Here is a 55,625-nt window from a genome sequence, read left to right on the forward strand (position 1 = left end):
GCATGCGGGCCAACGAACTGACCGCACAGGTCCCGGGAGAACATGACGAACTGGGCCGGCTGCTGGTGGACAACTGCCTGCGGGTCCGGGGTGTGGACGGGGTTTTCGCTGCGGGCGACAGCGCCCGCAGCCTGATCGACGGCAAGCAACCGTCGATCATGTCCTGCCAGTACGGGCGGCCCATGGGGCGTTTTGTGGGGCACAATGTCGCCGCCGATCTGCTGGGCGAACCCTTGCTGCCCCTGAGTATCGACTGGTACACCACCATCGTCGACCTGGGCCCCTGGGGTGCCGTCTACACGCAAAGCCGTGACCGGATTCTGGTGGCCCAGGGGGCACAGGCCAAGCGCACCAAGCGGTTGATCAATGGCGAGCGGATCTATCCGCCGCTGAATCGCAATCGGGACGACATCCTGACAGCCGGTGCGCCGACAGTGCAGACGCCGCCGCCGGACAACGTACTTTGAGCTCGGCCTGAGTGCCGGATTAAGCCGCGATTCTGCACCCTTGCCAGAATCCGTGCTCGACGAGATCGATGGTCAGGCTGCGGCACAATTCCAGCACTTCGTGGGTTGCCACCGACATGGGCAGCGTTTCGCTGACGCACAGGCAGATTTCGCGCGAAAGCTCGATTTCCAGCGGATGTATCGCGATGGTGCCGTCCCGGACTTCTTCGTGCCCGGCCGAGTAAGGCAGTACGGTCGTGGCGATCCCGGCCTTGACGGCGGGAATCAGGATGGCGGACGTGCTGGCCTCGGCCAGCAGATGGTAGGACAGGTGCCGCTGCAGGAAGGCATGCTCGATGCGGGAGCGCAATGTGTTGGGCAGGCTGGGCAGCACCAGCGGATAGCCGGCCATCTCCTCCAGGGATACAGTGGACGAGCTGTGGCGTAGGGCAGGGTGAGCGAACAGATAAAGATCTTCGAACAGCAGGGGTTCGCACGCCATGCCCTTGGGCTTCTTCGGGTCGGGGGCCAGCGCGAAATCGACGCGTCCCTGCATGACCATCGACGTCAGATCGGCGCTGGGGACGTCCACGATCTCCAGCACGACGGCGGGGTAGGTTTCGCGGACCCGCTCGATCAGACGCAGCGCCAGCATTCTGGCGGTGCTGGATGCCATGCCAATCGACACCGTGCCCGATATCGCCCCGTGTTTGCGGGAGATGAGCGCGCGGGTATTGTCGACCTGCCGCAAGATGGTGCGGGCGTGCCGGTACAGCAGCTCGCCTTCTTCGGTCGCCAGCATGCCGCGCGCGCTGCGGTTCAATAGTTTGACCCCTAATTCTTCCTCCAGCAGGGTAATCTGCTGGCTCAGGGCCGGCTGTGCGATATGCAGCGTCTCGGCCGCGCGGGTCATGTTCTGGGCCTCGACGATGCGCGTGAAATAGTTCAGCTGCCTCAGGTTCATGTTATCCCCTTGCTTTTCTCGGGCTCAATCATAAGAAAATCTGATTGCCGGTTCAGTAAATAGTATTTCAGTTCGCCGGAAGCCTTCCCTAGAATCGATAAAAACAGATAAAGGAGACATGTCGGTGGATCTGCCGCTCAAAGGATTGAAAGTTCTCGATTTGACCCGGGCACTCTCGGGACCGTTCTGCACCATGATTCTGGCGGACATGGGCGCCGAGGTCATCAAGGTCGAGCCGGCCCCGGACGGTGACATGATTCGCCAGTGGGGGCCATTCGATCATGGCATAAGTGTTTATTATCTTAGTGCCAATCGCAACAAGAAAGGCATCGGACTGGATTTCCGGCATCCGGACGGCCTGTCGCTGCTGCGCCGTCTGGCGTTGCAGTCCGATATCGTGGTCGAAAACTTTCGTGTGGGCACCACCGAAAAAATGGGGCTGGGCTACGAAAGCCTGGCCGCCGAGCGCCCAAGCCTGGTCTACGCCTCGATTTCGGGGTTCGGCAACCAGGGGCCCGCCAAGCACTGGGCGGGGTTCGATCAGATTGCGCAGGGTTATTCCGGGTTCATGAGCTTGTCGGGAACCCCGGAGACCGGCCCGATGCGGGTCGGGACGGCGGTGGGGGATCTGACTGCGGGGATGTGGGCGGCCATCGGTGTGCTGGGCGCCTGCGTGGCGCGCCAGCAGACGGGGCGGGGGCAATATGTGCATAGCTCGTTGCTGTCCAGTTTGATCGGGCTGCTCAGCGTTCAGGGACAACGGTATCTCAGCCTGGGCGAGGTGCCTCAGCCCTGCGGTAATGTCCATCCTGTGATTGCGCCCTATGGCACGTTTCAGACCGCCGATGGGCCTTTGAATCTGGCGCCTGCCACGCAGGAAATGTGGGTGCGGCTGTGCGAATTGCTGGGTTGTCCGGAATTGACGGAGGATCCGCGCTTCAGGCTGAATGCCGATCGCATCCAGCACCGCATGGAGCTCAAAGCGCTGATCGATGCGCGCCTGCAGGCGCGCGGCCGGATGGAGTGGACGCCGATCTTCATCGAGGCGGGCATTCCCGCTGGCCCCATCAACACGCTGGCGGATGTCTTCGCCGATGAACAGGTGCGCCAGATCGGGCTGGTGGAAACTGTCAAGCATCCGGACCTGGGTGATCTGCGGCAGGTGGGTCTGCCCTTTCTGATGCAGAATGCCTCAGGTGAAAGTTCGGTCGGTGCCACCGTGCATTCCGCACCGCCGCGCCTCGGGCAGCATACGGTCCAGGTTCTGCGGGACTACGGACTTGCATCCCACGAGATCGATTGCTTGCTGAAGGATCGGGTCGTTTTTCAGGGACCGGACTCGTAAGGCTCCGGATCATCCAGCGGGAGTACCGCCGGCATCAAAAGTCGCAAAAAGACTTGTGCCGATCACCACAGGAGACAAACATGAAGTTCAAAACATTGATGCTCGCCGCAATGTGCGCGCTGGCCGCCGCAACCGTTCAGGCCAAAACCCTGAAGCTGTCCCATCAATGGCCTCAGGGCGACGGCCGGGATGCGGGAGCCCGCCTGTTCGTGCAAGAAGTCCAGAAGCAGGATCCATCCATCAAATTTCGCGTGTATCCGGGGGCGTCTTTGATCAGCAACCCGCTGAAGCAGATCGATGCGCTGGCCGACGGTTCCATCGATCTGTCGATTTTTCCGCTGATCTACGCCGTCGGCAAGGCGCCGGAATTTTCCATTACGATCCTGCCCGGCGCTATCAGTGGCGTGCAGGACGCTATGCGCTTCAAAGGCACGGATTACGAAAAGCGCCTGCAGGAGATCGCGCGTCAGCAGGGTTTCCATATCCTGACCTGGTGGTGGACCGAAGGCGGGATCGCCAACAAGGCGCATCCGATCACGACGCCTGATAGCGTCAAGGGGCTGAAATTCCGGGGAGCGGACCGCACGATCGACACAATGCTCAGGGCGGCGGGGGCGTCTGTCTTTTCCATGCCGTCCACGGAGCTCTACAACGCCTTGCAGACGGGCGTGCTGGACGGATTGATGACGTCCTACGAGACCTTCATGAGCATGCGTCTGTATGAACAGACGAAATATGCCACCTTGGGTGGGGACTACACGATTTTCGTGGTGTTCCAGCCGCTGGTGATTTCAACCAAGACCTGGGACAGCCTGACCGACGCGCAGAAGAAAATCTTCGAAAAAGCTGCGGATGCCACCCTGCCTTCCTTCAACAAGGAGCAGGATCGCATCAAATTCGAGGCCGTGAAGAAATTCAAGGCGGCGGGTGTCCAGGTGCATGCAATGACCAAGGACGATTACGACAGCTGGCTGGCACTTGCCCACAAGACGGCGTGGCCCGAGTACGCGTCGATCAGTCCGGCGGCCAAGGGCCTGCTGGAGTCGGTCGAGGCACTGTCCAAGAAATAAATCGCCGCGTGTTCACTCGCGCCCGGAGGTTCGTGTGCATATCCTGGAAAAGTGTCTGGCTCGGGTCAATGCCGCCCTGGCTGTTCTGGCGGCCATCCTGCTGGTGGTGGCGACCGTCATCATCACCTGGATGGTATTCAAGCGAGGCATCGGCCTGCAAAGCTCGTGGGAATTGGAAACGGCCATCGAGCTGATGATCAGCGCCACGTTTCTCGCCTCTCCCTATACGCTGACCACTGGCGGCCACGTCAAGATGGACTTGCTGGACACCTGGTTGTCGGGATCGGCCGCCCAATGGGTGCCGCTGCTACCCAAGGTTCTGGCATGCGCCGTGTGCCTGTATCTGGGCTATGCCGGACTGGACATGACGATGCATGCCTATGTCACGGGCGAGCGGGCGCTGGGGGTCTGGCAGCCGCTCGTCTGGCCGAAATATTCCACGGTGGCGATCGGCATGCTGCTGACCGCCGCGCAGTATGTCCTGGAAATTCTGCGGGCCATCGGGTACCGCGAACAGGGGGTCGATCATGTCTGAGCTGCAGATTGGCTTTGTGCTGTTCATTGCTACCTTTTTGGTGTTGTTCTCGGGCATCCCGATCGGATTCGGGCTGGTTCTGATTTCCATCGTGTTCCTGGTGGTGTTCGGGGATGGCGGCGCGTTGGCGGCGGTATCGAATATCTTCGTCGGGGAATTGTCCAGTTTTGCGCTGCTGACCATCCCGCTGTTCGTGCTGCTTGGATGCACGATCGGCGCTTCAAGGGCTGGCAAGGATCTATACGAATCACTGCATCGCTGGCTGGTGCGGGTACCGGGCGGACTGGTGATTGCCAATATCACCGGGTGCGGGCTGTTCGCGGCAATGTGCGGCTCCAGCCCCGCGACGGCGGCGGCAATCGGCAAGATCGGGATTCCGGAGATGATCAATCGACACGTCCCGCCGCGGCTGGCGACCGGATCCATCGCTGCGGGCGGCACGCTGGGCATTCTGATCCCGCCGTCGCTGACCCTGATCGTCTATGGGATCGTGACGCATACCTCGATTGCCCGGCTGTTTCTGGCGGGGGTGGTGCCCGGCGTCGTGCTGGTCATTCTGTTTGCTCTGTATGCGTGGCTCTCCAGCGTGCGTCTGGACCGGATCCGGAAGGACGGCAAGGTCGTGCAGGAAAGCTATTCCTTCGGCGAAAAGATGCGGGGATCGGTGAAGTCGCTGCCGTTTCTGGCGATCATCATGGCGGTGACCGTGTTCATGTACACGGGGTTTGCCACGCCCTCGGAAGTCGCGGCAGTGGCGGCCTTCATGGCCCTCGTTCTGGTCATGTTCCTGTACCGGACTTATCGGTTCCGCGACCTGTGGCCGATGATGCGGGACACCGTGCGCGAGTCGTGCATGATCCTGATGATCGTGGCCGGGGCCGCTGTCTACGCGTATATGATGTCCTATCTGTATATCACGCAAAGCTTGGCGGAATGGGTGTTCGGCTGGGGGCTCGGTTATTGGCAACTGATTCTGCTCCTGAATGTCTTTCTGCTGGTGGCGGGCTTCTTCCTGCCGCCCGTGTCGGTGATCCTGATGAGCATGCCGATCATCCTGCCCGTGCTGACGCAGAGCAACATCGATCTGGTCTGGTTTTCCATCATCATGACGATCAATCTGGAAGTCGGGCTGATCCATCCGCCGCTGGGGCTGAATCTGTTCGTGATCCAGGGGGTGGCGCCTCAGGTCGCGCTGCGCGACATCATGCTGGGGGTATTGCCGTTCGTGGCTATCATGCTGGTTTTCATCGGCGTGCTGGCGGTTTTCCCCGAATTGGTCACCTGGCTGCCGGATCGGCTGATGGGGCCTGGGGCCTGACGGGTGTCGTAGCCAGGTTGAACGAGGAGTTGTACGAATGCAGGATCAAGAACCGGGATTGGGGTTTCATGGCGATGTCGCCACCTTGACATTGCGCCGGCCGTCGCAGCACAACCGTATCGCCCCGGAGGACTGCACGGTCATCAGCGGACACTTGCGTCAGGTGGCCGCCCGGGAAGACATCCGTGCGCTGGTGGTGACCGGAACCGGAGAGAAGACCTTCAGTTCCGGCTACACCCTGGGCGCGATCAAGGATCAGCTGGACGGCCGTTTCGAGGACATGCTGGATGAGCTGGAGCAATTTCCGCTGCCGACGATCTGCGCCATGAACGGCAGCGTCTATGGCGGGGCCACTGATCTGGCCTTGTGCTGCGATTTCCGGGTCGGTGTGACTGGCAGCCGCTTTCTGATGCCGGCGTCGCGGATCGGGCTGCATTATTATCCGGGCGGGATCCGGCGCTATGTCACAGTTCTGGGCCTGGCCGCGTCCAAGAAGCTGTTCCTGACGGCCCAGACCATTCATGATCAGGAAATGCTGCGCATCGGTTTCCTGCACGAACTGGTCGGGCGCGATGCGCTGGACGACGCGGTGGGCCGCTATCTGGATGGGATCCGCGCCTGTGAACCCGCTGTACTCAAGTCCGTCAAGGCCGATCTGATGGCAGTGGCCGAGGGCCGCTACGATGAGCCGCTATTGCGGTCGCACTACGAGGCGTCCTTGCGTTCGGACGCCTTGGCTGCACGCCTGGCCGCCATCACCGCGAAAGGCTGAGATTCCCGCAGGGGACCGGTGCCGCCGACCTGTTTCGCGGCGTGGCTTCAATCCCTGAAATTCTGGAACTGCAGCGGCAGGTCCACATCGGTCTTGCGCAGCAGCGCGATGGCTTCCTGCAGGTCGTCGCGTTTTTTGCCCGAGACGCGCAGCTTGTCGCCGTTGATCTGGGTTTCGACCTTGAGCTTGGCCTGCTTGACGGCGGCGATCAGCTTTTTCGAGATTGCCTGTTCGATCCCCTGGCGGATCGTGACCTTCTGGCGGGCACCGCCCAGGTTTTCCAGTGGATCGTCCAGTTCCAGGCAGCGCACGTCGATGCCGCGCGCCGACAGGCGTCCACGCAGGATGTCGAGCATCTGCTTCAGCTGAAAGGCGCTGGGTGCCGACTGCGTGATGACGTAGCCTTCCAGTTCGAAATGGGCGTCGGTGCCCTTGAAATCGAAGCGGGTTGCGAGTTCCCGGTTGGCCTGATCGACGGCGTTGGTCAGTTCGTGTTTGTCGACTTCCGAGACGACGTCAAAGCTGGGCATGGTCAGGTCCTGGTATTGAAAACGATGCCTTGATTGTAGAGGACGCGGGCGTCCCGTCCGGATGAGCCATCAGGTCGCCCTCAGCACCATGTAGAGCGCCGTCCCCGCCACGATGCTCAGCAGGGTCTGGCGCGTGCGCCATTGCAGCAGCACGACCAGCGCGACGGCCAGCAGTTCCTGCCAGGGGCCCGCCGGATTGTTGCGCGCCTGGCCGGTGACGGTATCGACCAGCAGCAGCACCATGATGGACAGCGGCAGCGTGTTGCCCAGTTTGTGCACCAGCGGGTGGCGGCGAAGCCAGTGTCCCGCGACGAAGGGCAGCGCACGCAGGGCCAGTGTGACCGCGCCCATCAGGACAATGACGATCAGGACATAAGGCGTGTCAGTCATGGCTTGCGGCATCCGGGTCGCGGGTTGAGGCAGGGGGCGTGGCGGGCCGTAGCGCCGCGGCCAGCAGGCTCAGGGCGATGGCGATCGCCAAAGCCTGGGCCGGCAGGATGACGAGCGCGATGGCGTAGGCGGCCAGGGAAATCCAGATCGGCAGGGTGTCGCGCCGGGCGCGCCACTGTTCGACCGCCAGGACCGCGAACAGGGCTGCCAGCACGAAATCGAGTCCGGTCAGACCGATCTGGACCTGGGCGCCCAGCATCACCCCCAGGACCGTGCCCAGCACCCACCAGCCGTGATTCAGCGCGCAGACCAGCGCCATGCGCCGGGATCGCGCCTGCGCCGGCAGGGCGGTCAGTACCGAATAGGTTTCGTCGGTCAGCGCGAAGATGCCGTACCAGCGCTGCCAGCGGCTGGCCGGCAGATGACTGAGCAAGGAAAGACCGTAGAACACATGGCGCAGGTTGAGCACCAGAGTGGCCAGGACGATGGCGCTGACCGGAAGCCCCGCCGCCAGCATGGGCACCATCATGAACTGGGCCGCACCCGCATAGATCAGCAGGCTGGATGCGATGGCCAGCCACCCTGAGCCACCGGCCTGCACGAACAGGAATCCGAAGACCGCGCCTAAAGGGATATAGCCCATGGCGACGGGTGCCGTCAGGCTGGAAATCGACAGTGGATGATGGGGCTGGCGGGGCATGGCGGGCATTATATCGGGCTAACCCAGTTGCGGTGGCATGGCGCCCACCACCAGGGCGCAGGCGCCCAGGATGCGGCCCGCTGTTCGCGCTCAGGAATGCCAGCAGTCGAGTCAAGCATTGAAACCGTTTATCATAGTTGGCATGAGACAGGCACCAAATGTTTCATGTTTGGGATCGTGTGACAGCACACGCGCCCGACTATTTGCAATCAAGGCGGTTTTTCGATGCTGAACCTAGATCCTCGCACCATGCTGGTCGTCGAGGCCTTCGTCCTGCTCCTGGTTGGCGCCCTGACTTTCCTGGCGGCTTTCCAGGGGCGGCGTGACCGCACCCTTCTGTGGGCCGCAGGCGGGATGTGGCTCGGATGCCTGGGCTTTCTGCTGGGGGCGCTGCGGGAAGGCCCGGCTTCGCCGCTGATTTCCATCGTGCTGTCCAACATGCTGCTGATCACCGGACATGGATTCCTGTGGGTCAGCCTGCGCGTGTTCCGTGGGGGGGCTGTTCGCTGGTCCTGGCTGCTCGTTGGCGCGGCGGTGTGGTTCATCCTGTGTCAATGGCCCGCGTTTCTGGCAAACAACGATGCGCGCGTCGTGGTCTATTCCCTCCTGTCGCTGGGTTATATCGTGGCGGCTGGGGTCGAGGCCTGGCCTGAATGGCGGCGCGACCCCGCTCCGGCCACGCCGCTGCTCTGCGTTCTGGCCGCGCATGGCCTGTTCTATCTGTATCGGGCTTTCCCCCACGCCATCCACGAAATTGCCTGGCGGAGCTGGCCGGATTTCTCTCTGGTCATGCTCGAAGGCCTGTTCTTTGCCATCAGCCTGTCATTCTGCATCCTGATGATGGTGCGGGCGCGGGCCGAACAGCGCTACCGTTATGCGGCCTTGCACGACGCGCTGACTGCGTTGCCCAATCGCCGCGCGCTCTTCGAACAGGGCGCGGATCTGCTCGCGCGGGCCCGGCTCGACGGTGGCGACGTGGCAGTGCTGATGTGCGATCTGGACTGGTTCAAGCAGGTCAACGACCATTTCGGACACGAAGCCGGCGATCGCGTGCTGATCTGGTTTGCCTGTATGCTGCGCGATACGGTCCGGGCGGGGGATCTGTGCGCACGCCTGGGGGGCGAGGAATTCGTGATTCTGGCGCCTGATCTGGGCCCCCTGGGTGCTCAGGATCTGGCTATCCGCGTTCGCCGTCATCTGTCCGCACAGATGCGGGAACTACCCTGCAGCCTGAGCGTCAGCGTCGGGATCGCCTGCACCCGGGATGTCGGTCACGATCTGGACCGCCTGCTGGCGCGGGCCGATCAGGCGCTGTATGCGGCAAAAACAGCCGGCCGGGACTGTATCCGGCTGTGGCCCAGCGGCGGCTGGGAAGGGATCCCGGAGCCCTCAGCCTCCGTATCCCGGGGCCGCAGCGAGCACCTTGGCGAGCAGCCAGTCGATGCCTGATTCGCCGTGCGCCTGAAGCCAGTCGTTGGCTTGGCGGAAATGGCCGCAGCCGATGAAGGGGCGAGGCGGGCGCAGCGCCGACAGGGGCGAGGGGTGGTTGGCCATCAGCACCTGGACCGGGCCGGCGGGCGGCTGCAGGTCCATCAGCTGGCGACGGGCCTGGGCATGGGATCCCCACAGCAGCAGGACTTTCGGGCGCGGTTCACGCAATACCCGCATGATCAGGGCATCCGTGACGTGCTCCCAACCCTTTTTCGCGTGGGATGCGGGCTGGTGGGCCTCGACCGTCAGGGATGTGTTCAGCAGCAGCACGCCCTGGCGTGCCCAGCGGACCAGGCTGTTGCGTGGGGCTTGTTCCGGATCTCCGTATTCCAGCGCCAGTTCCTTGAACATGTTGCGCAGGCTGGGCGGGGTCGGGCAGAAGTCGGGCACGGAAAACGCCAGGCCTTGGGCCTGATTCGGGCCGTGGTAGGGGTCCTGGCCCACGATCACGACCTGCACCGATTCTGGTGGCGTTTCGATCAGCGCGCGAAACGGGCGCAGGGGAAAGATCCGCGCGCCGGCAGCCAGCCGTTCGGCCAGCATGGTATCGAGCCGGGCGACGATGCCCTGCAGATGCGGCGCCTGCAGCGTGGATCGCCAGGCGGGCGGCAGTGTCTCGATCTGCGCGTGCAGGGAATCCTGGAAGGCGTTGTGGACCTGGGTGTCGGGAAGCGGAGAGGTCATGTGGGATCGGCGGCGCGGGTTTGTCGTCAGGCGGGGGCGGGTTCGGGATGGCTTTGGCGGGCCTGTGCCATCAGTGTAGCCAGCAGCGCCGGCAGACGGGGGTTGCTCATCTGCGAGACATTGAACCGCATCATGGCGCTGGCGGTCCGGGATGGGCTGAAGATGTTGCCGGGGGCCAGCACCAGGCCTTGCCGCAGTCCCAGGTGAGCCAGCCGGGTGCTGTCGATGCCCTGGGGCAGCCGACACCACAGGAACATGCCGCCCGGGGGAATATGCCAGGGTTCCAGCCCCAGGCTGCGCAGCAGATCGATGGTTTGAGACATGGCCCGCGCCAGATGCTGGCGCAGCAGCCCGAGGTGCCGTGGCCAGGTGCTGTCGCGCAACAGATGCAGGATGACCGACTGGGTCAGGCCTGCGCCTGAAAACGTCGTTGCGGTGCGTAGGTCCGCCAGCGCGTCGCCCCAGTCCGGCCGCACGGCCAGGTAACCGCAGCGCAGGCTGGCGGACAGGGTCTTTGAAAAACTGCCGACCTGCACGACCCGCTCCAGCCCGTCCAGCTCGGCCAGGCGGGCGGTCGGTGTGGTCTCGAAGTCGCCGAAGATGTCGTCCTCGATCAGGATCAGGTCATGTGCCTGTGCCAGGGCGAGGATTCGCCGTGCTTTGTCCGCCGACAGGCTGGCGCCTGTCGGATTGTGCAGTCCCGAATTGCTGATGTACAGGCGGGGATGGTGCCGCGTCAGGGCTTCCTGGAACCGATCCATGTCCGGGCCGTCAGGCTGTCGCGGCACGCCGACGACGTGTGCCTGATGGGCGCGCAGCAGGGCCAGGAAGTTGAAATAACAGGGGTCGTCGACCAGCACGGCATCGCCTGGCTTGATCAGAAAGCGGCACAGCAGATCGACCGCCTGGGTGCCGGAATCGGTCAGCAGGATCTGCCGGGGATCGACGCGCTGGCCGCGTTCCAGAAGGCGCTGGGCAATGACCGTGCGCAAGGCGGGCAGACCCAGCGCCGGCGCGTAGTCGGTCAGGATGGTGTTCTGATCCCGCGCCGCCCGCCGCAGGGCGAGGCGGATGGCATCCAGCGGCATCCAGTCGGCCGGCAGCCACCCGCAGCCGGGTTTCAGCGTGTCGGCCCCGGTGTCCAGCGACTGGCGTGCCACCCATAGGGGGTCGATCTGGCGGTCCAGCCGGGGGCCGATCTCGGCCAGCGTCAGCGGCGCTAGCGGGCCCGCGACATAGAATCCCGACCCTGCCTGGGCGCGGATTGCGCCATCGGCCGCGAGTCGTTCGTAGGCCTCGACCACGGTCGATTTGGAAACCTGCTGGTGCAGCGCCATCGATCGCAGCGACGGCAGCCGCGCGCCTGGTTGCCATTCGCGGGCGGCGATGCGCTGGCGCACGAACTGCATGACGCGGGCCGTTCGGCCGGTCGTCCGGATGATATCAGGCATGGATCAGGACCAGTACAGTTTCGTCCTACTGTACCAGACCGTACCTGGAAAATGAAGGGTAGTGCCGGCATAGTGTCTGTTCGATCGACAACGAAATGGGCCGGACGTACAAATGCAGGCGATGACGCGTGGATGGATCAATGGGGCGATTGGCGTCGCCATTTTCAGTGGCTCGTTGCCGGCGACCCGGGTGGCCGTCCTGGGGCTGGATCCGTTTTTCGTGACGGCCGCGCGCTCCGGGATTGCGGGGCTGCTGGCGATGGCGGCTCTGCTGCTCACCCGCAATGTGCGTCCCGACCGCGCGGAGTGGCGGACTTTGGCCCTGGTGGCCTTGGGTGTGGTGGTGGGCTTTCCCCTGTGCACGGCGCTGGCCTTGCGCACGATCACGTCGGCGCATTCCCTGGTGTTCATTGGCCTGCTGCCGCTGGCCACGGCCATCTTCGGCACATGGCTGGGCGGGGAACGCCCCTCGCGCGCATTCTGGATGTTCGCCGTACTGGGGGCCGCGTCGGTCGCCGGCTTCGCCCTCAGCCAGGATGGTTCCGGGTCGTTGGGCGCCGATGCCCTGATGTTGGTGGCGATTCTCAGCTGCGGCTATGGCTATGCCGAGGGCGGCCGCCTGTCCCGGCGTCTGGGCGGCTGGCAGGTGATCTGCTGGGTGCTTGTGCTGTCTTTGCCCGTCAGCTTGCCGCTGATGCTGTACTGGCAACCGGGCGACTGGTCCGCCGTGCCTGTTTCCGCATGGCTGGGAGTCGTCTACGTCGCGGTGTTCAGCATGCTGGTCGGGTTCATCTTCTGGTACCGGGGGCTGGCGCTGGGCGGCATTGCGGCCGTGGGTCAGCTGCAGTTGCTGCAGCCGTTCCTGGGGCTGCTGCTGTCGGCCTGGTTGCTGGGCGAATCCGTGACCGTCACCATGATCGTCGTGACAGCCTTCGTCGTCGCCTGTGTGGCGGGTGCGAAATACACGGCCGCCGCGCCTGCTCCGGTGTCTCCGACGGCCCGCTGACCAGCAGGCGCCTTGCGCGGCGAGTCCGTCCAGTGCCCATCGAACCGGACACCAACCGGACAGCCCGGGTGGGAGTCGGCGAAAAGTTCAGCCGGTCAGTGTCGCCACAAAACGCTGCGTTCGCGCATCCCGCGGCTGCTGGAACAGGGATTGCGACGGCCCGGATTCGACGACCGCGCCGTCTTCCAGGAACACGGTCTGCCGTGCTACCTGGGAGGCCAGGCGCAGATCGTGGGTGGCCATCAGCATGGTCATGCCTTCGGCCGCCAGATCGATCAGGACGGACACGACCTCGGCGGCCAGGCCGGGGTCCAGCGCGGACGTCGGTTCGTCGCACAGCAGGACCTGGGGTTCGGGCGCCAGCGCGCGGGCGATGGCCACGCGCTGCTGCTGGCCACCCGACAGGCTGGCGGGCCAGGCGTCGGCCTTGTCGTGCAGCCCGACCTTGTCCAGCAGTTCACAGGCGCGGGCATGAGCCTGGTCGCGGGGCCAGCGCTTGACGGTGATCAGGCCTTCCATGACGTTCTGCACGGCGGTCTGGTGGGGAAACAGCTGGAAATTCTGAAACACCATGCCGGTCTGCTGGCGGATCCGTTGCACGGCCTGACGGTTGGGATGGTGCCCGGGCTCGAAGCGGATGGTTTCGGCGCCGATGGCGAGTTCCCCCGAGTCGGGCGTTTCCAGCAGGTTCACGCAGCGCAGCAGCGTGCTTTTGCCACTGCCGGACGGGCCGATCAGTGCCGTGACCTGGCCTTCGGGGATCGTCACGCTGACGGTCTTCAGGACTTCGTGGTCCCCGAAATGCTTGCGGATGTCCTGCAGACGGATCATCGCTGCCCCTCCGAAAACACCGCGTGCTGGCCGAAGTAGTGTTCCAGCCGTGTCTGGGTCGCGGACAGGAAGGTGCACAGGACCAGGTAGATCAGCGCGGCTTCCGTATACAGGATCAGGGGTTCATAGGTCACCGAGGCGATCCGCTGCGCCGCCTGAAAGATTTCCGGTACCGTGATCACGGCGGCCAGCGAGGTGTCTTTGACCAGCGCAATAAAGGAATTGGCCAGGGGCGGCACGGCGACACGGGCTGCCTGGGGCAGGATGGTGCGCCGCAGCGCCTGCGCGCGCGTCATGCTGAGAGAATAGGCGGCATCCCATTGTCCCCGGGGGATGGCTTCGATTGCCCCGCGGATGACCTCGGCGTTGTAGGCGCCGACATTCAACGAAAACCCGATCAGGGCGGCCGGTAGCGGGTCGAGCACGAGGCCGACGCTGGGCAGGCCGTAGAAGATCACGAACAGCTGCACCAGCAGTGGTGTGCCCCGGATCAGCCAGATGTAGAAGCGCACCAGGGCAACCAGTGGCGCGGGCCCGAAGAGCCGAGTGATGGCCGCCAGGAATGCCAGCGCCAGGCCCGCAATGAACGACAGGATGGCCAGCGGTACCGTGAATTTGATCCCTCCGACCACCAGCGGCCAGAGGGAATTCGCCATCAGTTGCAGCCAGTCCGGCACGGTCGGAGACTCCTACGAGGATCGTGTCGCAGTATAGGCTGGAATCAGGTTCATTGAACCTTCGACGACAGGTCCTTGCCGAAATAGCGTTCCGAGATCGTCTTGTAGGTGCCGTCGGCGCGGATGGCGCCGATCGCCTTGTCGATCGCGGCTTTCAGGGCGGGCTGGTCCTTGCGCATCAGCACGCCGGAGCGGCTGAAATCGGCGCTGCTGTCGGTGGCTACGACCTTGACCTTTGCCTGGGGCTGATGTTTCTTGAAGTCCAGGAACGACAGCTCGTCGTTGATGGTCGCATCCACCCGGCCGGAGGTCAGCAGGGCGATGGCGTCATTGAAACCCTGCACCGGCACGACTTCGGCGCCATGCTGCTGGGCGAGCTTGCCGAAATTGCTGGTGATGGTGTTGGCCGAACGTTTGCCCTTCAGATCCTGGAAGGCGTGGATCGTGGTGTTGTCGTCTCTGACGATCAGGACGGCTTCCGATGAAATGTAGGGCTTGGAGAAATCGTATTTGGCCTGCCGTTCGGGCGTGATGCCGACCTGATTGATGACCACGTCGTAGCGGTTGGCGTTCAATCCGGCGATCAGCCCGTCCCATTTGCCTTCGACGAAATCGGGTTTGACCCCCAGCTGCTTGGCGATGGCGCGGCCGATGTCCACGTCGAATCCCACGAGCTTGTTGTCCTTCGGGTCATGGTAGGAAAAGGGGGCGTAGGTGCCCTCTGTGCCGATGCGGATGGCGCCGGCCTTCTGGATGGCGGCCAGGTCGTCGGTGGCGGCGTGTGCGGAAGGTGCCGCCGACAGCAGCGGCAGCAGAGTGGCCAAAACGAATGCGGAAAATTTCTTCATGTGCAGGCCTCGTCAATTAAGCGGTCACGTTATATGAACCGCGCGTTTTATTGGATTTGATTCTATCGAGACGCTGTCCGGCCTGCAAAGGTTTTGCGCCCATCTGCATATCGCCTATGGAAATAAGCGCGGAATTGCCAGGTGCTTGATGGCCGTCAAACGACAGGGAAGCAGGGCCTCATAGAATGTCTGGCATGCGACAAGCGGGCAGGCATTCACGCGGATGCGTCGTCATCCACTGGCTACTCGTCCTGGGGCTCTGGCTCCAGGTCGTCGGGCCCGTGTTTGCGCAGCCCCGGTCCACCGGTTCCCTGCAAGGCGTGCAGATCGTTGCCTGCACGCCGGCGGGCATGGTGGTCATGGACTTGTCCGCCGATCCCGACGATGGCGACGGATCGGATCAGCCCCACGTGCGTCAGGCGGGCCATTGCCTGCTATGCGCCACGCATCCCGTCCCGCCGATGACGGCGGGATTTGGCGTTGCCGTACCGGCCGCGCCCTGGGCCCAGCCTGCGGCAGGGTTCGACGAAACTCCCTGTGACGCCCGGATCACTGGTACCTGGGAATGGCCGCCGGCGCGTTGTCCTCCGCTCCAATCCAGCTGACACCCTGATCTTCTTCTTTCGGGGCCGCCCGGTCTGACCACGGCGGCCCCGGATATTTTTCAGCTGTATTGAATATCGAGATTTCAATGAAAAAGGAAACCTTATGGGTGGCCGGGATGCCGTTCGCCCTGATGTCGCTCGGTCTGCCACGAGTGGCCATGTCCGAGCCGGTGCGGACCTTGACGCCCGTGGTGGTCACGGCGCCCGCCGCCGACGAACCGCTGGTGGTCCGCACCGATCCGAAGGCGCCTCGCCAACCCATTCCCGCTCATGACGGCGCGGACTTCCTCAAGAGCATTCCCGGGTTCTCCGTGATCCGCAAGGGCGGTACGGATGGCGATCCGGTCCTGCGCGGGTTTTCCGGTTCGCGCCTGGGCATTTTGCTGGATGGCCAGGAGATCTATGGCGGCTGCGGCGGGCGCATGGATCCGCCCACCGCCTATGTGTACCCCGAGTCCTATGACCGGGTCACCGTCCTTAAAGGGCCGCAATCCGTACGCTACGGCGCGGGCCAGTCCGCCGGCGTCGTCCTGTTCGAACGCGATACCCGGCGGATGGAGTCTTTCGGCTGGAAGGCCAACGGCAGCCTGACGGCCGGCAGCTTCGGGCGCAACGACCAGATGGCCGACGTGCAGGTAGGCGGCCCGCAGGGGTACGTGCGGGCGGGCGGCACCCGCGCCCAGGCCGACGACTACAAGGACGGCGACGGCAACCGGGTGCATTCGGAGTATCTGCGCTGGAGCAGTCATGCCGCAGTCGGCCTGACGCCGGACGACAAGACGCGGATCGAACTCTCGGCCGCGTTGAGCGATGGTCGCGCCGCCTATGCCGACCGAAGCATGGACGGGGTGAAATTCCGCCGCGAGAATGTGTCGTTGATGTTCGAGCGCAAGCGCATGGGAGGCTTTGTCGATGAAGTGGAAGGCCGCGTGTATCAGAACTATGTCGATCACGTCATGGACAACTACACCTTGCGCAAGCCGGACAAGATGTACATGGCCAGCAACCCCGATCGCCGCACGACGGGGGGACGGCTCAGCGCGACCCTCAGGCCCGCCGAGGCCTGGAAGGTCGTGATTGGCGGAGACACCCGCCAGGACGTGCACCGTTCGCGCGGCGGCAAGGGCATGACCGAAACTGCCGCGACCGATGGGTATCTGGATGCGGCCAGGGTCGAGGACATGCGCTTCCGGCAGTATGGCCTGTTCAGTGAGAGCACCTGGTATCTGACCGATGCGGATCGGGTCATCGGCGGGGCGCGAGCGGACTGGCACGAAGCCCGTGACCAGCGCCCGTCGGGCGCGTCGGCGACGGCGGGGACACGGGACGATCGGATCTTGCCCAGCGGGTTTCTGCGGTACGAACGGGATTACGGCGGCAACAGCACCTGGTATGTCGGCCTTGGCCATGCCGAGCGTTTTCCGGACTACTGGGAACGCATGAAGGGCGGTTCCGACGGCGGCAACAGCGCCTTTCTGTCCACCCGCCCCGAAAAAACGACCCAGCTCGATCTGGGCACGAACTGGCGTAGCGGCCCGTTCGGTTTGTCCGCCTCCGCGTTCTATGGGCAGGTCGATGATTACATCCTGATCAATTGGGATCGGAACATGACGCGCAACGTCGATGCGACGGTCATGGGCGGTGAACTGGAAGGCTCGTGGCAGTTCGATCCCGCCTGGCAGGCCGTATCCAGTCTGGCCTACGTATTTGGCCGGAACCGCACCGATGGCAAGCCATTGGCGCAACAGCCGCCGCTGGAAGCGCGTCTAGGGTTGAACTACGCTCAAGGGCCTTATTCAGCCGGCGTGCTGTGGCGCGTGGTTGCGCCCCAGAACCGCTATGACGAGGGCTCCGGCGGAATCGTCGCCAACGGCAAGGACCTGGGGCCCACGGGCGGATTCGGCGTGCTGTCGTTCAACGCAGGCTGGCGTCCGCACAAATCGGTGCTGCTGACGGCGGGAGTCGACAATGTGCTGAACAAGACCTATGCCGAGCATCTGTCCAAGTCCGGTGCCGACATCCCCGGCAACGCGTCGTTCGTGAATGTCCGTATCAACGAACCCGGCCGGGTCTTCTGGCTGAAGGCGCAGATTGCGTTGGAGTGACGTGATCGGGTGATCCCCGGGACATTCGCCCGATCCCGGCTACAAGACGTAGGCTACTTGCCAGGCATGAGGGGGTATCGGTACAGTGTCCGGACCCCCTACACTGGCTGACATGTTGATTCATCCCAGCTATCGGGCCGATGCCCGCCGCGCCGTTCGTGTCCTCAGCGCATCGACACTGTTGCTGCTGGTGTTTGTCGCGGCACTCTGGCTGCCGGCGGGCTGGCGGGAAGTCAGTCATTTCCAGTTGCTGCATATCGCTGCCGAAACGCTCTCCGTGGCAGTTGCGTCGCTGATTTTTGGCGTCATCTGGAGCAGCCGGCGCGAAGGATTACCGGGCAATCTGCTGCTGTTGGGCAGCACCTTCCTGGGTGTGGCGGTGCTGGACTTCCTCCATCTCGTGTCCTACCCGGGGATGCCCGATTTCATCACGCCGGGCAACGCCGAGAAGGCCATCTACTTCTGGTTCCTGGCGCGCTTGTTCGGCGCACTGGGGCTTCTGGCGGCCACGTGGCTGCCCTGGCGGGAAAGCCGCAGCCGGATCCCGTTCGGGGCGCAGGCCATCGGCGTCCTGGCGCTAGTCGCGGCGCTGACGATCCTGTACTTCCAGTGGGTGGACCGGATCCCGCGCACCTTTGTGCCCGGCCAGGGGCTGACGCCCTTCAAGATCCTGCTGGAATATTGCCTGATTACGCTCTATCTGGTGGCTGCGGCGCGCCTGTGGTGGACTCTGAAACAGCCGTGCCGCTTCAACGCCGGCGACCTGCTGATCGCCGCCGTCATCATGGCGCAGGGCGAATACTTGCTCACGCTGTATTCGGGCCTGACGGACATCTATCTCCTGGCGGGGCATCTTTACAAGGTGCTGGCCTATGTCTTTTTGTACCGCGCGGTGTTTGCCGAATCCGTCCAGTACCCCTATGCGCTGTTGCGCGACTCGCGGGAGCAATTGCGCGCTACGCTGGACGCCTTGCCCGATCTGGTGTTCGAAATGGACCTGGAGGGGCGCTACCTGGGAATCCACACCAGCCGCCCGAGGGATTTGTCCCTGCCGGCGGATCAGTTGATCGGCAAATCGGTGCATGACATCATGTCGGATCAGGATAGCGGGACGGTGCTCGAAGCCCTGAGGGAAGCCAAGCTCCAGGGCCAGTCCCGGGGCAGAATGATCACGCTCGAGATATCCAGTGGCGGGAAACATGAGTTCGAGCTTTCGGTGGCGCGCAAGGCCGTACCCTTGGGACATGCACCGCGTTTTGCGGTCATTTCGCGCGACGTCACGGCGCGCCTGAAAAGCGAACAGGCCTTGCGCACGCTGTCGACCGCAGTCGTGCAAAGTCCCGGTTCGATCATCATCACCGACCGGCAGGGGCGGATCGAATTCGTCAACGAAGCCTTCACCCGCATCAGCGGCTACACGGCCCCGGAGGTGCGGGGTCGCAACCTGCGCCGCTTGAAGCCCGGTCGCACGCCAGCCGCCACGATCCGCGCGATGTGGGCACAGCTGGCGCAGGGTAAAGCGTGGCGGGGTGAATGGATCAATCTCAGCAAGACAGGCCGGGAATATATCGAATCGGTGCTGATCTATCCGGTGCGCAACGCGCAGGGCGAGGTCACCAATTATCTGGCGCACAACGAGGACGTAACCGAAAAGCGCCAGGCGCTCGAGCGCATCCGCCTGCTGTCGCACTATGACCAACTGACGGGCCTGCCCAATCGCATTCTGTTGCGCGAGCGCTTCGAATATGCGATCGGGCAGGGCGATGAGCTGGCAGTGCTCTGGATCGACCTGGATCACTTCAAGGCCGTGAACGATTCGCTCGGCCATCACGTCGGAGATGCCCTGCTGCAAGAAATGGCGCGTCGTCTGCGCGCCTGGCTGTCTGACCCGGCCTGCCTGTCGCGGTATTCGGGGGATGATTTTGTCGCGATCCTGCCGGGCGCCGACCGGCAGCGGATTACCGCCCGCAGCGCCGATCTGTTGCAGGTGATTTCCAGGCCCCTGCGGCTGGCCGGGCAGGATATCTTCATGTCCGCCTCGGTCGGGATTGCCTGTTATCCGGATGACGCGGTGGAATTCGACGTGCTGTTGAAAAGCGCGGAAACCGCCATGTACCGCGCCAAGGAAGAGGGACGCAACCGGGTGGAATTCTTCACGCCCGAAATGCAGGTGCACGTCAGCCGTGAGCTTGCCCTGGTCAATGCCCTCAAACAGGCGGTGGATCGCGGCGAACTATCCCTGGTCTACCAGCCGCAGGTGTCGTTCCTGGATGGCGGCATCCGGGGCGCCGAAGCCCTGCTGCGCTGGGACTCTCCCCAATGGGGGCGGGTCACGTCCAGCGAATTCATCCCCATTGCCGAGGCCAGCGGCCTGATCATTTCCATCGGCGACTGGGTGCTGGAGACAGCCCTGCGCCAGCTGCGCCAGTGGCTCGACCGGGGGCTGCCGGCCATGACCGTGTCGGTGAACCTGTCCGCTGTGCAGTTCACCCAGCACGATCTGTCCGATCGCATCCGGCGGGTTCTCGAGGAAACGAGGGTCCCGGCCGAATTGCTGCAGCTGGAGCTGACCGAGGCGGTTGCCATGAAATCACCCGAGATGGCTGCTCAGCGGATAGAGGAGCTGGCCCGGTTCGGGGTCCGCTTCGCCATCGACGATTTTGGGACCGGCTATTCGTCGCTCAGCTATCTGAAGCGGTTCAGACTGCACGAGCTGAAGATCGATCAGTCCTTCGTGCGCGACATCGATGTCGATCCGGACGATCAGGCGATTGCGGCCGCCATCATCCAGCTGTCCCGCAGTCTGGGCCTGCGCACCGTCGCCGAAGGCGTGGAGACCGTGGAGCAGATCGAGTTCCTGCGGGGCCATGGTTGTGACGAGGCGCAGGGCTATTACTACAGCCGGCCGCTGAAGGCCGGGGAATTCGAGGCGTTCGTCCGACGGCACATTGCCGGCAGCCCAGATCTTCCCCGCTGACCGGGTGGTGGTGTGCCGTCCGGCCGGCCGCCGCGACGGCGGGTAACGAACGGCCCTGCGGATCAGGCGATCCGTTCCCAGATCGTCATTTCCGACAGAGTGTGCTGGAATTTGTGCCGCGTCTCGCGGATGACAAACGGTACGTCGATGGGGGCCGAGACCAGGCGGAAATGCGCGCTTAGGTGTTCGTGCAGACCATCGAGCGTGGTGTAGTTTTCCGCGTCCTTCTTGAAGCCGCCGATCCAGGCCTGACGTGGGGTGTGTTCCTCGAGCCAGGTGTAGGGCGAGGCGATCACCAGCAAGCCGCCGATGACGATGCGTTCGTGGATCTGGTCCAGGAAACGCGCCGGGTCGTATAGCCGGTCGATCAGGTTGGCCGCCAGTACCAGGTCGTAGTTTGTGAACTGGGGCTTCAGGTTGCAGGCATCCCCCTGGAAGAAGTCTACCCGTCCCGCGGTGTCCTGCAATCCCAGTTCGCCCAGCGTGCGGGCTTTGTAGGACACGAGATCGCCTTCGTCGGTCAGGGTGTAGCGCAGCTGGCCGGACTGGATCAGCTGCACGCCCTGATTGATGAATCGGGCGGAAAAGTCCACGCCTGTGACGTGATCGAATGCACGGGCGAGTTCGAAGCTTGCCCGGCCCGATGCGCAGCCCAGATCCAGCGCCCGGCGCCGTGGACGGTCACCCATGGCGTCGATGGCCCGCTGCGCCAGGGCCCGCGAAAAATTGGGCACGCCAAAATAGGTGTCGCCGTAGTGGAATTCCGCATACTCGGACATGAGCTTGTCCGTTTCGTAGTAGGCTGCGGGCGCCTCGGCCGGCGCATGGGAAATCACATAGCGAAAGCCCGCATGCTGGAAGAAATGGCGCCGGAAGGCATAGCGGGATGCCCGCACCGCCTCGTTGCCGCAGGAAATCCAGGAACCGCCCTTGATGAGGTTGTGCCGCCCGTCGAAGGTGGGGGTGGTGAAATCGTCGTAGATCGGGTGGACGTCGAAGCCGTTGAATGGATAGGTGGGGGTTTCCGTCCATTGCCAGACGTTGCCCACCACGTCGAACCAGTCGCCGTGCGCATGGCGGTCCACCGGACACGACGAGGCGCCATGATCCAGATGCAGATTGGCTGCGCAGGGCTGGTCATCGGGATCGCGCAGGCCGGCCTCGTCGTAGAGGCGATACCACTCGTCTTCCGTGGGCAGGCGCACCGGTTGGCCGGTTTCGGCCGCCATCCAGTTGCAGAACGCCTTGGCTTCCAGGTAGTTGACCTCCACCGGCCAGGACCAGGGCATGGGGATTTCGCGGGTCATCAGCCGCAGGGACCAGCCCTGGGTCTTCTTGATCCAGAACGTCGGGTGTTCGGCCTGGCTGTAGGCCAGCCACTGCCGGCCTTCTTCCGTCCAGTCGCGGTGGTTGCGGTAGCCGCCGGCCTCGACGAAGGCCAGGAATTCCTGGTTGCTGACCAGATAGCGGCTGGCCTGGAACGATTCAATGGTGGCGGTGTGCTCGCCATATTCGTTGTCCCAGCCGTATTGCGGGTCGGTGAAGGCCTTGCCGACCCGCACGGTGCCGGCCGGTACGCGGACCGGTTCGTTGCGGGGGGCTGTGCCGCCCGTATCGGCCTGAGGTTCCCAGCCCTCGGCGGCCCGCATGTATTTCAGCGCGTGCTGGCGCATCAGGACCGACGATGTTTCCAGGTGGATGCGCTCGTGCTCGACCCCCATGATGATGGCCCACCAGGGGCTCCGCCAATCGATGGGCGATTGCAGGGGGGCATGGTCGATCAGCTCGCAGACGAGCTGGCGCACACGGTTGCGGTAGGCCCGGACCTCGGCCACTGTCGGCCATTCGTAGTGGGCGTCGTTCAAGTCGTCCCAGCTCATTTCATCGACGCCGACGGCGAAGATGGACTCCAGGCGCTGGTCCAGACGCTGGTCGATCAGGCGGGTGAGCAGCAGTTTGTTGACGAAGAAGGTCGCGGTATGCCCGAAATAGAAGATCAGCGGGTGGCGCAGGGCGATCGGCTTGATGAAATAGGCTTCGTCGTTGGCCAGACACTGGAACAGCGATTCATAGCGGTCGAAGGTTTCCAGAAAATACTGCCGGATGGAAGCGCGTAGCCGGTCGGTATCCGGGTCGGCCAGGTTCGGCGTGCGCATGAATCGTTCCGAAGGTTCGGCAGCCGGTGTGGGCGACAGGGGAGAGGTCATCGAAGGCATATCAGTATCCAGGCAGGTCCGCGGCAGGAAGACGACTCTTTAGGCTACCACGATAGGTCGAGGTCGAACGGGTCGCCGGGGCTGCCCATATGGACACCATATCCCGGCGTTCGTCTCGTGTGTTGGATGCGGTCCGGCCGGGATGCGTTTCAGGATGCGACTGCCGGAAGACGGTGGCACTTTCGTCCGAAGCGGAAAAGTGCTTAGATGGAATAATCATAAGCGTAGACTGCATGTGCCAGGATGCCCGGGAAGTCAATCCAGTTTGACCCTGTTCGCATCAGGGATGACCCTGATACGATATTTGAAATATCGCACAATGGGCATTTTTGCCGGAAAGGATCAAGATGGCTCGCATCGTTCTGTTCGAAAACATTCATGCCAGCGCCAAGGAAGTCTTCGTGGCCGCCGGGTTCGACGATATCGTCACCCATGCGGGTGCGCTGACGGGCGACGCCTTGCGCGAGGCGCTACGGGGTGCGCACGCCGTCGGCATCCGTTCCCGGACCCATCTCGACCAGAGCGTGCTGGCGGATCTACCGGACTTGCGCGTGATCGGCTGCTTCTGTATCGGCACGAACCAGGTGGACCTGGAAACAGCCGCCTTGCGTGGGATCCCCGTCTTCAACGCGCCGTTCTCCAACACCCGCTCGGTGGCGGAACTGGTGCTGGGCGAGACCATCCTGCTGCTGCGCCGGATCCCGGAAAAGAACGCTCGCGTCCATGAAGGCTTCTGGGACAAAACCGCCGACGGCGCCTACGAGGCGCGCGGCAAGACGCTGGGGATCGTCGGTTACGGCAACATCGGCTCCCAGGTCGGCATTCTGGCCGAATCGTTCGGCATGCGTGTGCTGTATCACGACATCGAGGCCAAACTGCCGCTGGGCAACGCCCACGCCACCAGCTCGTTGAAAAAATTCCTGGGCCAGGCCGATGTGGTTACACTGCACGTGCCGGGCGGCAAGGACACCACGAACCTGATGGATGCCGAGGCAATCGCGGCCATGAAGCCGGGCAGCATCCTGATCAATGCGTCCCGCGGCACTGTGGTGGATATCCCGGCCCTGCAGCGCGCCCTGAAGTCCGGCCACCTGTCGGGGGCCGCCATCGACGTGTTTCCGACCGAACCCAAGAGCCGCGACGAGGCACTCGACAGCCCGCTGCGGGGCATGCACAACGTGATCCTGACCCCGCACATCGGCGGCAGCACCCAGGAATCCCAGGAAAACATCGGCCGCGAGGTCGCTGAAAAGCTCAAGCGCTTCATCAGCAGCGGCACGACCAAAGGCACGGTCAACTTCCCGGAAATCGCCTACCACGAGCAAGAAGGGTCGGCCCGGATCATCCACGTCCACCAGAACGTGCCGGGTGCCATGGGTGCGCTCAGCAACCTGATGGGCGAGTTCGGCCTGAACATCGTCAGCCAGCAACTGCAGACGCGCGGCAAGATCGGTTATGCCATCACCGATGTCGATGGCGATGTCACCGACCAGGTGATCGAAGGGCTGCGCCGCCACCCGATCACGATCCGCTGCGATCGCGTCTGACGGTCATCTCCATTCCGTCTTCAAGGCCGTGCCGCTTTTGGGCACGGCCTTTTTCTTCCTGACCAAGACCTTACTGAGGAGGTAGTCTTTACCGATCAAGGCACTTATACTGGGCTCGTTTCGCCCGATCACGCGACCCATTCCAACGGTTGGCCGGTCAGGGATTTCCTGGATCGGAAATCCGAGCCGGTTTGATCCAGATCAGCGTCCTTATCTGCTGTAGGGATTTATCGTTAGGGTCCCTGACACAGGAGTCCCCCGCATGAGCAACCTGCCTGATGCATCGCCCAAATCACGACAGAGCCGCCTGCTGACGGTCTGGACCCCCGAAGATCAGGCATTCTGGGAACGGGAAGGCAGCGCTATCGCCAATGTCAATCTCTGGATTTCGATCCCGGCCCTGTTCCTGGCCTTTGCGGTCTGGCAAATGTGGAGCGTGGTGGCGGTCAATCTGCCCAATCTGGGCTTCAAATACACAGAAAACGAACTCTTCTGGCTGGCCGCGCTGCCGGCGCTGTCGGGCGCGACGCTGCGCATCTTTTATTCGTTCATGGTGCCGGTGTTCGGCGGGCGGCGCTGGACGGCGCTGACGACCGCCAGCCTGCTGCTGCCCACCATCGGGGTGGGCCTGGCGGTCCAGGACCCGAACACGCCTTATTCCACCATGCTGCTCCTGGCTCTGCTGTGCGGTCTGGGTGGTGGCAACTTTTCCTCGTCGATGTCCAACATCAGCTTCTTTTTCCCCAAGGAACGTAAGGGTTCTGCGCTGGGCCTGAATGCGGGGCTGGGCAATCTGGGGGTTTCCTCGGTGCAGTTCCTGGCACCGCTGGTAATCACCATGGGTGTCCTCGGGCCATGGGCCGGCGATCCGCAGATGGCGCAGCTGTCCGGCGCCCATGGCGGCCCGACCGAGGTCTGGGCGCAGAATGCGGCGTTCATCTGGGCGCCGTTCATCATCATCGTGTCCATGCTGGCCTGGGTGGGCATGCACGACATCGCCGATGCGAAGGCCTCCTTTCGCGAGCAGGCTGTCATCTTTCAGCGCAAACACAACTGGATCATGTGCTTTCTTTACCTGGGCACTTTCGGATCCTTCATCGGCTTTTCCGCCGGGTTTCCGTTGCTGATCAAATATCTGTTCCCGGCCATCCGGCCCCTGCAGTACGCCTGGCTGGGGCCGCTGGTGGGGGCCATGGCCAGGCCCTTCGGCGGCTGGCTGTCCGACAAGCTGGGGGGCGCCCGGGTGACGTTCTGGACATTTTTCTGGATGGTCCTGGGGGTGCTGGGCGTCATGGCGTCGCTGCCCAACGGCCAGTCGCCGGGCAGTTTCTTCGGGTTTCTGCTGGCGTTTCTCTTCCTGTTTTTCATGACCGGCATCGGCAATGGCTCCACCTTCGCCATGATTCCAGTCATCTTCAATACCCTGGCGCAACGCCGCCATGCCGCCGGATCGCCCGCGCAGGCCGAGGCCGAAGGCGCCAAGGAATCCGCCGCTGTGCTGGGCTTCAGCGGCGCCATGGGCGCCTATGGCGGGTTCTTCATCCCCAAAAGCTTCGGCACGTCCTTCAATCTGACGGGTACCCCGTACGCGGCGCTGGTGTTCTTCGTCGTGTTCTATGCCGTATCCATTGCTGTCACCTGGTGGTACTACTCGCGCCGTGGCGCGGAAATTCCGTGCTGATCCTCGATCGCCATGCTGACCCCAGGCATCCGGCCATCCGGCCGATGCCTGCCTGACCTCTTTCCAACGGAGTGACAATCGTGAGCCATTTCATCGATCGACTGAAGTATTTTTCCCGCCAGAAAGAGCCCTTTTCGAATGGACACGGCAATGTGGTCCACGAAGACCGCACCTGGGAAGACGCCTATCGCAATCGCTGGCAACACGACAAGATCGTCCGCTCCACCCACGGCGTGAACTGCACAGGTTCCTGTTCCTGGAAGATCTACGTCAAGGGCGGCATCGTCACGTGGGAAACCCAGCAGACGGACTACCCCCGCACCCGTCCCGACATGCCCAACCACGAACCGCGAGGCTGTCCGCGCGGCGCGACCTTCTCCTGGTATCTGTACAGCGCCAACCGGGTCAAATATCCGATGTTGCGCGGGCGCCTGGCGCGTCTGTGGCGCGAACAGCGCAAATCCATGGGGGCGGTGCAGGCCTGGGAATCCATCGTCACGGATCCCGAAAAATCCAAGTCCTACAAGTCCATCCGCGGCCTGGGCGGTTTCGTGCGTTCCACCTGGGACGAGGTCAACGAGATCATCGTGGCCGCCAATATCCACACCATCAAGCGGCACGGCCCCGACCGGATCGCGGGGTTTTCCCCGATCCCGGCCATGTCCATGATTTCCTACGCGTCGGGCAGCCGCTATCTGTCGTTGCTGGGTGGGTCGCTGCTCAGTTTCTACGACTGGTACTGCGACCTGCCGCCGTCCAGCCCCCAGACCTGGGGCGAGCAGACCGACGTCAGCGAATCGGCCGACTGGTACAACTCCACCTTCATCATGCTCTGGGGCTCGAACGTGCCGCAGACGCGCACGCCCGATGCTCACTTCATGGTCGAGGCCCGCTATCGCGGCGCCAAGGTCATTTCCGTGTTTCCGGACTATGCCGAAGGCGCGAAATTCGGCGATCTGTGGATTCACCCGAAACAGGGGACCGACGCCGCCCTGGCGCTGGCCATGGGCCATGTGGTCCTGAAAGAATTCCACCTGGCGGGCAAGAGCGCGTATTTCGACCGCTATTGCCGTCAATACACCGATATGCCGTTCCTGGTGCGCCTGGTGCGCCAGGGCGACCGCTACGTGCCGGACCGCAAACTGCGGGCCGCCGATTTTGCCGATCGTCTGGGCCAGCAGAACAATCCCGAATGGAAAACCGTCGCCTGCGACGAAAACACGGGCGAACTGATCGTTCCCCAGGGTTCGATCGGGTTCCGCTGGGGCCAGAAGGAAGGCGAGGACGCCGGCAAATGGAACCTGGAATTCAAGGATGCCCGGGGTCACGAGGTCAAGCCGCGCCTGACGCTGCTGGGTTCCCAAGACGAGGTCGTGCCGGTCGCCTTCCCGTATTTCGGCGGCGTGCATCATGATTACTTCAAAGGGACGGACCACGACGAGGTCCTGGTGCGCAATCTGCCGGTCAGGCGGGTGCAGACCGCCGAAGGCGAGGTCCTGGTGACGACCGTCTTCGATCTGTTCGTCGCCAACTACGGGATCGATCGCGGCCTGGGCGGCGACAACGCGGCCTCGTCCTACGACGATGACGTGCCCTACACGCCGGCCTGGCAGGAACGCATCACCGGCGTCCCGCGCGAACAGGTCATCACCGTGGCGCGCCAGTTCGCCGACAATGCCGACAAGACCGAAGGCAAGTCCATGGTCATCCTGGGGGCGGGCCTGAACCACTGGTACCACATGGACATGTCGTACCGGGGCATCATCAATCTGGTGTCGATGTGCGGTTGCGTAGGCCAGTCCGGTGGCGGCTGGTGCCACTACGTGGGCCAGGAAAAACTGCGCCCGCAGACCGGCTGGACCATGCTGACATTCGCCCTGGACTGGCTGCGCCCGCCGCGCCACATGAATGGCACGTCCTTTTTCTATGCCCACTCCGACCAGTGGCGCTACGAAAAGCTGCAGGTCTCCGAACTGCTGTCGCCGCTGGCGGATCCCTCGAAATACCAGGGCAGCCTGATCGACATGAACGTGCGCGCCGAGCGCATGGGGTGGCTGCCCACCGCCCCCCAGCTGCAGACCAATCCATTGCAGGTCGTGCGCGACGCCCAGTCGGCTGGTCAGGACCCGAAGGACTACGTGGTCAAGGGCCTGCGCGACGGCAAGCTGAAATTCGCCTGTGAAGACCCGGACAATCCCGACAACTTCCCGCGCAACCTGTTTGTCTGGCGGTCCAACATCCTGGGTTCGTCCGGCAAGGGGCACGAGTATTTTCTCAAGCACCTGCTGGGCACCCAGCACGGTGTGCAGGGCAAGGACCTGGGCGAAATGGGCGCGGGCAAGCCGCTCGAGGTCAACTGGCGCGACGACGCCCCGCAGGGCAAGCTCGATCTGCTGGTGACGCTGGACTTCCGCATGTCCACCACCTGTCTGTATTCCGACATCGTGCTGCCGACGGCCACCTGGTACGAAAAGAACGATCTGAACACGTCCGACATGCATCCCTTCATCCACCCGCTGTCGGCGGCTGTGGACCCGATCTGGGAATCGCGCAGCGACTGGGAAATCTACAAGGATCTGGCGAAGAAATTCTCCGAACTGGCGGCCGATGCCGACCTGCCCGACGAGGACCTGGTGCTGCAGCCCATGCAGCACGATTCCCCGGGCGAACTCACCGACCCCTACGCGGTGCGTGACTGGCACAAGGGGGAATGTGATCTGATCCCCGGCAAGACCATGCCCAACCTGATGGTCGTCAACCGCGATTACAAGCACATCTATGAACGCTTCACGACGCTGGGGCCGCTGGCCGAAAAATTGGGGAACGGCGGCAAAGGCATTTCCTGGGACACCAAGGAAGAAGTCGAGTTCCTGCGCAAACTGAACTACAAGGAACGCGAACCGGGCGTCGGCCAGGGGCAGCCGCGTATCTTCAGCGATATCGATGCCTGCGAGACCGTGCTCACGCTGGCCCCGGAAACCAACGGACACGTGGCGCTGAAAGCGTGGGAATCCCTGTCGAAGATCACCGGCCGTGACCATACCCACCTGGTGAAATCCAGCGAGCACGAGAAGATCCGCTTCCGCGACATCCAGGCCCAGCCGCGCAAAATTTTGACTTCGCCCACGTGGTCGGGGATCGAATCCGACAAGGTCAGCTACAGCGCCGGCTACACCAACGTGCATGAACTGATCCCCTGGCGTACCCTGACCGGGCGCCAGGAACTCTACCAGGACCACCCCTGGATGCGCGATTTCGGCGAGGCCCTGTGCGTCTACCGCCCGCCGGTGGATACCAAGACGATCAAGCCCATGCTCGACAAGCAGTTCAGCAATGGCGAGCCGCACGTAGTGCTGAATTTCATCACGCCGCACCAGAAATGGGGGATCCATTCCACCTATTCCGACAACCTGATCATGCTGACCTTGTCGCGTGGCGGCCCGATCGTCTGGATGTCGGAAATCGACGCGGCCAAGGCCGGCATCGTGGACAACGACTGGATCGAGGTCTTCAACGTCAATGGCGCCTTGGTGGCGCGGGCGGTGGTCAGCCAGCGCGTGCCCGAGGGCATGACAATGATGTATCACGCCCAGGAAAAGATCGTGAACGTGCCGGGGTCGGAAATCACCGGCAAGCGCGGCGGGATCCACAATTCCGTCACGCGCACGGTCGTCAAGCCCACGCACATGATCGGCGGCTACGCGCAACTGTCCTATGGCTTCAATTATTACGGGACGGTCGGATCGAACCGCGATGAATTCGTCGTGGTCCGCAAACTGAAGAAAGTCGACTGGATGGACGAAACCCACGAAGTAGCCGCCCAGACGCAGGCCTGAAGGAGTCGAAAGCATGAAAATTCGCGCACAAGTCGCCATGGTCCTGAATCTGGACAAATGCATCGGCTGCCACACCTGTTCCATTACGTGCAAAAACGTCTGGACTTCGCGTGAGGGGATGGAATACGCCTGGTTCAACAACGTCGAAACCAAGCCGGGGGTGGGCTATCCCAAGGACTGGGAAAACCAGGACCGCTGGAACGGCGGCTGGCGGCGCAAGGCCAGCGGCCGTATCGAGCCGCGCCAGGGAGGCAAACTCAAGCTGCTATCGCGCATCTTCGCCAACCCGAACCTGCCGCAGATCGACGACTATTACGAACCCTTCACCTACGATTACGAATACTTGCAGAAGGCCCCCGAGCGCAGCACGCCGCCGGTGGCCCGGCCGCGATCGCTGATCACTGGCCAGCGCATGGAAAAAATCGAATGGGGGCCGAACTGGGAAGAAATCCTGGGCGGTGAATTCGCCAAGCGATCGAAGGACTACAACTTCGAGGCCGTGCAGAAGGACATCTACGGGCAGTTCGAAAACACCTTCATGATGTACCTGCCGCGCCTGTGCGAACACTGCCTAAACCCCACCTGCGTGGCCAGCTGTCCGTCGGGATCGATCTACAAGCGTGCCGAGGACGGCATCGTCCTGATCGATCAGGACAAATGCCGCGGTTGGCGCATGTGCATCTCCGGTTGTCCGTACAAGAAGATCTACTACAACTGGAAGTCCGGCAAGGCCGAAAAGTGCATCTTCTGCTACCCACGCATCGAGGCGGGCCTGCCCACGGTCTGTTCGGAAACCTGTGTGGGGCGCATCCGCTACCTTGGCGTGTTGCTGTATGACGCGGACAGCATCGAGGCGGCCGCCAGTGTGCCCAACGAAAAGGACCTGTATCAGGCGCAGCTGGATCTGTTCCTGGATCCGTTCGACCCCGAGGTCCGGCGCCAGGCGCTGGCCGACGGGATCCCGGAAAACTGGCTGGATGCCGCCTGCAATTCGCCGGTCTATAAAATGGCCGTCGAATGGAAGATCGCCTTCCCGCTGCATCCGGAATACCGCACGCTGCCGATGGTCTGGTATGTGCCGCCGCTGTCGCCCATCCAGTCGGCCGCCAACAGCGGCCAGATCGGCGCCTTTGGCGAGATCCCGGACGTCAAGTCCCTGCGCATTCCGTTGCGGTATCTGGCTAACCTGCTGACGGCGGGCAACGAGGCCCCGGTCGCCGTGGCGCTGGAACGCATGCTGGCCATGCGCGCCTTCATGCGGGCGCGGTCCGTCGATCGCCAGGAACGGCATGACATTCTCGAACAGGTCGGGCTGTCGCTGCATCAGGTCGAAGACATGCACCGCTATCTGGCCATCGCCAACTACGAGGACCGCTTCGTGGTGCCCACGGCGCATCGGGAACATGCCGAAAACGCCTTCGAGATCCGCGGGGGCTGCGGCTTCACCTTTGGCAATGGCTGCTCGGGCGGCACTTCGGACGGGTCGCTCTTCGGCAAGCCGCGCAACAAGCGCAAGCCGAGCGTAGTGTTCCTCGACCCGGCGCGCACGGCGTAACGGAGACCACCATGGCACATACCTTGACCACCCAGGACTCGCCGGTGTTTTCCGTCCTGTCCGTGCTGCTGGGCTATCCGGAACAGGACTGGCTGGATGCCTTGCCGGAATTGTCCGCCGCCGTGCCCGTGCCCGTGCGCCAGCGCCTGGACCCGTTGTTCACCTATCTGCAGGACTTTGACGACCTGATCGAACTGCAGGAACAGTACGTCGCCACCTTCGACCGGCGCGCGGCGCATTCCCTGCATTTGTTCGAACACGTCCATGGCGAGTCCCGCGACCGGGGTCAGGCCATGGTCGATCTGCAGCAGGAATACCTGAAGCATGGCCTGGAGCCGGCCTCGACCGAACTGCCGGACTACGTGCCGCTGTTTCTGGAATTCCTTGGGCAGATTCCGCCGGCGGCGGCCCAGGAACTGCTGGGCGACGCCATCCATGTGCTGGCCCGCCTGGGCGACAAACTGGGCGAATCCGGCAGCCCCTATGCCAGCCTGTTCGCGCAGTTGCGCGTCATGACCGACGTGCGGCCCGAGGTCCTGCCCGATCCGCCTGAAGGCGAGATGGAGGAAACCATGATCACCTTCGGCCCGCAGGCCGATGGCACCGAGCCGCTGCTGATGCGCCGTCCGGGCGACGGCGCGCAACCCCTCGTTTTCCATCCGCCCCGTTCGCGGGCCAGCCGCCCGGACGGCACCCAGGCCTAGGAGACCGCCATGAACGATACGCTTGATCTGTTTTTCTTCGGGGTGTATCCCTACATCGCCCTGACCGTGTTCTTCCTGGGCAGTCTGGTGCGTTTCGAACGCGAACAGTACACCTGGAAAAGCGATTCCAGCCAGCTGCTGCGCCGGGGCTCGCTGCGCTGGGGCAGCAACCTGTTTCACGTCGGGATCATCCTGCTGTTCTTCACCCACCTGGTCGGTCTGCTGACCCCGCCGGCGGTCTACCATATTTTCGTCACCACGCAGGTCAAGCAACTGATGGCCATCGTCGTCGGGGCCATCCTGGGCGTCATCTGCCTGATCGGCCTGGTGCTGCTGATCCACCGCCGCTGGTCGGAGATCCGCCTGGCGCACAATTCCAACACGTCCGACTGGGTCACGCTGCTGTGGATCCTGCTGGTGCTGGGCATGGGGCTGGCCACGCTGTTCACCTCGGTGCAGCACACGAATGGCGAGGTCATGGTGCAGCTGGGTGAATGGTCACAGCGCATCGTGACCTTCCGGGCCGGGGCCGTGGGCGCGCTGGAAGGTGTTCCGCTCGTCTACCGCATCCACATGGTGCTGGGCATGACGCTGTTCGTGATTTTCCCGTTCACGCGGCTGGTGCACGTGTGGTCGGGGTTCGCGTCCGTCACGTACTTGGCGCGGGCCTGGCAGCTCGTGCGCCCGCGCGGCTGATCCGGCGGCTGGTGTCCTGTTCGGCTGTTCCAGACATTCGGATTCGGATGGACGGCGCAAACGCCGGATCTGAGTCCGAGCATTCAGCGAACAGGACACCGGAAGGTCGATCTACGATTTTTCCAGCCATGCCTGGAACATCAGGATCCCCCAGAGCTGGGAATGCCGGTTCCGCCGTCCGCTCAGGTGTTGCTCCCACGCGTGCCGGATGCGTGACGGGTTGAAAAACCCTTCCCGGCGCAAGCGCGATTCGTCCAGCAGAGATTCGGCCCAGTCGCGCAGCGGCCCGCGCAGCCACTGGCCGACGGGTACGCCGAATCCCATCTTCGGCCGTTCGATCAGTTCCCGGGGCACGTGCCGGTACAGCACCTGTCGCAGGATCCATTTATTGACGCCGTCGCGCCGCTTCAGATCCTGCGGAATGCGCCAGGCGAATTCCACGACCCGGTGATCGAGCAGCGGCACGCGGCTCTCCAGCGATACGCCCATCGCGGCCCGATCGACCTTGACCAGAATATCGTCCGGCAGGTAGGTGATGGCGTCCAGCGCCATCAGGCGCTGCACGGAACTCAGGCCCTCCAGCGGCGGGGGATTGCCCCGCAGACAGGTGGTGGGTTCCCGTCCGCCGATCACCAGGCCGGCCGGTTCCCAGCGGGTCAGTGCCTGCAGGTACACGTCATCGATCCGGCGGGCGGCCAGCATGCCGGCCGCCTTGTGCAGTTTCGCGCCGACGTCGGCCTGACGTAGCGACTGGGGCATGGCGGGCCGCAGTGGCCCCAGCAGGGTGTTCCAGGCTTCGGGCGGCAGCGCGCGCATCCCCCATGCGGCCAGCAGGCGGGCCGCATGGGGCCAGCGTGATACGCGCTGCCAATGCCGTTCGTTGCGTATGTAGCGGCCGTAGCCGGCGAATAATTCGTCGCCGCCGTCGCCCGATAGCGAGACCGTGACCTTCTGGCGCGCCAGCTGCGACACCAGAAAGGTCGGGATCTGGGAGGAGTCGGCAAAGGGCTCGCTGTACAAATCCGGCAGCCTGGGGATCACGTCCAGCGCCTGTTGCGGCGTCACGTACAGTTCGGTGTGGTCCGTGCCTAGATGCCGGGACACTGCCCGCGCATGGCCTGCCTCGTCGTAGCCGTCCTCGTGGAAGCCGATCGTGAAGGTCTTGACCGGCCGGCTGGATTGCGACTGCATCAAGGCTACGATGGCCGAGGAATCGATGCCCCCCGACAGGAACGCGCCCAAGGGGACGTCGGCGAGCATCTGCTGGCGCACGGCGGAGCCGATCAGCCCTTCCAGCGCATCGGTGGCTTCCTCCGGGGATCCGGTCCATGGATTCCGGACGCCGGCGACGGCGACCTCCGGCAGCGACCAGTACCTGTCGATGCGTGGCTCGCGCTGGTCCAGGGACACGGTGAGCAGACATCCCGCCGGGAGCTTGAAGATGTCGCGGTGGATGGAATAGGGGGCGGGAATGTAGTTGTGCCGCATCAGCAGACACAACGCGTCGCGGTCGATCTCCGCCCTGAAGGCCGGATGCCGCCGGAGCGCTTTGATCTCGGAGCCGAACAGGAAGCAGGCACCTTCGCCCTGGCCTTGCCAGCCGTAGTACAACGGTTTTTCGCCCAGGCGGTCGCGTGCCAGGGTCAAGACCCGTTCCTGGCGGTCCCAGACGGCGAAGGCGAACATGCCGACGCAACGTTCGATCGTCGCCCTGATGCCCCAGGCCAGGAAACCGGCCAGCAGGGTTTCCGTATCCGAGTGGCCGCGCCAGGGGTGCTCGCCCGCCGGCAACCGGCCGGTTTCTTCCAGTTCCCGCCGCAGATCCAGATGGTTGTAGATTTCGCCATTGAAGGCGATCGTGTAGCGCCCCGTCGGGCAGGCCATGGGCTGGTGTCCGGCCGGCGACAAATCCAGAATCGACAGGCGCCGGTGAGCCAGGCCGATGCCGGCCCGGTCGCTCCAGAGGCCGAAGTCATCCGGGCCGCGAGAGATGATCGCGTCGGCCATGCGTGTCAGCACCGCGCGGGCGGCATCCTGGTCACGGGCCTGCGTTGCGCCTAAAAACCCTGTAAAACCGCACATCAGGGATTCCTCTTGATCTTCAATTTGATATGGAGCAACCTGCTCCCAAAGTTTGAGGAAGCATAATCCCATAAATCGCGCGCCAGGAGCTTGCATGATCACCGTCAACGACACCACCATCACCGAATCCGAGATCCTGGCCGAGGTGCCGAACCACGAGCAGGACGCCAATCCCCGACTGGCCGCCGGACAGGAACTGGTGCTGCGCGAACTCATTCGCCAGCGCGGTTCGGAACTTGGTTTCAATGACGATGGCCATGAACCCCTGCTGGCATCCGTGCTGGGGCACGACGTGCGTACGCCGCAGGCCGACGAGGCCAGCTGCCGGCGCTATTACGATCAGCATCCCGACGAATTCCGCGAAGGCGACTTGGTGGAGGTCTGGCACGTGCTGTTCCAGGCGACGTCGGGGCTGGACGTGCAGAAACTGCGGTCGCGGGCCAATCTGCACCTGGCGGAACTGCATCGCAAGGGCGTCGGGCATTTTGCCCAGTACGCGCGGGAATACTCCAACTGCCCTTCGGGGGCGCAGGGCGGATCTCTGGGCGAACTGACCCGGGGCGAGATGGTGCCGGAATTCGAAAAGGCCGTGTTCGCGATGCCGGCGCATACGCTGGCGGGCGAACTGGTGGAAACCCGGTTCGGCTTCCACATCGTGCGCACGGGGCGCAAGGTCGAGGGCCATGTGTTGCCCTTCGAGACCGTGCGGGACAAGCTGGCCGCCTGGCTCGAGGAATCCAGCTACCGCCGTGCGGTCCATCAATATCTGCAGCAGCTGGTCGGGGCCGCGCGGATCGACGGCATCCCCATGCAGGGCTCGGATTCGCCGCTGGTGCAGTGATCCGGCTGGTGGCGCCAGGCTTTCAGCCTGAGCCTCAGGCCTTGACCCTCGCGCGGGCCTTCGGGCTGGATATTGTGACTTGCGTCGGCATGGATGGCGGCATCACATCGGCCAGGGTGTGCTTGTCCAGATAGTCCATGAAGGCGCGCAGCGCGCCGGCGATGACCGGCTTCAGCCCGCAGTGTCCGGTCAGGATGCAGTGATTGTCGGCGCCCATGCATTCGACCAGCGCAAGATCGTTTTCCATGTCGCGGATCAACGCCCCCAGGGGGATGTCGCGCGGTTCGTGCGCCAGTTCCATGCCGCCATGCTTGCCACGCACCGTGCGGATCCAGCCGTGCTGGCCCAGCCGGTGCGTGATCTTCATCAGGTGCGGCTCTGAAATGCCGTAGAACTGGGCGATTTCGGCGATGGTGCACAGCCGGTCGCGGTGGTCGCTGAGATACATCAGCAGCCGGACCGCGTAGTCGCTCATGTTGGTCAGGCGCATGGCTTGTGTCCGTCCTGAGCCTATCGGGCCTGGGCGGGCTGGGCCACCGTCTTTTTGGGCGCCGCCACGGAGGCGGGTTTGTCCGGGCGGGCGCGGATCAGCATCGGTGCGAAGCGCCACAGGTACAAGCCCAGGCACAGGATCCAGGCAGCCGCCGCCAGATGCAGCAGATGCACGCTGATCGCCGAGGGCCACAGCGCCGCCAGCCGCAGGGCGGCAGCCAGCAGCATCAGCCAGTAACTGGCCAGCATGCTGCGATCGAGCGCCAGCGGGCGTCCCAGGTGACCCAACGCCGTGCGTGTGAGCATCCCGATGATCAGGACGCAGAATCCAGCCATGCCGATCAGGTGGACATGCGTGGCGCTGCGCGCCAGCACGCCGTGCAGCAGCGCCGGATCGAACAGGTGGCTGATCTGGAAGGCGGCGGCGAGCAGGCCGATGCCGATGAAGGCATAGCCCAGGTACAGGATCCACAGCATGGGCTTGCGCAGCACCGCCAGGGGTTGCCAGTACAGCAGTTGCCCCAGGCTGATCAGGCCGGTGATCAGCAGGCTGGCCGCCATCACGAGCGGCAGCGGATGCGGGGCGCTGCCCGGCGTCATGGGGATGCCGGTCAGCTGGATCAGCACGCCCGCGATCAGCGCCAGCACGCTGAAGACCATCTGCACGTGGCCCGATCGGGTCAGCATGGGGATCTTCAGGCCCGGTACCATGCGCATGGAAAAGAAGGGGATGACGCGGCGTGCGATCAGCAGCGCAATGACGGCCATGCCGATCAGGCCCAGGTCGAAGCGTTCCATCAACAGGGCGTAGTCGCCCTTCAGGGCCGCCAGCAGGTACAGCAGGTCGGCCAGACCCAGCGCCAGGATCAGCGCGGGCAGCCCGTAATTGCGCCGGCTGCGGCCTTTGACCATGACCCGCGCCAGCGCGGCGGCGGCGCCCAGGAAGAACAGCAATTCGGCGGCGGTGGCGATCCAGAATCCGGTGAGGCCGCCCAGCAGGAAACCGACACGGGCAATGCACCAGAGGATGCACAGCGTGCCGAGCGCGCGGCCCTGAAGGGGATTGAAGCCGGTCCAGGTGGCACTGGCCGTCAGCAGGAAGCCGACCGCGATGGTGATGATGAAGCCCCACAGCATTTCATGGGCATGCCAGGCCACCAGCGACAGCGGCGCGCCCAGCAGTTGCGGCGCATAGATCCACAGTGCGATCGAAATCACCGCCCAGCCGACGCCCGCCATATACAGCGGGCGAAAGCCCAGCGCCAGAAATGCCTTCATGGACGGGCGGGCAGGCGTCGCTGAAGGCCGTTCTTCAATATTGAGCAGGCGGGACATGGTGGTCGAATTCCGTGACGGGTTGATCGGGTTGATGGCTGATCTGGTAGCCGTACCACAGGCTGCGGGCGATGCGGCGGGCGAAATCCTGCGCCTGCGCGACGAAGGCCGGGTTGTCGAATTCTTCCAGCGTCTGGCTGAACAGGCCCAGCCAGTGGGTGAACATGGGGCCTTCCAGGCCGGGCAGCGCCACATGGCGCGGCATCGGGGTGCCGCTGTAGGTGCCGGTGCGCCGCAGCAGGGAAGACCAGAAGCGCACCATGCGTTCCAGGTGTTCGTCCCAGTCGTCGATGTGGGCGTCGAAAATCGGCCCGAGGACTTCATCCTGGCGCACGCGGCGATAGAAGTGGTGGACGAGTGTGACGATTTCGTCTTCGGTGCAGACCAGGGAGTCGTCCATGCGGGTGCCGGGTTCCGGGTTAAAGGTTCATATTATAGGAATCTTCATGGCGGACCGCAAAGGGAGAGGGCGGGACGGCTCGCGCAGCCCCAAAGCTGGCTGCCATGCGGGACCATCGGGTATCATCAACGTCTTGTCGGGATTTGCTGGAATCCCTCTGTTCCATCCGTCTGGACCACCATGCCCGATCCTGTTTTCCTGTCTTGTGTCGTGCCCTGCCTGAACGAGCAGGCCAACCTCGGTATCCTGCTGCCGGAACTGCTGACCAGGCTGGAATCCGAGGTCGGAACGCTGGAGATCATCGTGGTCGATGACGGCAGCACCGACGGCACCCCGGATCTGATGCGCCACTGGTGCGGCTTGCGCCCGGAAATCGTCTACCTGCGCCTGTCGCGCAATTTCGGCAAGGAAGCCGCCCTGACCGCCGGCCTGGAAGCCGCCCGGGGCAACGTCGTCGTCTGCCTGGACGCGGACATGCAGCATCCGCCAGAGATGATCCCCGCCATGCTGGCGCGCTGGCGCGAGGGTATCCAGATGGTCTACGCGGTGCGTGCGACCCGTCAGGACGAAAGCTGGTTCAAGCGGGTCGGCTCCAAGCTGTTCTATATGCTGATGCGCACGTCCGATGGCCGCGGCGTGCCACCCAACGCTGGCGATTTCCGGCTGATGGACCGCCTCGTCGTCGATGCCCTGCTGCGCCTGCCCGAACGCGACCGCTTCATGAAGGGCCTGTTTGCCTGGGTGGGCTTCGAATCCGAGGCCGTTCCCTATACGCCGCCTCAGCGCTTGCATGGCGTCAGCAGCTTCCGGCCATTGAAACTGCTGCGTTTCGCGGTGGACGGCCTGACCGCCTTCACCACCTGGCCACTGCGGCTGCTCAGCCTGCTGGGCGCCTGCCTGTCGATGGTCGCGTTTTTCTACGGGCTGGTGATCATCGTCACCCATCTCCTGTTCGGCGATCCGGTGCAGGGCTGGGCCACGCTGATCACGGTCGTCCTGTTCTTTTCCGGGGTGAACCTGATGTCGCTGGGCGTCGTGGGCGAATACATCGCGCGGATCTTCACCGAGGTGAAGGGGCGGCCCGTCTATCTGCTGCGCGAACGGCTGGGTGGCGGGGCGGATGCCGCACCGCAACCGTCGCCAGCGCCCGCCTCCGGGGATGCCGAGCCTTCAGCTTCCATATCGGCCCGCGTCGCGGGCGATCAGGAATCCGCTTCATGAAGATCCGCAATGCCGGCCGCTGGCTGATGAATACCGGAGAGGCCGGCTGGCGCTGTGCGCAGACCCGATCCGCCTGGGGCTGGGTTGCCCTGTGCACCTTTCTGTGGCTGGCGGCCACCACCTGGATGTATCCGCTGCTGCTGCCCGACGAGGGCCGCTATGTCGGCGTGGCCTGGCATATGCTGGTTTCGGGGGACTACCTGACGCCGCGCCTGGACGAGATGCCGTTCTTCCATAAGCCGCCGCTGTTCTACTGGCTGACGGCGGCGTCGCTGGCGGTGTTTGGCGACAATGCCTGGGCCGGACGGCTGTGCTCGGTGCTGGCGGCGACCGCCATGGTGACCGTGTTCTACGTCTTCTTGCGGCGCTACGCGCGCATCAGCGCCGCGCGCCGTACCGTCCTGATTCTCGCGGTGCAGCCGTTTCTGTTCGGCGCGGCGCATTACGCCAATCTGGACATGCTGGTCGCCGCGCTCATGAGCCTGACCGTGATGGCGGGGGCCGATGCGGTCTTTCGCCGCGAACAGCAGCGGCCGGACCATGCCGCGCTGCTGGCGATGTACGCGCTGGCCGCCGCCGGATTCATGGCCAAGGGCCTGATCGGGGTGGTGTTGCCGGGCGGCGTGCTGTTCTTCTGGCTGCTGGGGCGGCGGCGCTATCGGGCCATCGGGCGTCTGCTATGGTGGCCGGGCATCCTGCTGTTTGCCGTCCTGATCCTGCCCTGGATGTGGGCGATGCAGGCCCGCTACCCCGGGTTCTTCGACTATTACATTATTTATCAGCACTTCGAGCGCTTCCTCGAAAAGGGCTTCAACAACCCCCATCCGTTCTGGTTTTACGTGCCGGTGGTGCTGGGCCTGACCCTGCCCTGGTCGATCCAGCTCTGGCGCTGGCTGTACCTGCACGGTCCCCTGCAGACCGCCTTCGTGCCGCCCGCCCGGCGGATGGAGCAGGTGGATCGCCGCGTGCTGCGCGGCCTGATGCTGTCCTGGCTGGCGGTGGTCCTGGTGTTCTTTTCCATCCCGGCCTCCAAGCTCGTGGGCTACGTCATTGCCGTATTGCCGCCCCTGGCCTGGTTCATCCAGGAAACCTTCGAACAGCGCCAGGAAGAAACCGCGCCGGGTGTCACCCGCAGCCTGGTGCGCCATGCCCTGATCGCCGTGGCGATCTGCGGGGTGGCCGTGGTGGCGCTGCTGGTGTTCCCGCAGCGCACGTCGAAGCCGCTCGCCCAGATGCTGGCGCAGTCCGCCGCGCCGGGCGACCGGCTGGTGATGTTCAATCAGTTCGCGTACGACGTGCCGATGTACGCGGGCTGGAAAGGCCCGGTCGTCGTGGTCACGAACTGGGATGATCCGGGGCTGATGCAGGGTGATGACTGGCGCCGCGAACTGGCCGATGCTGCGCGTTTTGCCCCCGACATCGGGACGGAAGTCCTGTGGCTGCCGCAGCGCCTGCAGACGTCGCTCTGCGACCCGGCGCATCCCGCGACCTGGCTGATGGCCTGGCTGGACGAGGCCGATCGTCTGCCGGCGCTGGCCGGCCGCGCGCCCGATGCGCAGTCACGCAAGATGGGCTTGTGGCGGATTCCTGCGGGTGAACGCGTCAGTGGCTGTGGCGAAACGCCCAGTAGCGCCCCAGAATGAAGGTCATGCCGGCGATGCCGATCAGGACCAGGGCCAGCAGCACGTCGTAGCGGATGGCCGTCAGCCGCAGCAGGGTGGCGTAGGCCGCTTCGTTGATGGCGAACCCCAGCGCCGACACCATGAAGAATCGTCCCGCCGCGCGCGCCAGCGGGGCCTGCTGATGGCGGAAGGTCAGCCGGTAATGGCCGGTGAACGACACCCCGAAGGCCACCAGCCAGCCGACGATGTTGGCCAGCAGCGGCGCCAGCCCGGCCAAGGCCACGCAGGCGACCGCGATGGCCCAGTGCGTGGCGGCGGCGGCACATCCTACAATGACGAACCAGCCGATCTGGGTGATGAATTTTTTGAACATGAGTCCTGAACGCCCAAAATACCGCCGCATTGTAGTGTGCGCCGACGACTTCGGGATGAACGCCGCCGTGGACGCCGGCATCCTCAGCCTGGCTACGCTGGGCCGCCTGTCGGCGACCAGCCTGCTGGTGGACGGCCCGACGGCATCCCGGAACGTGCCTGCGCTGCTGGATACGCCCCTGCAGGTCGGTCTGCATCTGAACCTGACGGAATCTTTTGGCCAGCCCGGCTTGTGCCTGCCGCTGCGCCAGCTGATCCAGGCCGCCTATCTGCGCCGTCTGCCGATGGCACAGGTGCGCGAGGGCGTGCACCGCCAGCTGGACCGCTTCCGGGTTTTGACGGGCCGCGGGCCGGATTATGTGGACGGTCATCAGCACGTCCATCAGCTGCCGGGCGTGCGCGATGCGCTGCTGCAGGCCCTGGATGCGGATGGTGATGCCCGTCCCTGGATCCGCGACACGGGCCGCCCCCGGATGGCAGGTCTGCCCGGTGGCCTGCGCTTCAAGGCCGGCGTGATCGCCATTCTGGGGGCCGCCGGCCTGCGGCGTCGCGCGCGGACAGGGGGCTACCGGCAGAATCCCGGTTTTCTGGGCGTGTATGATTTCAAGGGTGGCATTCCGGCGTATGAGACCTGGATGTCGCGCTGGCTGACGGCGTGCCAGGATGGCGACGTGCTGATGTGCCATCCGGCGCTGGGCCACGAACCCACCGACGCGCTGTCGTCCCAGCGCCAGGCGGAATATGCCGTGCTGGCCGGCGCGCGAATGGGGCGCTGGCTGACCGAATACCATCTGACGATCGCGGGGGCCGATCCCCGCAAGGAGTCCACATGAGCCTGTCCTACCAATCCCTGAGTCCGGATTTCGCGGTGTCCCCGCAATTGCAGCCTGCCGACATGCAGGCGCTGGCCGCTGCCGGTTTCAAGTCCGTCATCATCAACCGCCCGGATGGCGAGGGCGGTTCCGATCAGCCGCTGTCGGACGATATGCTGCACGCCGCGCAGGCCGCCGGCCTGCAGGCCCGTTACCAGCCGGTGGTCAGCGGGTCGATCACCGCCGCCGACGTCGTCGAATTCGCGCATTTGCTGCATGAACTGCCCGGGCCGGTCCTGGCGTTCTGCCGTTCTGGTGCGCGCTGCACGAAATTGTTTCAGGCCGTACAGGAATCTGAGCGAGATCAATCCCGGGGCTGATCCGACTGTTATTTCAGCCGTTCTGCAGGTATGCTGAAGTTTCCTGTTTCCGTTTATGGATGATCCGCGCATGTTCAAGAAAATCCTGATCCCGACAGACGGCTCCAAACTCTCGGCCCAGGCCGCCAACAAAGGTGTCTGCTTTGCCCGCACGATCGGGGCCGAGATCGTCGCCCTTCACGTCACCCAGCCTTTCGCGGCGACGGTGGGCTTCGACGGCATGGCGGCTGCTTATGCCATCACGGACGAAGACTACGACCGCACCGCGGCCGAACAGGCGCAAAAATACCTGCAGGCCGTGCTTGACCGCGCGGAAACCGCGGGGGTCAAGGCCACTGCGAAGGCCGTCTCCAATTTCAACGTGGCCGACGGCATCGTCCATGCCGCCCAGGAAGAAAACTGCGACCTGATCTTCATCGGCAGCCATGGCCGCAGCGGCCTGTCGCGTCTGCTGCTGGGCAGCGTCACGGTCAAGGTCCTGGGGCTGGCAAAGGTCGCCACTCTGGTGTATCGCGTCAAGGAAAATGACTGAGACCCGGTTGCCGCTGATCCGCGTGTGGGGTCGCCGGCCGTGAATCCATGAGCCGCGTCATCTTCCACCGACCGGAAGACCAGCCGGCTCTGGCGTCCGAACTGGCGCCGGGGTCGGCTGTGCGCGATGCGCGCGGGCGCCCTCTGCGTGATTTGCGCATTTCAGTGACCGATCGCTGCAATTTTCGCTGCACCTATTGCATGCCCCGCGAGGTCTTCGGATCGGATCACGTCTTCCTGCCGCACAGCGCGCTGCTCACCTTCGAGGAAATCACGCGTGTCGCGGACGTCGCCCTGTCCCAGGGTGTGCGCAAGATCCGCCTGACCGGGGGTGAACCCCTGCTGCGCAAACAGATCGAAGTGCTCGTGGCCATGCTGGCGCGTTTGCGTACGCCCGATGGCCAGCCGCCCGACCTGACGCTGACCACCAACGGCACGCTGCTCGCCCGAAAAGCCGACGCACTGGCACAGGCGGGCCTGACACGGGTCACCGTCAGTCTGGATGCGCTGGACGATGCCCTGTTCGAACGCATGAGCGACAGCGGCGTTCCGGTGGCCACCATTCTGTCGGGCATCGATGCGGCGGCCCGCGCCGGCCTGGGGCCGGTGAAAATCAACATGGTGGTGCGCCGGGGCATGAACGACGGGCAGATTCTGCCCATGGCACGGCATTTTCGTCATAGCGGGCATATTCTGCGCTTCATCGAATACATGGATGTGGGCAGCACTAATGGCTGGCGCATGGACGAGGTCGTCACCGGCGCCGAGATCGTCCGCCGTATCGGCGACGAATTTTCCCTGAAACCGGTTCAGGCACAGTATCGCGGCGAGGTCGCGGCGCGCTGGGCCTATGACGACGGGGCAGGGGAAATCGGCCTCATCACCAGCGTGTCGCAGCCTTTCTGCGGCGATTGCACGCGACTGCGGTTGTCTCCCGAAGGGCGCTTGTTCACCTGCCTGTTCGCCGAACAAGGGCACGATGTGCGGGCCTTGCTGCGGTCGGGCGCTGGCGATCAGGCACTGCGGGATCGCCTGGCCGGGGTCTGGCAGGGTCGGGGTGACCGGTATTCCGAACTGCGCGGGCAGGCCCACCGCGATCACAAGATCGAAATGAGCTACATCGGCGGCTGATACGCATGCCGGGGCTCGTCACATGAACGTCAATCGATCGGATGACCCACCTTCACGCGTTGGCGATCCGGTTTGCCCGGCGTCATGGCTCGACGGCTTGATCCTGGCCGGAGGGCAGTCGCGCCGTATGCGCACGCCTGTGGCACCGGACGCCGACAAAGGGCTGCGCGACTGGCGGGGCCGCCCGCTGGTGGACTATGTATGCCGGTATCTGCGGGGGCAGGGGATTGACCGAATTCTGATCAGCGCCAACCGCCATCCGGATGCGTACGCCCGCTACGGGCAGGTGGTGCGGGATGACGCCGATCTGGCGGATTGCGGCCCGCTGGCCGGTATTCTGGCGGGTCTGCGGCAGGCGCGCGCGCCCTGGCTGTTCGTGCTGCCGGTGGACGTCATCCGCTGGCCCGACGATCTGATGGGGCGCCTGGCCCAGGCCGCAAGCCCCGACCATCCCGCGTATGCCCGCACGCCCGATGGCCCGCATCCCTTGTGCCTGGTGGTGCATCGCTCGTCGGCGGCCAGCCTGGCGGCTTTTTTGCAGTCGGGCCAGCGTCAGGCGCAGGCCTGGCTGCGGGATTGCCAGGCCAGGCCGGTGGATTTCCCGGATCCCGATTGCCTGGTCAATCTGAATACGCCCGAGGACTGGTCACGCTGGGAAGGCTAACCCAGCCAGTCCGCCAATCCGTACCAGCCCACTTCCGCGCCGGATTGCAGCGTGGTTCCGGCGGGAATCCGCGCCAGGCCATCGGCCCAGGCCAGGCTGCTCAGGGCGCCGGAACTCTGCTGGACATGAGGTGTCAGGACGGGCAGGCCGTCGTCTTGCGCGGCCGCCTGGATCCGGACGAAGTCGTCGCGGTCGCCGCCCAGGGGACGGTCTGTTCGCAGAATGCCGCGGCGCACGGGCGGCAGCACCTGCCCGCAGCCTTGCAGGCCCCGGATCAGGGGGCTGACCAGTAGCGCGAAGACAACGAAGGCCGACACGGGATTGCCCGGCAGGCAGACGATGGGGCGATCGTTGAGGTCGGCCAGCGCGACGGGTTTGCCCGGTTTCATGCGCACGCGCCATAGATCCAGCGTGCCACCCAGGGATTCGATGGCCGGTTTGACCAGATCTTTTTCACCCACCGAGGCGCCGCCCACGCTGAGCACCAGGTCGCAAGTCCCGGACAGTTCAGTGATCGCCTGCTCGATCGCCTGAGCGTCGTCCCGGGCATGGCGCAACACCGCGGGGGCAGTGTGCAGACCCTGGCACAGACTGGCCAGCATGGGCGCATTGGAGTTGTAGATGGCGGCGGCCGGCAGCGTCTGGCCCGGGGCGACGAGTTCGTCGCCGGTCGTCAGGATGCCGACCCGCAAGTGGCGGAAGACGGGGGCCTGGGCGTAGCCCTGGGCGGCCAGCACTGCGATGTGGCCGGGCCTCAAGCGTGTGCCGCGCCGCACGATGACGTGGCCGTGCCGCATGTCCTCGCCCTGACGGCGGATGTGGCGACCCGGTTGCACGGCGGAGGCAAAGGTGACGCCCGCGTCGCCTTCCTGGCAGTTTTCCTGCATGACGACTGTGTCGGCGCCTGCGGGAATCAGGCTGCCGGTGAACAACCGGATGGCCTGGCCGGGGCGCAGGGGATCGGGTGTCTGCCCGGCAAAGCAGCGCTGCTGGACGGGCAGGGTGGCGCCGGCCACTGCCGCGTCGGCCGCGCGCAGGGCATAGCCGTCCATGGCGCTGTTGTCGGCGGGCGGCAGATCCAGGTTGGCGACGAGGTCATGCGCCAGCACGCGCCCCAATAGGGCATCCAACGTGACGGTTTCGTGTTCGGCGGGTGCCTGGGCGCGCGCCGCCAGCCGCGCTTGGGCGGCGTCGAAGTCGAGCATGGTCAGGATTCCGGGTGCGTGCGGTAGACGCTCGCGAAGTTGCAGGGCTGCTGGCGGCTGTCGAACTGGGGCCGCAGGATCTTTTCCCAGGCCAGTTGGCAGGCCCCGGTCGAGCCCGGCAGGCAAAATATCAGCGTGTCGTTGGCCGTGCCGCACAAGGCGTCGGACTGCAGGGACGAGGCGCCGATGTCCAGCCAGGACAGGTGGCGGAAGAGTTCGCCGAAGCCCGATACGACCTGGTCCAGCAGCGGGGTGACGGCCGCGATGGTGGACTTGCGGTGGGTGAAACCGGTGCCGCCATTGCACAGGATCACCTGGATGGTCGGATCGGCGATCCAGTCGCTGAGGATCCGGCGGATCTGGTAGCGGTCGTCGGGGCACAGGTCGCGGGCCTGCACGGCGTGGCCGGCGTCGCGCAGGGCGGTCGAAAGATAGTCTCCGCTGGTGTCGTCTGGTGTCTTTCGGCGGCTGGAGATGGTCAGGATGGCGCAGCGCAGGCTGACGGGGGGTTGAGTCGGATCGGCTTTCATGGCGTGGGCAGTGAGGGGTCTTCCCATTGGGCGGTTTTCAGAGCGTCGGTGTCCCGCTGCTGGACCCAGAAGGCGTGGCCGTCGGCCAGCGTTTCACGTTTCCAGAAGGGCGCGCGGGTCTTCAGCGTGTCGATGATGTATTCGCAGGCCCGGAACGCGTCGCCCCGGTGGGCGCTGGCTACACCGACGAACACGATCGGGTCGCCGAGCGGAAGTTCGCCGACCCGATGCACCACCAGCGTATCCAGAATGTCCCAGCGCTGCCTTGCGCGTTCGCAAAGCGATTCGATCTCGCGTTCGCACATGCCGGGGTAATGTTCGAGAAACAGGCTGTGCGAGCCCGCCTGGGGGCTATAGTCGCGCACGGTGCCCAGGAAATGCACCAGGGCGCCAGCCTGACCGGCCGTGCGGGCCTGCAGTTGGGCGATCAGCGTGGCGACGTCGAAGCGTTCGGTCTGGATCAGGACCATGGTTGGGCTCTTGGGGTGCTGTCGGGTCAGCCGCCGGTGACCGGTTCGAATACGGCCACCTCGTCGCCGGGGCGGATCGTGTCGTGGCGCCCGGCGTGTTCCTGGTTGATGGCCAGCTTCAGCCGCTGTGCCGGACCCAGCGCGGGACACCGGGCCGCCAGCGCATCCAGCCACAGGCCCGCCTGGACGGGTTCGTCCAGCGGCTGGGTTTCGTGCCGCATGCCCAGGTGTTCGGCGACCTGGGCGAAATACAGCACCTCAATCGTTGCGCCATTCGCCACTTTTACCCCCGGATTTGTAGACCAGCCGTACCTGTTCGATGAGGATGCCCTTGTCGGCCGCCTTGCACATATCGTAGACCGTCAGGGCGGCGACCGTGCAGGCCGTCATGGCCTCCATCTCGACCCCGGTCTGATGGCTGGTACGACAGGTGCTGCGGATTGTCAGTGTGTGTGTGTCGTCGTCGGCCGTGAAGTCCACCCCGACGAAGCTGAGCGGCAGGCTGTGGCACAGCGGGATCAGTTCGGCGCAGCGCTTGGCCGCCAGGATGCCCGCCACCCGCGCGGTGTTCAGGACTTCGCCTTTCGCATTGGCCTGGGCCGACAGCAACCGCCAGGCATGCGGACTGAGGCGCACGCGGCCTTCGGCGATGGCGCTGCGCGCCGTGGCGGCTTTGGCGCCCACGTCGACCATGCGGACCTGGCCGTTTTCGTCCAGGTGCGTGAGGGTGGGGGAAACTTCTGTTCCGTTCATCGTTCTATCATATCGGATAATTCATCCGGGCTGCCGTGGGCGGATCGGTGTGGTTCCGACCGGAAACTATTCATGGCCAAGACGATCGGCGCATTCTTTTCCCTGTATCTGGCGACCCTGATCCTGTTGCTCAGCTCGGGGATGTTCAATACGTATGTGGGCTTGCGGCTGACGGCTCAGTCCGTGTCCGAAATCTGGGTGGGCGCGATGATCGCCTCTTATTACCTGGGTCTGGTGCTGGGTGCGCGTTTCGGGCACCGGCTGATCATCCAGGTTGGCCATATCCGGGCCTATGCCGCCTGTGCGGCGCTGATGACGATCACGGTGCTGACCATGATCCTCATCGAGGATCTCTGGTTCTGGCTGGGGGTGCGGTTCGTCATGGGGGCCGCCATGGTGTGCCTGTTCGTCGCGATCGAAAGCTGGCTCAACGAGCAGACCGAGAACGCCGCACGCGGGACTGTGTTCGCTTTTTACATGGTGGCGACGTGCCTGGGCACTGTCCTGGGCCAGCTGACCCTGGGCCTGTTCCCGAATCTCGACGACAAGCCGTTGGTTTTCATGGCACTGTGCAGCGTGCTCAGCCTGATCCCGGTCACCCTGACGCGGCGCATGCACCCGGCCTTGCAGGTGCCCGCGCCACTGGCGCTGCGCTACTACCTGACGCGGGTGCCCCTGTCGCTGACGGTGCTGTTCATCGCCGGGATGCTGAATGGCGCCTTTTACGGCCTGGCGCCCGTCTACGGCCTGCAGCATGGCATGGATACGCATGAGGTGGGGGTGTTCCTGGCCACCGCCCTGGCGACAGGCCTCGTCTTTCAGTGGCCCATTGGCTGGCTGGCGGACCGGATCAGCCGGGTGAAGCTCATCCGCCTGGGTTCCGTGCTGCTGTTCTGCCTGGGTGTACCCCTATGGGGCTGGTATCCGTTTTCCTATCCGGCCCTATTGGTCTTCGCGGCGGTGCTGGGCATGGTGCAATTCACGCTCTATCCCATGGGCACGTCGTTTGCCAACGATAACGTGGATCCGCAGCGGCGCGTGGGGTTGAGCGCGCTGCTGTACATGGTGTACGGTCTGGGCGCCTGTATCGGGCCCCTGGTGGCCGGCGCACTGATGGGGGTCTGGGGGGGCGATGTGTATTTCGTCTTCGTCTCGGCATGCTCGCTGGTGCTGGTCGTTTTCATCCGCGAACAGCGCGTCAAGGGGACTCACGTCAGTCCCGATGCGCCCACACAGTTCGTGCCCATGGCCGACACCCTGCAGAATTCCCACGTGATGGCGGTGCTGGACCCGCGCGTCGATGTGCAGCGGGATGTGTCGCACGATCCCCTGGCCGGCGATTCCATGTCCGTCGACGGCGGCGAGCCGTCCGGGCCGGAAGCGGTCCCGGGTGTCGGGCGGCTGCCGGACCCCGCGTAGCCTTCAGCGCGGGAAGAGCAGCACCACGGCTCCGATCGCCAAGGCGATGCCCGCCAGGTTGGCGCGGCTGAGTCGTTCGCGGAACACCCCGGCCCCCACCAGGGTGCCGATCGAGATCACCCCGATGTTCATGGCGGCAAAGACCAGCGTCGGGTTCTGTGGGTAGGTCTGGTGGGCGCGGATGTAGAAGTAGATGTTGCTGAAGTTCAGTGCGCCCAGCAGGATGCCTGATGCCAGGCTGCGGGCATGCCAGGCGGTGCGCCGGGCCGCCAGCCACAGGATCATCAGCAGGGCGGCCAGCATGAAGCTCAGCAGCAGGCTGCTGGTGAACCTGGCGCCGGTGCGCGCCATCTGCTTGAACAGGATGTCGATGGTGCCGTAGCCGACCCAGACGCCCAGCAGGGATAGCCAGGCCCAGCGGGCACGCGGGGATCCGGCCGCATTGTTCGCCGCCCTTTCGCCGAGACTGGGCGCTGCGGCCGTGCCGGTGGGCGTGCGTTTCAGCAGACAGGCCAGCGCCCCCAGGGCCAGGACGATGCCTAGCGCCTTACGGCCGGACAGAGACTCGTGAAAGACCAGGAACGCGGCCAGGATGGGGATGACCAGCGACAGGCGCTGGGCTGTATCGCTGAGCACGATACCGGCCTGGCGCACTGCGGCGGCCATGACCAGGAACACGGTGGGCAGCAACACACCCAGCAGCCCCAGAATGATCCAGACGGTTGCGGACTGATCGAACAGCGTGGCCAGCGGCGGGCGCAGCAGCCACAGGCACAGCAGACAAGCGGTCACGTAGTTGACCAGAATGGCCTGTTCGATGCGCACATCGCAGCGCCGGGCAAGCTTCAGGAAGACGGAGACGGCGACGCTGAAGGAAATGCTCAGGATCAGGGTATGCATAGGTGAAAAGAGAAAAATGCGCCGGTTAAGGTGGGGGTCGAGGTCGAGCCCCGGCCCGGAAAAGATGGATGCTGATCGCGGGTCCGTGCGACCTCAGGACAGCATGCTGGTGCTTTGTGCCGTCTCTGGCATGGGCACCAGCCCCAGGCGCTCGAACAGCCTGGCGTCCGCGTCCGCCTGGGGATTGGGGGTGGTCAGCAGTCGTTCGCCATGAAAGATCGAATTGGCCCCCGCCATGAAACACAGCGCCTGCGTGCTGTCGTGCATGGATTCGCGGCCGGCCGACAGGCGCACCACGGTTTTTGGCATGACGATGCGTGTGACCGCGATGGTGCGCACGAACTCGATCGGGTCCAGATCAGGGGCGTCGGCCAGCGGGGTGCCGGGGACCTTGACCAGTTGGTTGATCGGCACGGATTCCGGGTAGGGGTTCAGGCTGGCCAGGGCGGAGATCAGGCCGGCGCGCACCTCGCGCGATTCGCCCAGGCCGACGATGCCGCCGCAGCACACCTTCAGTCCGGCGTCGCGCACCCGCTGCAGCGTTTCCAGCCGGTCGTCGTAGGTGCGAGTGTGGATGATCTCGCCATAATATTCCCGCGAGGTGTCCAGATTATGGTTGTAATAGTCCAGACCGGCAGCCTTCAGGCGTTCGGCCTGACCGGGCTTGAGCATGCCCAGGGTCACACAGGTCTCCATGCCCAGCGCCTTGACGGCCTGAACGTGCTCGATCACGTCGTCCAGCTGGCGTTCTGTGGGCGAGCGCCAGGCGGCGCCCATGCAGAAGCGCTGGGCACCGGCTTCCTGGGCCTGGCGGGCGGCCGCCAGTACCTGCGACAGCGGCATCAGCGGGGCCTGTTCCACGTCCGTGGTGTAGCGGGACGACTGTGGGCAATACGCGCAGTCTTCGGGACAGGCCCCGGTCTTGATCGACAGCAGGCTGGATTGTTGGACGGCATTGGCCGGGTGGTGCCGCCGATGAATGGCCTGCGCTTGCAGCAGCAGGTCGTTGAAGGGCAGTGCGAACAGATCGACGATATCCTGGACGGACCAGGAGGGCTCGAGCGTTTCGTGGCGAAGGCTGGTGTGCATGGCGTGATGAAAATCCTGTCGGAGGAATCAGACCGGATAGTAGGGTGGCCCCGCCCGGATGACAAACGATCGCTTGCATTCAACAGCGCTCAATATAGGGCGATATGAACGCATTTGTCATTGAAATCATGAAGAATGGCTGATGGGGTTTCCGTTCTTCCGGGATCTTTGGCTGACGGCGGATATGTAATCACTTGTGAATCCCCGGTTGGCTCCGCCAGGCTAGGCCGGCCTGGATCAGGGCGGCCTGCAGCGGCGTCACGCGGCTGGCTGCCTCGGCCACCGTCCGAGGATTCACCGCGTCCAGCCAGGGGATCTCGGCCAGGATCGGGGTCTGGCCAAAGTGTTCCAGAGCCTGCCGGTTGCCGGGCGACAGCGGCCCGTTCATCACCACGCCCAGGACGGGCAGGTCGCGTGCCGCCAGCGCCTGCAGGCTGAGCAGGGTGTGGTTGATCGTCCCCAGAGTACTGCGTGCGACCAGCACGACAGGTAGTGCCAGCCGGGCGGCAAGGTCGATCATCATGTGTTTTTCGTCGATAGGGACGAGCAGCCCGCCGGCGCCTTCGACCACCAGCGGCTGCGTCGTGTGTGGCAGGCGGATGCCCGTGACATCCAGCGTGATCCCTTCCAGGCGGGCAGCTGCCCAGGGGGCGAGCGGCGCCTGCAACGCGCAGGCGGGCGGGTATTGCCGGCTGCCGGCCCCCAGCAGGGCGGTCACCGTGGCGGTGTCGTCGCAGGCGGTGGCCATCCCCGTCTGAAATGGCTTCCAGTAGTCGGCCGCCCAGGCCTTGGCCAGGATGGCCGAGATCAGCGTTTTGCCGACGTCGGTGTCCGTCCCCGTCACGAACACGCCGAGTGCCGGTGGTGTGGTGCGTCGGCTAGAGGTCATGGCGTGTTCCGTCAGCGTGGCCGGTTCGCGTGCGCCCTGGCGTGCGATGCCACAGCCCGAAAGCGATCCGATAGGTGCACCGGGCACCGGTGCGGTCGAAGGCGGCGCAGACTTGCCGCAGTTGCGACACCGTCAAGGGCCGGCTGCCCGGCCGGGGCGTGGTGGCGCCGATGCCCTTGAGTGCGCGCAGGAACCCCAGGGCGTTGCCACAGTCGTCCTGAAAGGGCTCGATCCGCACGCCGCCCGATAGCGGGCCAGCCGGCAGGCGGATCGCCTGTGCGCAGGGAAAAAGCAGCGTGGCGGGCGTCAGCCCCAGGCTGTCGTGGGCTTGCTGCCATTCCGGCCAGCTGCCCCGAACCGGGACGGCGACGGCCAGGCAGCCGCCGGGGGCCAGTAGCCCGGCCAGCCGCAGCAGGCCTCGCCCTGGGTCGGTGAACCATTGCAGCGCCATGCTGGAACAGATCAGGTCGAAGCTGCAGGCGGGCAGATCGGGATGCTCGCCGTCCAGTACACGAAAACGCGCGTTGCCGCCCAGGCGCAGCGTGTCCTGGGCTCTGGTCAGCATGGCCGGGGCAAGATCCGTGATGGTCCAGTCCGCCAGCGGGATGCGGGCAGCCAGCTGACGGGTCAGAAGACCGGTGCCGCAGCCGATTTCCAGAATGCGGGGTTGCTCGGGCAGCGGTTGGTCCGCGATCTGTGCGGCCAGGCGTCGGGCGATGGCGACCTGCACGCCGGCATGCTGTTCGTATCGATTGGCTGCCCGATCGAACCGGACGTGTGCCTGGCGGTCTCGGGGGCCGGACGGGGGCGTGCGCAGTGTGCTGTCCGCGGTCATCAGGGGTTCTCCACGGCGGTCGACAGGGCCTGGGCCAGGCGATCGATGTCCTCTGGCGTGTGTGCCGCGCTCAGCGCGATGCGCAGGCGACTGGTGCCGGCCGGCACCGTGGGCGGGCGGATGGCGGAGACCAGAATGCCTTCGGTTTCCAGCCGGCGGCTGAGCGTCAGTGCCCGGTGCTCGCTGCCGACCAGGGCAGGGATGATCTGGGTGCTGGACGGGCCGGTATCCAGCCCCAGCCGGGACAGGGTTTCGCGCAGCCGGCCTGCATGCCCCGATAGTGCCGCGCGCTGCGCCTGCATCCGCGGTATCAGATCCAGGGCCGCGTCGATGGCCCCCAGGATGGCTGGCGGCAGTCCGGTGGTGAAGATGAACCCCGGACAGGCGTTGATCAGGTAATCGCAGAGTGCGCGGGAGCCTGCCACGTAAGCGCCGAAGCTGCCCATGGCCTTGCTGAAGGTGCCCATGGACAGATGGACCCGGCCGGGGGCAAGCCCTGCCAGCCCCATGCCCTTGGGCCCGAGCACGCCGGTGGCATGGGCTTCATCGAGATAGAGAAAGGCGTCATGGCGCTCGGCCAGCGCCGCCAGGCTGGGGACGTCGCTGCAGTCCCCGTCCATGCTGAAGACGCTTTCGGTCACGATGATGCGCCGGCCCGATTCATGGGCATGCGATTGCATCAGGGATTCCAGGTGATTCAGATCGTTATGGCGGAACCGGATCTGGCGAACCCCCGCCGCCCGGCAGCCCTGATGCAGGCTGGCATGGGCCAGGCGGTCGACATAGACCTGGGTATCGCGCCCGAAGACCGACAGCAGCGCCGGCAGGATCGCGGCATTGGCCTGCCAGCCCGAAGAGAACAGCAGTGCCGCTTCGGTGTCCTTGGCACTCGCCAGCTTTGCCTCGATCGCCAGGCAAGGCGGTTGGGTGCCGCAGACCAGACGCGAGGCTGTGGATCCGGCGCCATAGCGCCGGGCGTAGTCGCAGGCGCGGTCGATGACGGCGGGATGCGCGGACAGGCCCAGATAGTCGTTGCTGCAGAAATTCAGCAGCGTGTGCCCGCCGTGGCGGCTGCGTCCGGGTGTGGCGGGTTCAAAAGCGCGCAGGATGCGCCGCTGGTGCTGGCGGTCCTGGTCGTCCAGGAACTGCGCAAATACGGCATCGAATGGATTCATATCGGCTCTGCCCAGTGAGGCCGTCAGGTGACTTGAAGTGATGGGGATAATATCAATATGATCGTAGAAAAATGGAATTCAACGATGTTTGGCAGTAGTTAGAAGAAGATAGCAATTCAATCCATGATGGCGCAATTCCTGGCAAGCGCCGGCCTTCCACCCCGCATCCTGCGTGACTGCGCAATCTCTCGAGAGTTGAAACCGAACATGACAGCATCCTCCATTCCCTGGTTGGACCAGGGCTACCCCCATATCTGGCTGCCCTATGCGCAGATGAAGACCGCCGCGCGACCGCTGCCCGTGCGCTCGACGCAGGGGTGCTGCATCGAACTGGCGGATGGCAGGACCCTGATCGATGGCATCGCCTCCTGGTGGACAGCCTGCCATGGCTACAACCATCCGCATATTGCCGACGCCGTCCGGGCGCAGCTGGCGCGCATGCCGCATGTGATGTTCGGCGGGCTGGTGCACGAACCCGCGCTATCCCTGGCGCGCCGCCTGTGCGGCTTGCTGGGGCCGGGGCTGGATCGCGTCTTTTTCACGGAGTCGGGTTCGGTATCGGTCGAAGTCGCCATGAAGATGGCGATGCAGTATTGGGCCAATCGCGGCGAGCCCGGGCGGCGGCGGGTGGTGGCTTTTCGCGGCGGCTATCACGGAGACACCTTCGGTACCATGGCGGTCTGTGATCCCACCATCGGCATGCATGCGGCCTTTCGCGGCCTGCAGCCTGAAACGGAGACGCCGGAACTGCCCCGGGACGATGAGGGCGAGGCTCTGCTGGATCAGTTCCTGCGCCGCCAGGAAGGCCAAGTGGCCGCCCTGCTGGTGGAGCCCCTGGTGCAAGGCGCCGCAGGCATGCGGATGCATGCGCCGGAAGTCTTGCGGCGGCTGCGCCGGCTCGCCGACCGGCACGGCATCCTGCTGATATTCGATGAGATCTTCACGGGCTTCGGGCGCACGGGCACGCTGTTTGCCTTTGAGCAGGCAGGCATCCGACCCGACATCGTGACCTTGTCGAAGGCCCTGACCGGCGGGACGTTGCCCTTGGCGGCCACCGTGGCCAGCGAGTCGGTGTTCGAGGCCTTCTGGTCGGACGATCCCGGGCATGCGCTGATGCACGGTCCCACCTATATGGGTAACGCACTGGGGTGCGCAGCCGCTCACGCCTCGTTGGATCTGTTCGAATCCGAGCCTCGGCTGGCCCAGGTGGCGGCGATCGAAGGCCAGTTGTGCGAGGGCCTGGCCGCCTGTCGCGACCTGCCCTGTGTGCACGAGGTTCGCGTCATGGGGGCCATCGGCGTGGTGGAGCTGAAATGGGTACCCGACCGCACGCTGCTGTGCCAGGCTTTTCTGGATGCGGGGGTATGGGTGCGTCCGCTGGGAAAAAGTGTCTACCTGACGCCGGCGTTCATTATGCCGGCCGATCAGTTGCAGCGCCTGTTGCAGGCCCTGCAATCGGTGCTGGCAAGGGTGACGCCCGCCTTTTTTCCAGGCCGA

At 64.4% G+C, this 55,625-nt stretch carries 52 protein-coding genes (2 of these 52 cut by a window edge); 27 read left to right on the forward strand and 25 right to left on the reverse strand.

The features are described from left to right. A protein-coding gene (locus ABCV34_RS15045) for an FAD-dependent oxidoreductase (RefSeq protein WP_345797024.1) crosses the window boundary here: on the forward strand, positions 1–467 show its final stretch. Its footprint begins 790 nt before the window's first position; 467 of the gene's 1,257 nt are visible here — the last part of the coding sequence; its start codon lies beyond the left edge, outside the window; it ends in the stop codon at positions 465–467. A 19-nt stretch (positions 468–486) separates the two neighbouring features. Here the strand turns inward: ABCV34_RS15045 and ABCV34_RS15050 are convergent, their stop codons facing one another. Continuing rightward, positions 487–1,410 carry a LysR substrate-binding domain-containing protein gene (locus ABCV34_RS15050; RefSeq protein WP_345797025.1) on the reverse strand — a complete coding sequence of 308 codons (924 nt, stop codon included), beginning with the start codon at positions 1,408–1,410 and terminating at the stop codon, positions 487–489. Positions 1,411–1,528: 118 nt separating this feature from the next. Here ABCV34_RS15050 and ABCV34_RS15055 point away from each other — a divergent pair, with 118 nt between their 5' ends. From ABCV34_RS15055 to ABCV34_RS15075, 5 genes are all read left to right on the forward strand, one after another. Continuing rightward, positions 1,529–2,755 (forward strand): CoA transferase, encoded by a 1,227-nt coding sequence (locus ABCV34_RS15055; protein WP_345797026.1) that lies wholly within the window; start codon positions 1,529–1,531, stop codon positions 2,753–2,755. A gap of 80 nt (positions 2,756–2,835) precedes the next feature. Next, positions 2,836–3,825 carry a TRAP transporter substrate-binding protein DctP gene (gene dctP, locus ABCV34_RS15060; RefSeq protein ID WP_345797027.1) on the forward strand — a complete coding sequence of 330 codons (990 nt, stop codon included), beginning with the start codon at positions 2,836–2,838 and terminating at the stop codon, positions 3,823–3,825. 34 nt (positions 3,826–3,859) lie between these two features. Beyond that, positions 3,860–4,360 (forward strand): TRAP transporter small permease, encoded by a 501-nt coding sequence (locus ABCV34_RS15065; protein WP_345797028.1) that lies wholly within the window; start codon positions 3,860–3,862, stop codon positions 4,358–4,360. Then, a complete protein-coding gene (locus ABCV34_RS15070; RefSeq protein WP_345797029.1) occupies positions 4,353–5,678 on the forward strand; it encodes a TRAP transporter large permease in 1,326 nt (441 codons plus the stop codon). Before ABCV34_RS15065 ends, ABCV34_RS15070 begins: the two co-directional genes overlap by 8 nt. A gap of 37 nt (positions 5,679–5,715) precedes the next feature. Then, positions 5,716–6,450 carry an enoyl-CoA hydratase/isomerase family protein gene (locus ABCV34_RS15075; RefSeq protein ID WP_345797030.1) on the forward strand — a complete coding sequence of 245 codons (735 nt, stop codon included), beginning with the start codon at positions 5,716–5,718 and terminating at the stop codon, positions 6,448–6,450. Positions 6,451–6,497: 47 nt separating this feature from the next. Here the strand turns inward: ABCV34_RS15075 and ABCV34_RS15080 are convergent, their stop codons facing one another. The 3 genes from ABCV34_RS15080 to ABCV34_RS15090 form a co-directional block, all read right to left on the reverse strand. Next, a complete protein-coding gene (locus ABCV34_RS15080; protein WP_345797031.1) occupies positions 6,498–6,980 on the reverse strand; it encodes a YajQ family cyclic di-GMP-binding protein in 483 nt (160 codons plus the stop codon). 69 nt (positions 6,981–7,049) lie between these two features. Beyond that, positions 7,050–7,370, reverse strand: coding sequence for an AzlD domain-containing protein (locus ABCV34_RS15085; RefSeq protein WP_345797032.1), 321 nt, complete (start codon positions 7,368–7,370; stop codon positions 7,050–7,052). Then, positions 7,363–8,070 (reverse strand): AzlC family ABC transporter permease, encoded by a 708-nt coding sequence (locus ABCV34_RS15090; protein WP_345797033.1) that lies wholly within the window; start codon positions 8,068–8,070, stop codon positions 7,363–7,365. The genes ABCV34_RS15085 and ABCV34_RS15090 overlap by 8 nt, the downstream gene beginning before the upstream one ends. A gap of 225 nt (positions 8,071–8,295) precedes the next feature. Between ABCV34_RS15090 and ABCV34_RS15095 the strand changes: the two genes are divergently transcribed. Further along, positions 8,296–9,519: a GGDEF domain-containing protein gene (locus ABCV34_RS15095; RefSeq protein ID WP_345797034.1), complete on the forward strand. Its 1,224-nt coding sequence runs from the start codon at positions 8,296–8,298 to the stop codon at positions 9,517–9,519. On the opposite strand, the gene ABCV34_RS15100 is transcribed toward ABCV34_RS15095, so the two are convergent. After that, positions 9,460–10,245, reverse strand: a complete 786-nt coding sequence (locus ABCV34_RS15100) for a uracil-DNA glycosylase (protein ID WP_345797035.1) — start codon at positions 10,243–10,245, stop codon at positions 9,460–9,462. The two genes, ABCV34_RS15095 and ABCV34_RS15100, sit on opposite strands and share 60 nt — an antisense overlap. A gap of 26 nt (positions 10,246–10,271) precedes the next feature. Next, positions 10,272–11,696 (reverse strand): PLP-dependent aminotransferase family protein, encoded by a 1,425-nt coding sequence (locus ABCV34_RS15105; protein ID WP_345797036.1) that lies wholly within the window; start codon positions 11,694–11,696, stop codon positions 10,272–10,274. Positions 11,697–11,808: 112 nt separating this feature from the next. Between ABCV34_RS15105 and ABCV34_RS15110 the strand changes: the two genes are divergently transcribed. Next, positions 11,809–12,702, forward strand: a complete 894-nt coding sequence (locus ABCV34_RS15110) for a DMT family transporter (protein WP_345797037.1) — start codon at positions 11,809–11,811, stop codon at positions 12,700–12,702. An 87-nt stretch (positions 12,703–12,789) separates the two neighbouring features. On the opposite strand, the gene ABCV34_RS15115 is transcribed toward ABCV34_RS15110, so the two are convergent. The 3 genes from ABCV34_RS15115 to ABCV34_RS15125 are packed head-to-tail and all read right to left on the reverse strand — an operon-like array spanning position 12,790 to position 15,058. Further along, a complete protein-coding gene (locus ABCV34_RS15115) occupies positions 12,790–13,533 on the reverse strand; it encodes an amino acid ABC transporter ATP-binding protein (protein ID WP_345797038.1) in 744 nt (247 codons plus the stop codon). Next, complete coding sequence (locus ABCV34_RS15120; protein WP_345797040.1) at positions 13,530–14,210, reverse strand: amino acid ABC transporter permease; 681 nt, start codon at positions 14,208–14,210, stop codon at positions 13,530–13,532. The genes ABCV34_RS15115 and ABCV34_RS15120 overlap by 4 nt, the downstream gene beginning before the upstream one ends. A gap of 50 nt (positions 14,211–14,260) precedes the next feature. Then, positions 14,261–15,058, reverse strand: coding sequence for an amino acid ABC transporter substrate-binding protein (locus ABCV34_RS15125; protein WP_345797041.1), 798 nt, complete (start codon positions 15,056–15,058; stop codon positions 14,261–14,263). Positions 15,059–15,252: 194 nt separating this feature from the next. Here ABCV34_RS15125 and ABCV34_RS15130 point away from each other — a divergent pair, with 194 nt between their 5' ends. The 3 genes from ABCV34_RS15130 to ABCV34_RS15140 all read left to right on the forward strand — a co-directional run bounded on the left by ABCV34_RS15130 (position 15,253) and on the right by ABCV34_RS15140 (position 20,745). Beyond that, on the forward strand, positions 15,253–15,663 hold the full coding sequence (locus ABCV34_RS15130) for a DUF2946 domain-containing protein (RefSeq protein WP_345797042.1): 411 nt from the start codon (positions 15,253–15,255) through the stop codon (positions 15,661–15,663). 86 nt (positions 15,664–15,749) lie between these two features. After that, positions 15,750–17,768: a TonB-dependent copper receptor gene (locus ABCV34_RS15135; protein ID WP_345797044.1), complete on the forward strand. Its 2,019-nt coding sequence runs from the start codon at positions 15,750–15,752 to the stop codon at positions 17,766–17,768. 112 nt (positions 17,769–17,880) lie between these two features. Next, the gene (locus tag ABCV34_RS15140; RefSeq protein WP_345797045.1) at positions 17,881–20,745 is read left to right on the forward strand and encodes an EAL domain-containing protein; all 2,865 of its coding nucleotides are present in this window, start codon (positions 17,881–17,883) and stop codon (positions 20,743–20,745) included. A 62-nt stretch (positions 20,746–20,807) separates the two neighbouring features. Here the strand turns inward: ABCV34_RS15140 and ovoA are convergent, their stop codons facing one another. Next, positions 20,808–22,961 carry a 5-histidylcysteine sulfoxide synthase gene (gene ovoA, locus ABCV34_RS15145; protein WP_345797046.1) on the reverse strand — a complete coding sequence of 718 codons (2,154 nt, stop codon included), beginning with the start codon at positions 22,959–22,961 and terminating at the stop codon, positions 20,808–20,810. Positions 22,962–23,308: 347 nt separating this feature from the next. Between ovoA and serA the strand changes: the two genes are divergently transcribed. From serA to narI, 6 genes are all read left to right on the forward strand, one after another. Continuing rightward, positions 23,309–24,508 (forward strand): phosphoglycerate dehydrogenase, encoded by a 1,200-nt coding sequence (gene serA, locus ABCV34_RS15150; RefSeq protein ID WP_345797047.1) that lies wholly within the window; start codon positions 23,309–23,311, stop codon positions 24,506–24,508. 262 nt (positions 24,509–24,770) lie between these two features. Then, entirely contained in the window at positions 24,771–26,189 is a 1,419-nt protein-coding gene (locus tag ABCV34_RS15155) for a NarK family nitrate/nitrite MFS transporter (RefSeq protein WP_345797048.1), read from the forward strand. An 80-nt stretch (positions 26,190–26,269) separates the two neighbouring features. After that, positions 26,270–30,025: a nitrate reductase subunit alpha gene (locus ABCV34_RS15160; RefSeq protein WP_345797050.1), complete on the forward strand. Its 3,756-nt coding sequence runs from the start codon at positions 26,270–26,272 to the stop codon at positions 30,023–30,025. Between the two features lie 13 nt (positions 30,026–30,038). Continuing rightward, positions 30,039–31,580: a nitrate reductase subunit beta gene (gene narH, locus ABCV34_RS15165; RefSeq protein WP_345797051.1), complete on the forward strand. Its 1,542-nt coding sequence runs from the start codon at positions 30,039–30,041 to the stop codon at positions 31,578–31,580. 11 nt (positions 31,581–31,591) lie between these two features. Continuing rightward, complete coding sequence (gene narJ / locus ABCV34_RS15170; RefSeq protein WP_345797052.1) at positions 31,592–32,284, forward strand: nitrate reductase molybdenum cofactor assembly chaperone; 693 nt, start codon at positions 31,592–31,594, stop codon at positions 32,282–32,284. Positions 32,285–32,293: 9 nt separating this feature from the next. After that, complete coding sequence (gene narI / locus ABCV34_RS15175; RefSeq protein ID WP_345797053.1) at positions 32,294–32,980, forward strand: respiratory nitrate reductase subunit gamma; 687 nt, start codon at positions 32,294–32,296, stop codon at positions 32,978–32,980. A 111-nt stretch (positions 32,981–33,091) separates the two neighbouring features. On the opposite strand, the gene asnB is transcribed toward narI, so the two are convergent. After that, positions 33,092–35,062 (reverse strand): asparagine synthase (glutamine-hydrolyzing), encoded by a 1,971-nt coding sequence (asnB, locus tag ABCV34_RS15180; RefSeq protein ID WP_345797054.1) that lies wholly within the window; start codon positions 35,060–35,062, stop codon positions 33,092–33,094. 94 nt (positions 35,063–35,156) lie between these two features. Here asnB and ABCV34_RS15185 point away from each other — a divergent pair, with 94 nt between their 5' ends. Next, on the forward strand, positions 35,157–35,903 hold the full coding sequence (locus ABCV34_RS15185; protein ID WP_345797055.1) for a peptidylprolyl isomerase: 747 nt from the start codon (positions 35,157–35,159) through the stop codon (positions 35,901–35,903). A gap of 34 nt (positions 35,904–35,937) precedes the next feature. Here ABCV34_RS15185 and ABCV34_RS15190 read toward each other — a convergent pair whose 3' ends face one another. From ABCV34_RS15190 to ABCV34_RS15200, 3 genes are read right to left on the reverse strand one after another with little or no spacing between them, the layout of a single operon-like run. Next, positions 35,938–36,393, reverse strand: a complete 456-nt coding sequence (locus tag ABCV34_RS15190; RefSeq protein WP_345797056.1) for an Rrf2 family transcriptional regulator — start codon at positions 36,391–36,393, stop codon at positions 35,938–35,940. Positions 36,394–36,413: 20 nt separating this feature from the next. After that, positions 36,414–37,730, reverse strand: coding sequence for an NnrS family protein (locus ABCV34_RS15195; RefSeq protein WP_345797057.1), 1,317 nt, complete (start codon positions 37,728–37,730; stop codon positions 36,414–36,416). After that, positions 37,708–38,130: a group III truncated hemoglobin gene (locus tag ABCV34_RS15200; RefSeq protein ID WP_345797058.1), complete on the reverse strand. Its 423-nt coding sequence runs from the start codon at positions 38,128–38,130 to the stop codon at positions 37,708–37,710. The genes ABCV34_RS15195 and ABCV34_RS15200 overlap by 23 nt, the downstream gene beginning before the upstream one ends. Positions 38,131–38,310: 180 nt before the next feature. On the opposite strand from ABCV34_RS15200, the gene ABCV34_RS15205 reads away from it, so the two are divergent. Further along, positions 38,311–39,351: a glycosyltransferase family 2 protein gene (locus tag ABCV34_RS15205; protein WP_345797059.1), complete on the forward strand. Its 1,041-nt coding sequence runs from the start codon at positions 38,311–38,313 to the stop codon at positions 39,349–39,351. Continuing rightward, on the forward strand, positions 39,348–40,994 hold the full coding sequence (locus ABCV34_RS15210; RefSeq protein WP_345797060.1) for a glycosyltransferase family 39 protein: 1,647 nt from the start codon (positions 39,348–39,350) through the stop codon (positions 40,992–40,994). The genes ABCV34_RS15205 and ABCV34_RS15210 overlap by 4 nt, the downstream gene beginning before the upstream one ends. On the opposite strand, the gene ABCV34_RS15215 is transcribed toward ABCV34_RS15210, so the two are convergent. Further along, positions 40,954–41,346 (reverse strand): GtrA family protein, encoded by a 393-nt coding sequence (locus tag ABCV34_RS15215; RefSeq protein WP_345797061.1) that lies wholly within the window; start codon positions 41,344–41,346, stop codon positions 40,954–40,956. The genes ABCV34_RS15210 and ABCV34_RS15215 overlap by 41 nt on opposite strands. On the opposite strand from ABCV34_RS15215, the gene ABCV34_RS15220 reads away from it, so the two are divergent. The 5 genes from ABCV34_RS15220 (at position 41,345) to mobA (ending at position 44,863) form a co-directional block, all read left to right on the forward strand. Next, positions 41,345–42,178 carry a ChbG/HpnK family deacetylase gene (locus tag ABCV34_RS15220; RefSeq protein ID WP_345797062.1) on the forward strand — a complete coding sequence of 278 codons (834 nt, stop codon included), beginning with the start codon at positions 41,345–41,347 and terminating at the stop codon, positions 42,176–42,178. The two genes, ABCV34_RS15215 and ABCV34_RS15220, sit on opposite strands and share 2 nt — an antisense overlap. Further along, positions 42,175–42,537: a TIGR01244 family sulfur transferase gene (locus ABCV34_RS15225; protein WP_345797063.1), complete on the forward strand. Its 363-nt coding sequence runs from the start codon at positions 42,175–42,177 to the stop codon at positions 42,535–42,537. The genes ABCV34_RS15220 and ABCV34_RS15225 overlap by 4 nt, the downstream gene beginning before the upstream one ends. 70 nt (positions 42,538–42,607) lie before the next feature. After that, positions 42,608–43,069 carry a universal stress protein gene (locus tag ABCV34_RS15230; RefSeq protein WP_345797064.1) on the forward strand — a complete coding sequence of 154 codons (462 nt, stop codon included), beginning with the start codon at positions 42,608–42,610 and terminating at the stop codon, positions 43,067–43,069. Between the two features lie 47 nt (positions 43,070–43,116). Beyond that, entirely contained in the window at positions 43,117–44,199 is a 1,083-nt protein-coding gene (gene moaA, locus ABCV34_RS15235; protein WP_345797065.1) for a GTP 3',8-cyclase MoaA, read from the forward strand. A gap of 22 nt (positions 44,200–44,221) precedes the next feature. Beyond that, on the forward strand, positions 44,222–44,863 hold the full coding sequence (mobA, locus tag ABCV34_RS15240; RefSeq protein WP_345797066.1) for a molybdenum cofactor guanylyltransferase MobA: 642 nt from the start codon (positions 44,222–44,224) through the stop codon (positions 44,861–44,863). On the opposite strand, the gene glp is transcribed toward mobA, so the two are convergent. Genes glp through moaC form a run of 5 tightly spaced genes read right to left on the reverse strand, consistent with a single transcriptional unit; the run spans position 44,860 to position 47,821 of the window. Continuing rightward, positions 44,860–46,068 (reverse strand): gephyrin-like molybdotransferase Glp, encoded by a 1,209-nt coding sequence (glp, locus tag ABCV34_RS15245; RefSeq protein ID WP_345797067.1) that lies wholly within the window; start codon positions 46,066–46,068, stop codon positions 44,860–44,862. The two genes, mobA and glp, sit on opposite strands and share 4 nt — an antisense overlap. Before the next feature lie 2 nt (positions 46,069–46,070). Continuing rightward, positions 46,071–46,598: a molybdenum cofactor biosynthesis protein B gene (moaB, locus tag ABCV34_RS15250; RefSeq protein WP_345797068.1), complete on the reverse strand. Its 528-nt coding sequence runs from the start codon at positions 46,596–46,598 to the stop codon at positions 46,071–46,073. Then, a complete protein-coding gene (locus tag ABCV34_RS15255; RefSeq protein WP_345797069.1) occupies positions 46,595–47,068 on the reverse strand; it encodes a molybdenum cofactor biosynthesis protein MoaE in 474 nt (157 codons plus the stop codon). The genes moaB and ABCV34_RS15255 overlap by 4 nt, the downstream gene beginning before the upstream one ends. A 26-nt stretch (positions 47,069–47,094) precedes the next feature. Beyond that, positions 47,095–47,289 carry a MoaD/ThiS family protein gene (locus ABCV34_RS15260; RefSeq protein WP_345798804.1) on the reverse strand — a complete coding sequence of 65 codons (195 nt, stop codon included), beginning with the start codon at positions 47,287–47,289 and terminating at the stop codon, positions 47,095–47,097. Positions 47,290–47,326: 37 nt separating this feature from the next. Then, complete coding sequence (gene moaC / locus ABCV34_RS15265) at positions 47,327–47,821, reverse strand: cyclic pyranopterin monophosphate synthase MoaC (protein WP_345797070.1); 495 nt, start codon at positions 47,819–47,821, stop codon at positions 47,327–47,329. Positions 47,822–47,893: 72 nt separating this feature from the next. Between moaC and ABCV34_RS15270 the strand changes: the two genes are divergently transcribed. Continuing rightward, a complete protein-coding gene (locus tag ABCV34_RS15270) occupies positions 47,894–49,240 on the forward strand; it encodes an MFS transporter (protein WP_345797071.1) in 1,347 nt (448 codons plus the stop codon). A 3-nt stretch (positions 49,241–49,243) separates the two neighbouring features. Here the strand turns inward: ABCV34_RS15270 and ABCV34_RS15275 are convergent, their stop codons facing one another. The 5 genes from ABCV34_RS15275 to bioF form a co-directional block, all read right to left on the reverse strand. After that, positions 49,244–50,140 carry an EamA/RhaT family transporter gene (locus tag ABCV34_RS15275; RefSeq protein WP_345797072.1) on the reverse strand — a complete coding sequence of 299 codons (897 nt, stop codon included), beginning with the start codon at positions 50,138–50,140 and terminating at the stop codon, positions 49,244–49,246. A gap of 93 nt (positions 50,141–50,233) precedes the next feature. Further along, a complete protein-coding gene (gene bioB, locus ABCV34_RS15280; RefSeq protein WP_345797073.1) occupies positions 50,234–51,229 on the reverse strand; it encodes a biotin synthase BioB in 996 nt (331 codons plus the stop codon). A 190-nt stretch (positions 51,230–51,419) separates the two neighbouring features. Further along, positions 51,420–52,118 (reverse strand): dethiobiotin synthase, encoded by a 699-nt coding sequence (bioD, locus tag ABCV34_RS15285; RefSeq protein ID WP_345797074.1) that lies wholly within the window; start codon positions 52,116–52,118, stop codon positions 51,420–51,422. Then, the gene (locus tag ABCV34_RS15290; RefSeq protein ID WP_345797075.1) at positions 52,108–52,953 is read right to left on the reverse strand and encodes a methyltransferase domain-containing protein; all 846 of its coding nucleotides are present in this window, start codon (positions 52,951–52,953) and stop codon (positions 52,108–52,110) included. Before ABCV34_RS15290 ends, bioD begins: the two co-directional genes overlap by 11 nt. After that, positions 52,953–54,128, reverse strand: coding sequence for an 8-amino-7-oxononanoate synthase (gene bioF, locus ABCV34_RS15295; RefSeq protein ID WP_345797077.1), 1,176 nt, complete (start codon positions 54,126–54,128; stop codon positions 52,953–52,955). The genes ABCV34_RS15290 and bioF overlap by 1 nt, the downstream gene beginning before the upstream one ends. 207 nt (positions 54,129–54,335) lie before the next feature. Between bioF and ABCV34_RS15300 the strand changes: the two genes are divergently transcribed. Next, positions 54,336–55,625: the 5' portion of an adenosylmethionine--8-amino-7-oxononanoate transaminase gene (locus ABCV34_RS15300; protein WP_345797079.1), read on the forward strand. 27 nt of this gene lie beyond the right edge of the window; the window shows 1,290 of its 1,317 coding nt (coding positions 1–1,290); its start codon is at positions 54,336–54,338; its stop codon lies off the right edge, out of view.

The sequence above is a fragment of the Castellaniella sp. MT123 genome (assembly GCF_039614765.1).
In the GTDB taxonomy this organism is placed as follows: Bacteria; Pseudomonadota; Gammaproteobacteria; order Burkholderiales; family Burkholderiaceae_B; genus Castellaniella.

Bases quoted from the DNA above. Each gene is read 5' to 3' on its own strand.
- ABCV34_RS15050 (WP_345797025.1), bottom strand. From the start codon at position 1,410: ATGAACCTGAGGCAGCTGAACTATTTCACGCGCATCGTCGAGGCCCAG.
- ABCV34_RS15055 (WP_345797026.1), top strand. From the start codon at position 1,529: ATGTCGGTGGATCTGCCGCTCAAAGGATTGAAAGTTCTCGATTTGACC.
- dctP (WP_345797027.1), top strand. From the start codon at position 2,836: ATGAAGTTCAAAACATTGATGCTCGCCGCAATGTGCGCGCTGGCCGCC.
- ABCV34_RS15070 (WP_345797029.1), top strand. From the start codon at position 4,353: ATGTCTGAGCTGCAGATTGGCTTTGTGCTGTTCATTGCTACCTTTTTG.
- ABCV34_RS15075 (WP_345797030.1), top strand. From the start codon at position 5,716: ATGCAGGATCAAGAACCGGGATTGGGGTTTCATGGCGATGTCGCCACC.
- ABCV34_RS15080 (WP_345797031.1), bottom strand. From the start codon at position 6,980: ATGCCCAGCTTTGACGTCGTCTCGGAAGTCGACAAACACGAACTGACC.
- ABCV34_RS15085 (WP_345797032.1), bottom strand. From the start codon at position 7,370: ATGACTGACACGCCTTATGTCCTGATCGTCATTGTCCTGATGGGCGCG.
- ABCV34_RS15090 (WP_345797033.1), bottom strand. From the start codon at position 8,070: ATGCCCCGCCAGCCCCATCATCCACTGTCGATTTCCAGCCTGACGGCA.
- ABCV34_RS15095 (WP_345797034.1), top strand. From the start codon at position 8,296: ATGCTGAACCTAGATCCTCGCACCATGCTGGTCGTCGAGGCCTTCGTC.
- ABCV34_RS15100 (WP_345797035.1), bottom strand. From the start codon at position 10,245: ATGACCTCTCCGCTTCCCGACACCCAGGTCCACAACGCCTTCCAGGAT.
- ABCV34_RS15105 (WP_345797036.1), bottom strand. From the start codon at position 11,696: ATGCCTGATATCATCCGGACGACCGGCCGAACGGCCCGCGTCATGCAG.
- ABCV34_RS15110 (WP_345797037.1), top strand. From the start codon at position 11,809: ATGCAGGCGATGACGCGTGGATGGATCAATGGGGCGATTGGCGTCGCC.
- ABCV34_RS15115 (WP_345797038.1), bottom strand. From the start codon at position 13,533: ATGATCCGTCTGCAGGACATCCGCAAGCATTTCGGGGACCACGAAGTC.
- ABCV34_RS15125 (WP_345797041.1), bottom strand. From the start codon at position 15,058: ATGAAGAAATTTTCCGCATTCGTTTTGGCCACTCTGCTGCCGCTGCTG.
- ABCV34_RS15130 (WP_345797042.1), top strand. From the start codon at position 15,253: ATGCGACAAGCGGGCAGGCATTCACGCGGATGCGTCGTCATCCACTGG.
- ABCV34_RS15135 (WP_345797044.1), top strand. From the start codon at position 15,750: ATGAAAAAGGAAACCTTATGGGTGGCCGGGATGCCGTTCGCCCTGATG.
- ABCV34_RS15140 (WP_345797045.1), top strand. From the start codon at position 17,881: ATGTTGATTCATCCCAGCTATCGGGCCGATGCCCGCCGCGCCGTTCGT.
- ovoA (WP_345797046.1), bottom strand. From the start codon at position 22,961: ATGCCTTCGATGACCTCTCCCCTGTCGCCCACACCGGCTGCCGAACCT.
- serA (WP_345797047.1), top strand. From the start codon at position 23,309: ATGGCTCGCATCGTTCTGTTCGAAAACATTCATGCCAGCGCCAAGGAA.
- ABCV34_RS15155 (WP_345797048.1), top strand. From the start codon at position 24,771: ATGAGCAACCTGCCTGATGCATCGCCCAAATCACGACAGAGCCGCCTG.
- narH (WP_345797051.1), top strand. From the start codon at position 30,039: ATGAAAATTCGCGCACAAGTCGCCATGGTCCTGAATCTGGACAAATGC.
- narJ (WP_345797052.1), top strand. From the start codon at position 31,592: ATGGCACATACCTTGACCACCCAGGACTCGCCGGTGTTTTCCGTCCTG.
- narI (WP_345797053.1), top strand. From the start codon at position 32,294: ATGAACGATACGCTTGATCTGTTTTTCTTCGGGGTGTATCCCTACATC.
- asnB (WP_345797054.1), bottom strand. From the start codon at position 35,062: ATGTGCGGTTTTACAGGGTTTTTAGGCGCAACGCAGGCCCGTGACCAG.
- ABCV34_RS15185 (WP_345797055.1), top strand. From the start codon at position 35,157: ATGATCACCGTCAACGACACCACCATCACCGAATCCGAGATCCTGGCC.
- ABCV34_RS15190 (WP_345797056.1), bottom strand. From the start codon at position 36,393: ATGCGCCTGACCAACATGAGCGACTACGCGGTCCGGCTGCTGATGTAT.
- ABCV34_RS15195 (WP_345797057.1), bottom strand. From the start codon at position 37,730: ATGTCCCGCCTGCTCAATATTGAAGAACGGCCTTCAGCGACGCCTGCC.
- ABCV34_RS15200 (WP_345797058.1), bottom strand. From the start codon at position 38,130: ATGGACGACTCCCTGGTCTGCACCGAAGACGAAATCGTCACACTCGTC.
- ABCV34_RS15205 (WP_345797059.1), top strand. From the start codon at position 38,311: ATGCCCGATCCTGTTTTCCTGTCTTGTGTCGTGCCCTGCCTGAACGAG.
- ABCV34_RS15210 (WP_345797060.1), top strand. From the start codon at position 39,348: ATGAAGATCCGCAATGCCGGCCGCTGGCTGATGAATACCGGAGAGGCC.
- ABCV34_RS15220 (WP_345797062.1), top strand. From the start codon at position 41,345: ATGAGTCCTGAACGCCCAAAATACCGCCGCATTGTAGTGTGCGCCGAC.
- ABCV34_RS15215 (WP_345797061.1), bottom strand. From the start codon at position 41,346: ATGTTCAAAAAATTCATCACCCAGATCGGCTGGTTCGTCATTGTAGGA.
- ABCV34_RS15225 (WP_345797063.1), top strand. From the start codon at position 42,175: ATGAGCCTGTCCTACCAATCCCTGAGTCCGGATTTCGCGGTGTCCCCG.
- ABCV34_RS15230 (WP_345797064.1), top strand. From the start codon at position 42,608: ATGTTCAAGAAAATCCTGATCCCGACAGACGGCTCCAAACTCTCGGCC.
- moaA (WP_345797065.1), top strand. From the start codon at position 43,117: ATGAGCCGCGTCATCTTCCACCGACCGGAAGACCAGCCGGCTCTGGCG.
- mobA (WP_345797066.1), top strand. From the start codon at position 44,222: ATGAACGTCAATCGATCGGATGACCCACCTTCACGCGTTGGCGATCCG.
- glp (WP_345797067.1), bottom strand. From the start codon at position 46,068: ATGCTCGACTTCGACGCCGCCCAAGCGCGGCTGGCGGCGCGCGCCCAG.
- moaB (WP_345797068.1), bottom strand. From the start codon at position 46,598: ATGAAAGCCGATCCGACTCAACCCCCCGTCAGCCTGCGCTGCGCCATC.
- ABCV34_RS15255 (WP_345797069.1), bottom strand. From the start codon at position 47,068: ATGGTCCTGATCCAGACCGAACGCTTCGACGTCGCCACGCTGATCGCC.
- ABCV34_RS15260 (WP_345798804.1), bottom strand. From the start codon at position 47,289: ATGCGGCACGAAACCCAGCCGCTGGACGAACCCGTCCAGGCGGGCCTG.
- moaC (WP_345797070.1), bottom strand. From the start codon at position 47,821: ATGAACGGAACAGAAGTTTCCCCCACCCTCACGCACCTGGACGAAAAC.
- ABCV34_RS15270 (WP_345797071.1), top strand. From the start codon at position 47,894: ATGGCCAAGACGATCGGCGCATTCTTTTCCCTGTATCTGGCGACCCTG.
- ABCV34_RS15275 (WP_345797072.1), bottom strand. From the start codon at position 50,140: ATGCATACCCTGATCCTGAGCATTTCCTTCAGCGTCGCCGTCTCCGTC.
- bioB (WP_345797073.1), bottom strand. From the start codon at position 51,229: ATGCACACCAGCCTTCGCCACGAAACGCTCGAGCCCTCCTGGTCCGTC.
- bioD (WP_345797074.1), bottom strand. From the start codon at position 52,118: ATGACCTCTAGCCGACGCACCACACCACCGGCACTCGGCGTGTTCGTG.
- ABCV34_RS15290 (WP_345797075.1), bottom strand. From the start codon at position 52,953: ATGACCGCGGACAGCACACTGCGCACGCCCCCGTCCGGCCCCCGAGAC.
- bioF (WP_345797077.1), bottom strand. From the start codon at position 54,128: ATGAATCCATTCGATGCCGTATTTGCGCAGTTCCTGGACGACCAGGAC.